Consider the following 56,354-nt stretch of genomic DNA (forward strand, 5'->3'; position numbering starts at 1 on the left):
ACTGCTGTGTCAGCACGGCGGGTACACGTCGCTGGATACTGCCACCCTGCGCGAGGTACTGAAATCGCTGGTAACGCCGGGCAGCATCGCGCTGGCGGCGCCGCCTACCGAGTTGACGCAGACGGTACCGGCGGGGGACGGCGCGTCGGAGGTGGGCAGGGCGCGGCGCTTTGAGGGGCGCATCGACCGCGATTGGTGGGTGGCCTCCTATACGGCGCTGGTCGAGGGCGCACGCCAGCCCGGTGACATGACCCGCCAGGCGCGCGACGCGATGCTTGAGGCGCAGGGCCCGGGGCTTGACCTGGAGGTGCTGGCCGAGACCAGTCCCATTCCGCTGCCGCCGGTACGCCGGTTGCTCGACTTCCCGCGCGGTCCGCGGGCGGGCACCTTCTTGCACGCCCTGCTGGAAAACATCGACCCGGACCGCCTGGGCGAGCTGGCGGTGCCGGGCTCGGACTATCGCGACGAGCTCTATCGACTGATTCGCCAGCGGGTACAGCGCGGCAATCTGGACCCGCACTGGGTCACGGTGCTGCATGACTGGTGCTGCGCCGTCCTGACGGCGCCGCTGCATCCGGCCCTGCCGGGGCTGGCGCTGGATCGTCTGGCCGGCTGGCGCACCGAACTCGAGTTCTGGCTGCCGGCCCGCGGCGTCAGCAGTGATCGCCTGGATGCGCTGATCCGTGAGCATGAGCCACTGCCGGGAATACGGGCAGAGCTGGCACCCAGAACGCTTGCCGGCATGCTCAAGGGCTATATCGATCTGGTCATTGAACACGACGGACGCTTCTACGTGATCGACTGGAAATCCAACCATCTGGGCGACACCCTGGAGGCCTATGACCAGGCGGCCATGGTGGCCTCGGTGGTGTCACACCGCTACGACATCCAGTACGTGCTCTATACCCTGGCGCTGCATCGTCACCTGCGTAGCCGGCTGCCGGACTATGACTATGATCATCATCTCGGTGGCGTGCTCTATCTCTTTTTGCGCGGGATGACGGCCGAAGGCGGAAGAGGCGTGCTGTATCGCAGGCCGGCACGTGAATTGATCGAGCAGCTGGACCAACTGCTGGCGCAAGGCGAGCGGGGCCCCAACGGCGACAGCGTCGGGGATGCAATGGCCGGTGCAGGAGCGTTGTCATGACACGTCGGGACAAAAGCCTGGAGAGCGGTCAGTTCTCCCTGTTCGATGCTGATGAGCCGCTGGAGACGCCGGATGCCGACGACGTCGTGCCTGGTGATGACGCCTCGTTCGAGTCCGGACCGGGCTCATATCCGGCGCTCCCGGACGGCGCAGTGGACATGGCCTTTATCGAGCAGCAGCTTGAGCGCTGGGTCGCGGTAGGGTGGCTGCGGCCGCTGGATGCCCATCTGGCCCGGTTTGTCAGCGCGCGTGAGCCGGGAGGCGACCCGCTGGTGACGCTGAGCGCTGCCCTGGTCAGCCATCAGCTGGGGCGCGGACATATCTGTCTGGATCTTGAGCATGCCCTGCGCGACCCCGACGCGGTGCTGTCCCTGCCGCCTCATGATGGCCAGGCGTCGGGAGAGGCGGTCGGCATCGTCACCCCCGGTGCGCTGCTGGCGGCGCTGGGGGTTCATCATGTCGAGTCATGGAGCGAGCGCTTGCGTGTCTCCTGTGTGCTGGGCCAGGGAGAGGAGGACACCACCTCGCGGCCGCTGGTGCTGGAGGACCGGAGACTTTATCTGCGTCGCTTCTGGCAGCACGAATGCAGCGTCGTGGCGCGTCTTCAGAGCCTGATGGCCGGCGCCGGTGCGGTCAGCGATGAGATGCTGGCACGACTGGAGTCGCTCTTTGGCGATTCGAGCGCGGCCGCGGCGCCCGACTGGCAGAAAGTGGCCTGTGCCATGGCCCTGCGCAATCGTCTGACCGTGATCTCCGGCGGGCCGGGCACCGGCAAGACCACCACGGTGACCCGCCTGCTGGCGCTGTTACAGGAGAGCGCCCTGAACGAGCAGGGGCGCGCGCTGATCACTCATCTGGCCGCGCCGACCGGCAAGGCGGCGGCACGGCTGTCTCAGTCGCTGGGCGGGGCGGTCGCCGCCCTGGACGTCCCCGAGGCGGTTCGAGCTTCCCTGCCGCGGGAGGCCACCACGCTCCATCGGCTGCTGGGTGTTCGGCGTGACAGCCGGCATTTTCGTCACGACGCCGATCATCCGCTGGCACTGGATGTACTGGTCGTGGATGAAGCCTCCATGGTGGATCTGGAGCTGATGGCCTCGCTTTTGGCCGCGCTGCCGAGCCACGCGCGATTGATCCTGCTGGGCGATCGCGACCAGCTGGCCTCCGTTGAGGCCGGTGCCGTACTGGGTGATCTCTGTGAAGGAGCCGAACAGGGGCGATGCAGCGATGCGGTGCAGACGTTGACCGAAAGGGCTGCCGGGCAGGCCCTGCCGGTACGAGATGCGCCGCCGTCGGTGCTCGCCGATCATGTGGTAGTGCTGCAAAAGAGCTATCGCTTTCACGAGCACTCGGGGATCGGCGCCCTGGCGCGTGGCGTGAATCACGGCAGTCTGGAAGAGATCAGACGCTGCTGGCAGGCCGGGTTTCAGGACATCGAGTTTCAGCTGGTCAGGGAGCAGGGTGGTGCACTGATCCGCCAGGCGGTCAACGGCTATCGGGAAGCCCTCAGGGCCATGGCCGATGGGGCGGCGCCAGAGGCAGTGCTGCGCCTTTTCGCGCGCTTTCAGGTGCTTTGCGCCCTGCGTCGAGGATCCTGGGGGGTGGAAGGTCTCAACGACGCGATCGTCGAGGCGCTCTTTCGGGAGAAGCTGGTGGGCGGTACCCGCGGCTGGTACGCCGGGCGTCCGGTGATGGTCACGCGCAATGATCCGCAGCTGGGGTTATACAATGGCGATATCGGCATCGCGATGGTCATGCCCACCGATAAAGCCAATCGTAACGACGCGTCAGGCCGACTGCGCGTCTTCTTCCCGCATCCCTCCGGTGACGGGGTGCGTGCTGTACTGCCGGGCAGGCTGGGTGGGGTGGAGACGGCATTTGCGATGACGGTGCACAAGTCGCAGGGCTCGGAGTTTGAGCGGGTATTACTGGTACTGCCGGAACGCCCCAATCCGATCATGACCAGAGAGCTGGTCTATACCGGCATTACGCGGGCCAGATCGCACTGTTTGATCATGACCGCCTTTGCTGGCGCCGTCGAGAGCGCAGCACTCAGGCAGACGTGGCGGGCATCCGGGGTGGGCAAACGCTTAGGCGCATAGGGGACGACAGAGCTTCGGGAGCCGACAACGTTTAACTCTGGCCCAGGCGTACCAGCAGCTGATGGCGAACTGCAGACGGACAGGTCGCCAGATAGCGGCAGAGCAACGCTCTGGGCAGGGCATTCATATCGGCCAGCCGGGTGTTGTGAACGCGCAGATAATCGCTTGAAGACATGACAATATCTCCTCTCTGGATGATCGACATGTGCTGATGGTGACAGGCCTTTGGGTAGCGACCCGGGCCACCATGTAATGGCTTAAATTCTTGTACATTATCAGTACAAGGCGTGTTGAATTGCCAGTCAACGCTCATGAATTTTCACAATCAGCAGGCATGACATTTTTGAACACTGTTCCTTGAAGCCTCTGAATAAGCCGGTTTCGGCCCATAAGAACCTCATTGCATGGACCTTTTCAGTTAACGGCAGAGGTTTTTGGGAAACTTGTACAATTTTATTCTTATCAAGGGGCGTCGTGTGTGCATGACAGGCCTTTTGAAGCGGCAAGGCTGTCCGTAGGGTCGCTATTGTCATGTTTTTAAACCGCAACGTACCGGAGTAGCAGAAGGCTTATGGCAGCGACGACAATTTCCAGAGCGCAGGCCTGGGAACATGTATTGCGCGCCCGCCGGTTTGACTGGCAGCGCGGTCTCTCGTATCAGCACGGGCCGATATCAATAACGGCCGGGGGAGAGTGGCACTGTAGTGACGACATTGACGCACCCGCGTCGCAGCTGCTCGACATCATGCTGCCGCTGGTGGCCCGCACGACGCCCCTGGTCATGGCGCAGCTGGGTCAGAGCCTTGATGGGCGTATCGCCACGGAGTGCGGGGCGTCCTACTACGTGACCGGACAGCAAGGCCTTGTTCATCTGCATGCACTGCGGGCCGTGGTCGATGCCGTTGTGGTCGGCGCCGGCACCGTGGCCATGGATGATCCGCGCCTGACCGTGCGCCATGTGGCAGGGGAGAATCCGGTCCGGGTGGTGCTGGACCCGCGGGGTCGAATGTCTGAAAGTCGCTTTGTCTTTGAAGATGACAGCGCCCCGACGCTGCATCTGGTGGGGCATGAGCATGTGGCGCGCTGGCAGGCATGTCACGAGCGCCACGGCCGTGGCGTCAGCGTAGGCGGGCTTGGCCTGAAGGAGGACGGTGTCGACCCCCGCGAGGTCATCGACCTTTTGCGCCATCAGGGATTGAACAGCGTGCTGGTAGAAGGGGGCGGGATGACCATTTCGCGGTTTTTACAGGAAGGCTGCCTCAATCGTCTGCACAGTATGGTCACCCCCATGATTATCGGTTCGGGCCGGCCCACGCTGACCCTGCCGGTCATCGAGTGCCTGAGTCAGGCGATGCGTCCGTCGGCTCGTCATTACACGCTGGGTGATGATGTGCTTTTTGACCTCGATCTTGGCGCTGTTGCGCAAACAGACCGTAATTAACCTTTCTTTTCAGGGCCTTCGTTGATCGGGTTTCTGTGAAAATGCCAGGGTCCCCTCGTCATTGACTGGAGCCTGAGAATGAGTGTGAAAGGGTTGGTATCGCTGCTGTTTTGTGTGTTGCTGGTGGTGTCCGGCATCTGGCTGACGCTGGATCAGGCACATCAGGAGCGGCAGTGGAACCTCAAAAGGGATGCGGCCAATGGGGTGATCCCCGGCGAGCTCCCGGGCGATGAAGCCACTGCCGGCACCGGTCAGCAGAGCAGCGAAGACGATAGCGATAGCGGTATCGTCAACATGCTGCCCTGATCCTATCCGGGCACCTGACGAGAGCTGGTGTGTCGTCCCATCAGCAGGACCACGGCGCCCGGCAGACTCGAGAGTAATATGATTGCCCCGTAGGTCACTGAAATGGCCACGCCCTGCTGAGCCGATAGCCCGGCCAGCATCCAGATCAGCGCCGCCGCGCTCTCCCTGATCCCCCAGCCGGCCACGGAAATCGGAATGGCCATGGCCATCAGCACTGGTGGCGTCAGCGCCAGCAGAGTGGTCGTCGGCAGAGGCTCTCCCAGGGCTCTGGCGCAACAGACAAATACCAGCATGTAGCTCAGGACAATGGCCAGCGAACTCGCCAGCTGGCGCAGCCACAGCCGTCGGTTCCAGAGCCCGCGACGCAGATCGCGGCGCAGGGCGCTCAGCCATTGTGGCGGGTGCCTAAAGGCCCACACGCCCGCCAGCCCCATCATCATCAATGCCAGGTAGACCAGCGCGTAGGGTATGTCGGTGCGGTCATGCAGCATCAGATTCAGCCGTGACCATCGCTCGACCAGCCCGTGGCGCAGCGGTGTAAAGATGAGCAGCGTGGCCAGCGCGACCAGTAACAGGGCAGCCTGACCCGAGGCGCGCTCGATAATGACCGCCCGCAGTGCGGCACCATGAGAGGCATTTCGGGTGCCGTGTCGCCAGGCACGTCCCAGATCCCCCGTCACGCCGCCCGGCAGCATCTGATTGAGAAAGGTCGATAGATAGTATTCACGGATGGCGGTGGTCAGCGGCAGCGACATGTCCATGTGGCGCGCGGTCAGTCGCCATCGCCAGGCGGACAGCATGATCTGAGGCACCGAGATCAGCAGTGCCAGGGCCAGCCAGCCCGGAGAAAGATCGCTCAGGCGCGCCAGCAGGGCATTGATATCCACCAGCCAGAACACGCTTCCCAGCAGGATCAGCGTCAGCGTCCAGCGCAGTATCGAAGAGCTCAGCAGGCACCGATACCCGCGCATGAGGCCCGCCGCTTGTCGAGGTCGGTCGGCGCTCATGACCCCTCGGGCACGGCGAACAGATCGGTATGCCCCACTGTGATGACGAGACGGCCATGGGCAATATCCTGCTGGCGCCTGTCATGCCACTGCTTCAGGGCCTGGCGCTGATCGCTCGCCTGTTCCAGCGCGGCCTCCAGCCAGCCCTGAACCAGCGCCTGCGCCAGAAGTGCCTGGTCGGGAGAAGCGCAGTCCAGCTGCCAGGGAGCACTGGTTCTGGTGACCTGATAGCCGGCCTCTTCAAGCAGGGTGGCGGCCACCTCCGGTGCCTGCGTACCCAGTGCACCGTTAAAGCCCTTGTCACGCTGCTGATGGGCTCGGATCAGTGCCTGCACCTGCTGATCCATCGCCAGCAGGTCAGCATCGCCATGGTTGCCGTCACGGTCGATAAGCGCATTGTCACCATTGATGCTCATGGCCAGCCAGACCGCGCATTGATGCGACGCGCATCGAGCAGTCAGCGTTTCCAGCCATGGGCTTGAGACCAGATCCAGCAGGGCGGAGGCGGTGACAATATCGGTTTTGCTTAGTACATCGTCCGTCAGCGCCTGATCCAGCCCGGAAAGGTCGCGCTGCAGGCAGTGCAGTTCGGCAATATGGTCATGATGGGGATGGCCCTCGCCACGGGCATGCGCCAGCAGCGCAGGGTCCTGATCGATCAGGGTCCAGTGCTGTTGCGGTGGCAGGCGAGGGGCGAGATAGCGCAGGTTGTTGCCACTGCCACAGCCCAGATCCAGCAATCGCAAGGCGCCCTGGTGCGGGCGTGATGACAGCCAGTGTCGGCAGATGCCGGCCAGCGGCTGCTCATCGCGGGCACGATGATCGGCTGCTTCACGCAGGGCAAGCCACGATGGGCTGAAATCACTGTGCTCGGCCATCTCGCCCTGAGGCCGTGGTGGGGTCATCGGCGGTCGCTCCGGTCAGGAAACAGCATTGGCGTGCAGGCGATTGAGACAGGCCAGAAAGCGCTCGGCAGCGCCCGGCCAGTCATTGAGCGTCCGGCGGGCTTCCAGCGCCCCCTGACGCAAACTCTGATACTGCGTGCTGCGCGTCTCGGTGTCGTCAAACAGCAGTGTACGCAGCGCGTCTCGCAGCGCCATCGCATCGTCAGGGGGAACGTGGACACCGGCACTGTCAGGCAGGGTGTCGGCCAGAGCGCCGCCGGTGGTCGTGACCGCTGGCAGACCATGGGCCAGCGCCTCGGCGATCACCATGCCATAGCCTTCGTAAAAAGAGGGCAGGACAAACAGATCGCTGTGCTGCCAGTGCGCTTCGAGCGCCTCGGGCGGCTGCGCGCCGTGAATCGTGACGCGCTGCTCGAGCTGATGCTCGATGATCAAATCGCGAAGCCTCTCGGTATAGCGTTCGTCGCGGGTGTCATCGCCGATCAGAGCACAGTGCCAGTCGTGCGCCTTGAGATCGGCCAGCGCCTCGATCAGCAGATGCTGGCCCTTGCGAGGAATCAGTGTGGCGATGCACAGCAGTCGCGGTGTGTCGTTGTCTGCCGGGGCGATGGGTACCGGCGTAATGCCGGGCTCGATCACGCTGATGCGTGAGGCATCGATATCCAGCTCGATCAGACGGCGCCGCGTGAAGGCGCTGGTGACGATAATGCCGGCGACTGACTGCAGCGCCTGGCATTCAAGCGTCAATAGCGTTTCCCGCTGATTCTTTTCGAGGCCGGTTTCATCTCCCAGGGGATGATGAACAAGCGCCACCAGCGTCAGGCGATGGGCATGCACTTCCAGCACATCGGGCATGGCGCTGGCGGCCAGGCCATCAACGACCACCAGGCTGCGATCGGTACAGCCCCCCAGCGCCCGCTGCAGCGATTCACGGGCAATATCATCCGGCCACGGGAAGCGGCCATCCAGGCCGATGACCTCGACGGCAATGCCGGTCTCGCGCAGTGCCTCGACAATACGCCTGTCATAGATATAACCGCCGGTCAGCTGATCCGGCCGCCCGGCAACGATCAGGGTCAGGCGGCGAACGGAACTCTCGGATGTCATAGCGACCCTTCATAGCTTGCACAAGCAATGTGGGATTCATGCAGGGTGACGCTCAGCGCCGTCAGTCCCTTGCCGGTTTCACCCAGCTGGTCGGCCTCGATCGAGGCGGCCATGCGGTCAAAGATGACCCGGGCCATGAACTCGGTGGTGGTATTACGCCCCTTGAACTCCTCGATCTCGTCAAGGTTTTGCATGTTGATATCGCTCAGCACTTCCGACAGCGTCTGGCTGGCAAGGCCGATATCGACGATCAGATCATCCTGATCCAGGTCGGGACGCTTGAAGGTGACGTCCACAATGTAGGTGGCGCCATGCAGTTTCTGGGCCGGGCCGAAGATCTGGCCGTTGAAGCTGTGGGCGATCATGACGTGATCGCGAACGGTAAGGCTATACATGGCGAAACTCCGAAAAGAAAAAATGAATCAGGTGCTGTAGCGAATGCGGTGGCACAGCGTGCCGGGCTCGGTGGTCACGCGCGCCATGGTCTCGGGCAGCGCTTCAAAGGCGCTTTCTGCATCGATCAGGATGTCCAGGCGGTCATCTTCCAGCAGCGACAGGGCCTGTGTCATGCGCTCACCATGCGTGCGCCGTGCCGCGCGGGAAGGGGAGACCGTGCCGACCTGGCTGGCCCTCAGCGTCAGTCGGCGCGAGTGAAACGCCTCGCCCAGCGGCAGACTGACCGACTGCGCGCCGAACCAGCTCATCTCGATAATGGTCGCCTCCTGCCCGGCAAGGGTCAGCGCCTGTTGAAGCCCGCCCTGGCTGCCGCTGGCATGGATGACCAGGTCGCATTCTCCCTGCGCCTGTGCCGGCGTTGAAAAGGCGATATCCAGTGCTCGGGCCAGCGTTTTGCGCGAGTCGTCGATATCGATCAGCTCGACCCGGGTGCCCGGGATATTGCGACACAGCCAGGCCATGAGCGTGCCGACAACGCCTGCGCCGATAACGGCAATGCGGTCACCGATGCGGGGGGCAGCGTCCCACAGGCCGTTGAGCGCCGTTTCCATGTTGGCGGCCAGCACGGCCCGCTCGGCAGGTAGCCCATCAGGCAGGGGGATAAGCATGGCGGCCGGGGCCACGTAGCGGTCCTGATGGGGATGCAGACAGAAGACGTAGCGGCCTTCAAGCTCCCGCGGGCCTACTTCCACCACGCCCACGCTGGAATAGCCGTATTTGACCGGCCCCGGAAAGTCACCCTCCTGAAAGGGCGCGCGCATGCGCGCATGTTCGCTTTCAGGAACCCTGCCGTGAAAGACCAGCGTTTCGGTGCCCCGACTGATGGCGCTGTAACAGGTGCGAACCCTGGCCTCATTGGGGCCGGGAACTGCCAACGGCTGTGTTCGAATCACGCCCTGTCCGGGGGCTTCGACCCAGAAGGCGCGAGCGGTATTGTCCGAGCTCATTCATGACCCTGTGCGTTGTGGAATGACACTGTGCCACCAAAGGGCGCCGGGTAGTATAGACACTGTCCATGCATTCGCCGTGTCGTGCAAAGCTTGAGTCAACCTGCTCCAGCCGTGAGCATTGCGTCACAAAAGGTGATCAAACGCTTTTTTGGTAACATGGTTTATCATGAAGGCATCCGCTTTTACTGCTGTATGATGACATGCTGATGAATATTGTATGTCCTTTCCGGGGCTGTCCAGAACATGACCGGGCAAGGGCAGGAATGTCTGCTGATGGTACTGGAGGTCCTCGACATGCGTGAACAACGGATTGCCATACGCCAGTTCACCTGGCCCGCTTCCGGCGTGTGCAGGGAGCTTCTGGTCGGGTTTGTCGGGCTGATGCTGCTGGCATTTGTGCTGCGTGTCATGGACATGGCGCCGGTATCACTTTATCCCGGCGCTGGAGGCGCCTATCTGGTGCTGGTCGGGGTGATGATATATGGCTGGCCCGCTGGCCAGCAGCGCCTTGGCTGGGCCAATCGCGTTACCCTGGGGCGGGCAGTGCTGATCGCGCTGCTCACTGCCATGCTGCCACTACCGGCGTTCATCAATGAACACCATTTGCTGGTGTTTGCCATGGCCCTGATGGCGCTGGCGCTGGACGGGGTGGATGGCCTTGTGGCGCGTCGGACGCACACCGAGAGTCGTTTTGGCGCGCGTCTGGACATGGAACTCGATGCCTTTTTCATCCTGATGCTGTGTCTGATGCTGGTGATCCAGGCCAAGGCCGGCATGTGGATCATGGCCATTGGCGCCATGCGCTATCTGCTGATTGCCGCCGCCTGGCGATGGCCCTGGCTCGGAAGTGAGCTGCCGGTCAGCTACCGTCGCAAGACCATCTGTGTCTGGCAGGTCTCTACGCTCATGACGTGTCTGCTGCCCTGGGTGGCAACGCCCTGGTCAAATCTGCTTCTGGCACTGTCGCTACTGCTGCTGCTGATCTCCTTTGCCGTGGATATCACCGACCTGTACCGACGTCGCCCTCGATAAGGCTGTATTTCCGGCGAGAACAGCCGATACAGTGTCTCGTTTGCCTCTACTTTCAACGCCCTGATGAGTATCCGTATGGCCCGTGACGCCTTTGTACTGGCGGGAGAGCAGGTGCTTCCCGGCCAGCGCCGCCAGATTGATGTGCCGGTAGCCCGTCTTTATACCCACACACCGCTCAATATCCCGGTAGAGGTCGTTCATGGCCGCCGGGAAGGCCCCATCATGCTGGTGTGCGGGGCCATTCATGGTGACGAAATCAACGGGGTGGAAATCGTTCGGCGGGTGCTCAAGACGCGGTCACTGTCGCGTCTGCGCGGGACCCTGATTGCCGTGCCGATCGTCAATGTGTTCGGTTTCGTCCAGCACAGCCGTTATCTGCCGGACCGTCGGGATCTGAACCGCTGCTTTCCCGGCAGCGAGTCAGGATCGCTGGGGTCACGCATTGCCGCGCTCTTTCGTGAGCAGGTGGTGGATCTGGCCACGCACATTCTGGATCTGCACACTGGTGCCATCCATCGCACCAACCTGCCCCAGATTCGCGCCCAGCTGGAACGCAACGAGCAGACCCGCGCCATGGCGGATGCCTTTGGCGCGCCGGTGATTCTCAATGCCGAACTGCGCGGCGGCAGTCTGCGCGAATATGCCGAGCGCCGCGGTATCCCGGTGCTGACCTACGAGGCGGGCGAAGCGCTGCGCTTTGATGAATGGGCCATCAGTGCCGGTGTGCGCGGCGTACTGCGGGTCATGCGTTTGCTGGACATGTTGCCGGCCGGTCGTGGCAGCAAGGTGCCGGCTTCCGAGGTGGCGCGCAGTTCCAGCTGGGCTCGCGCGCCCATTGATGGCGTGCTGCGCCCGCGCGTTCGACTGGGGGCGCGGGTGGTCAAGGGCGAACGACTGGGGATCGTGGCCGGCCCCTTTGGTAACGAGGAGGGCGATGTGCTGGCCTCAAGCGAGGGGATCGTGATCGGCATGAGCAATCTGCCGCTGGTCAACGAGGGCGAGGCGGTCTTTCATATTGCCCGCTTTCACGAGCTGGGGGATGCCGAACACGCCGTGGAAGCCTGGCAGGCGCGCGTCGAGTAGGAGAGGAGACCCTGACGCCGAGCGTCAGGGCATGGTGCAGTAAAATCGATCAGCCGGCGGCGGGAATCGGAGCATCCATCGACACAAGCCCTTCATTCCAGAGCGTCTGCCACAGGGCGCTGGGAATGGCGGTCGTCATCAGGGCCTGATTTTCGGCAATGCGCTCCGGACGCGTGGTGCCCGGAATCACGGCCGCCACGGCGCGTGGCGCGGCGCTGAACTGCAGGGCTACGGCGCGGATATCGACCCCGAAGCGCTCGCAGATATCGCGAAGGCGCCGGGTACGTTCACGCACCTCATCGGAGGCCTGCCTGTAGTCATAGTGATCGCCCCCGGCCAGAATGCCCGAATTGTAGGCACCGCCGATGACCAGGCGTGCGCCGCGGCGGTCACACTCCGGCAGCAGGGTGCTCAGGGCACCTTCATGGTCGAGCAGTGAATAGCGCCCGGCGAGCAGGAAACCATCGGGGTCGGCCCTTTCAAGCGCGCGCGTGCAGGCTTCCACGCGATTGACCCCCAGCCCCCAGGCGCGAATCACGCCTTCCTCGCGCAGTCGCGTCAGGGCGCGCGCGGCGCCATTCATGGCCTGATCGTGCACCTCCTCCCAGTGCTCGCCGTGGGCATCAGACGCGCAGTCATGAATCCAGGCGATATCGATGCGGTCCATGTTCAGGCGTTCGAGGCTTTCTTCAATCGAGCGCAGGGTCGCGGATTCCGAGTAGTCATACACCACCTTGTTGGCACGACCCTGGGCAAAAATTCCCTGTTTTTGCTCCTGCTCTTCAAGAATCAGACGCCCCACCTTGGTGGACACCACGTAAGTACCGCGAGGTTCGTCGGCCAGGGCCTCACCCAGACGCATTTCCGACAGTCCGGCACCGTATTGCGGCGCCGTATCGAAATAACGGATGCCGGCGTCCCAGGCGGTGCGCAGCGTCTCGATGGCGCGCGTGTCCGGTACTTCTTCATACATGTTGCCCAGGGGAGCCGTGCCCAGCCCCATCCTGCCTGGCAGTTCAAAACGCATAGCGCCTCCTTGACGATCATGGTGTGCCCGGATCTGCTCCGGGCGGTGCGTCAAGTATGGCCAGGGTGGCGGAAAGGACAACTCTGAAAGGCTGGCGTATGGCAGCTCGACGCCACATCGAGCTGCCGGAAAAAGAGCGCCTCAGGCAGAGGCTTCAGGGGAGTGGGTTCAGCCGGGCATGTGTGCCGGCAGCTCTCGTTCGGCGTCGATATCATCCACCAGGGCGAGCGCCTGATCGAAGACATCAATACCGGCATCCGGTCGGTGTGCGGTTTCGGAGAGATAGCGACGAAAACGACGCCCGCCGCGGCAGCCGGTAAAGAGCCCGAGAAGGTGGCGCGTGATGTGATTGAGCCGCACGCCTGCTTCAAGACGGGAAACCAGATAGGGCCGAAAGGCCTGCATGGCCTCATGTCGTGTGGGGGGCGTGGTGGCCTCCCCGAAGATGTCGCGGTCAACGTGCGCCAGCAAGAACGGGTTCTGGTAGGCTTCGCGCCCGACCATGACACTGTCGACGTGCGCAAGCTCGCGCTGACAGTCATCGATGCTCTTGAGGCCACCGTTGATGCCGATATGCAGCTCGGGGTGGGCGGCCTTGAGGCGATGCACACGCGGATAGTTCAGCGGTGGCACGTCGCGATTCTGCTTGGGAGAGAGCCCCTCAAGCCAGGCCTTGCGGGCATGCACGGTAAAAGTCGTGCAGCCGGCGGCCGCCACGGTCTCGATAAAGCGCGCCAGATCTTCATCCTCGTCCTGATCATCGATGCCGATACGACACTTGACCGTGACCGGGATCGTGACCGCTGCCTGCATGGCCGTCACACAGCGCGCCACCAGCTCGGGGTAGCCCATCAAACAGGCGCCGATCATGTTGTTCTGCACGCGATCACTCGGGCAGCCGACGTTCAGGTTGACCTCCTGATAGCCCCAGCTTTCTGCGATGGCGGCACATTCGGCCAGCGCCGCGGGGTCACTGCCGCCCAGCTGCAGCGCCAGCGGATATTCAAGCGCGTCATGGCCGAGAAAACGCTCACGCGGGCTGCCATGCAGGATGGCGCCGGTCGTGACCATTTCGGTGTACAAAAGCGCGCGTTTGGTCAGGGTACGTGCGAACGCACGCTGATCGCGCGGCGTCCAGTCCATCATGGGAGCAATGGAAAAACGGCGCGCGGCGTCAGCGGCGTGAAGCGGGGTGGTGGCGGGCATGGCAGATGTTTTCCGGCGTTACGGGTCGGTCTGAAGGCAGATTGTCATTTTCTCACAGCCCCGATCATTCACCCAATCAGGACGACGGCGTTTCACTGGAAATGGCGTCCTGTGTCTGGCGGCACCACGCCACACCCTGCTTTCTGAGCAGCGCCTGATTGCGCTCGGGAATGCGCTCTGGATTGGGAAAACGTGCCAGTGCGGCTTCGAGGCTGGTCTCGCGAAGCAGGTGGAAAAGCGGCAAGGGAGAGCGGTTGGTGTAGTCCGCAGCGTCTTCCTGGCCGGGTGAGGCCTGGCTGTCGCCGAACAGATAGTCAGGGTGGAAGCTTGCCAGCTGATAGACGCCTTCGTAGCCTTCGCTGATCATGAGCCGCTCGGTTATGTCGAGCTTGTCCAGAAAGGTGAAGAAGTCCTCGGCGCCGGGCGTGAGGACCAAAAGCGTCGTTTCCGTGTCCGGATGCTGGTCAAGATGCTCGCACTCTTCGATCACGGCCATGAGCAGGGCGGCATCGTCAGCACCGTCAAGCAGGCGATAGCGAATACGCTCTCGCTCGAACTCGGCGGCGGCAAACGGGCACAGATCGTGCGCCATGACCCAGTCCCTGACCCAGCGTCGGGTGGCCTCCAGTGGATGTGTTGTCAAAACAGGCTCTTTTTTAAAGGAAAAGGGCCGACAGTGTGTCGGCCCCAAACCGATATACTAACCGCCAGCGGCATGATGTACAGCGCGAAAGACGCATTGCTGTCAGGTGATGCCGCCGGCCGGCCGACTACCAGGCCTCGCCTTCGAGCGTGATGGGCATGCGATCGTCGGCGGTTTCGGTCTCGGAGCCCATCATTTCATCATGCGTAACGCTGTGTTTGAGATAGATCGGGACGCTTTCCAGTCCACCCATCTCACGCAGCATGGTCTTGGCAGAGTTAAGGGATTGTGGCGTCAGGATCGTGTCATCTTCGTTGAGCAGGGTGTCGGTTTCGCCACCGGTGGTGATATGCACGGTGAAGATATCGCCTTCCATTGATTCGATGACGATTTCATCAATCTGCTGGGCGTGTGCTTTTTCAGTCAGTTCGTTGAGTTTCATCTGCCTCTCCATGGCCTCCGTAATCAATGACCTTCTTCAAGGTAGCCCGTCTGTCCCAAAAGCCCTGTACCGGCAGAGTTAAAAATTGTCATTAAATGCCGGGGCGATACCGCGCCCCTGCAGCAGGCACTATGATCAATGCATCCTGCGTAATAGTTCGGAGACATGCTGATGAGCGACAAGAGCCCGCCGCTGGAAGATCTCAAGGGCAAGGTCAAGGAGGCATGGGGAACGCTTTGTGATGATGAGGCGCTCAGCGATGAGGGCGAAATTCAGCAGCTTGCCGCCAGACTCGAGAAGGAGCAGGGCCTCTCTGCCGAAGAGGCCCAGCGCCAGGCCGAAAGCAGCTTCCACGGCCGACGCTGACATGTCGGTGTTGTCTTCAGGGCATCAGAGCCTGTGAAGCTCGTCATTGTGGTCGGTCTCCAGCGGCTGAAAACGCTCATCGACCAGTTGCAGCGTGGTGTTGTCTTCCATCAGTAGATAGATGGGCTCATGCTCGTCGTCGCCGCGGGCGGGATGCAGCACATAGACTGTGCCGCCGCCGGGTACGGCGTTGCCGCTGAGCACCTTCCAGTTTCCCTTGCGCTTTTGCGTCTGCCCATCCTCAGGCCCGCCTCGAGGGGTTTCGGTCAGGTTATAAACGCCCCCGGCACTGTCCGTACTGAAGTTCAGGGCCAGCTCGGTATCCACGCCATCGCAGTTATCGCATGGCAGGGAACCGCCATAAATCTGGTTGGTACCGGAACTGCGCTGTGACGAGCTGGTGGTAGCATTATCATGACCCTGATCACAACCGGTCATCAAAAGCCCCATCAGTGCCCCTGTCAGCGTCAGTGCGCTAAAACGTGTCAATGTCATGCTCCTTGCTGTCCTGAAATCATCTGCCTCTGGCGGGTGCTTATACTCCTGCCTGCCAATCTCATGAAGCCTAAACGATCCGGTTGGTCATGTCTCTGTGACACTCTGGCGCCGTGAGCCCGGCATCATCCATGCCATTTCGCGACCATAGTCCAGGGGCTATTGTTGTTCACGGCGCTGGGGGCGAGAATCCCTGTGCTTTAACTTAATTCGAATATGACATTGCAAAGGGATCGGGCATGAAAAAGGGATGGTGTTGCACGCTGGCGCTCATCAGCATGGGAATGACGTCACAGGGCTGGGCAGCGGGCGCTTTCGATCCCGACGGCGATTATATGTTCGGTGACTGGGGCGGTGTGCGTTCTGACCTGGCCGATCAGGGCGTTGCCTTTCGCCTCGAGCACATCTCCGAGATGGCCTATTCCGTCGATGGCGGCTTTCGTGACAAGCGTACCGGTCGCTATTCCGACCAATGGACGGCCGGCGCCAATTTTGATCTTGATCGTCTGCTCGGCATTCCTGATGCGCGGTTTCAGTTCACCCTGAGCAACCGTAATGGCGAAAGTCTGAACAACGATGTTCTCAACAATCCCAACAGCGTGGGCGTCTCTTCCACTCAGGAAGTGTATGGGCGTGGCAGTGTCACCCGCATTACCCAGCTGTGGTATGGCCAGTCCTATATGAATGACACCTTCGAGATCAAGGCAGGGCGTGTGCCGGTAGGCGATGACTTTGCAGTCTATGACAGCAACTTTCAAAACCTTTATCTGGGCAGCGGCGAGCCCGGTAACCAGAACGGGGGGCTCTGGTACAACTGGCCGATCTCCCAGTGGGCGCTGGTCGGCAAATGGAACATCACCGATGAGCAGTATGCCCAGATCGGTTTTTTCAATCTCAACGAATCCAACCTCGATCGTGATCACGGGCTGGATCTGAAACACAGTGGCACCAGCGGTACCCTGATCCCGGTGGAGTATGGCTTCGAGCCGGACGAGGGGATTAACGGGCTGCCGGGCCAGTATCGGCTGGGGTATTACTACAGCAGCGCCGATGCCGATGACTATTCCTCGCGTGACAGCAATTCGGATGCCGAGAAGAGCCATCGCTACGGGCTCTACTATGTCATCAACCAGCAGGTAACCCGTCATGACGATGATCGCGATCGCGGGCTGAGCGTGTTCAGCATGGGCACGTGGAACGACGGCGATACGGCCACCTTTGATCGCTACCTGTCGGCCGGTGTGACCTATACCGGACCGTTCGAGGGGCGCGAGCAGGATGAGATCGGGCTGGGTCTGGCCTACGCCCACGTCAACGATGACTATGACGCCTGGTCGCGCTCGGGCAATGCAGCGCTCGTGGGCGGATCGTCCGCGCCGGACTATGTACCGCGGCAGGGCGAGGAGTATAACGCTGAACTCTACTACTCCCTGCAGGCCACCCCCTGGCTGGCCTTTCGTCCCAATCTGCAGTACGTGCGCCATCCCGGAGCAGACAGTGACGTGGACAGCGCATGGGTAGGCGGTCTTTCGGTACTGGCCACCTTCTAGTCCAGTGCAGGGCGCTACTGCGGTGGCGCCCTGCGGATGCGTGGCGGCTGAGGGGGCCACTCTTCAACGCTTGAGCCATGTTCGATCAGCGGCACAATCTCATGAAGCTGCGCCGGTATGTGACGCAGCCCGCACTCCCAGACAACGATGGCGCGCCAGCCGAGGGCATTGAGCTGTTCCAGCTGGCGGCGATCGCGCATGACATTACCCTCCAGTTTTTCCTGCCAGAAGGTTTTTCGTGTTGCCGGTGATGTGGCATAGAAGCAGTGCTCGTGACGGTGCCAGAAGCAGCCGTGCACGAACACAACACAATGATGACGCGGCAGGGTCAGATCGGGGGTGCCCGGCAGGTCGCGCCGGTGGAGACGAAACCGATAGCCACAGGCATGCAGATAGCGTCTGACCAGAAGCTCCGGCTTTGTGTTTTTGCCCTGAATGCCCGCCATCATGCGGGATCGTGTCGCAGCGTCGACAACATCGACCAAGGTCATGACCTCCCGTTTCACACAAGTCAAAGCGTTGAGTGTAGGAGATCATGCACCGGTCATGATGTCAGAAGTTCATGACCTTCATTGGCCAGACGGCGGGAATGGCAGCATGGAAGACAATCTCGTCACCGTGTGTTTTCTCTTCGGGATCGTGACTGTTGGCCTCGCCAAAAATATTCAGGATCATGTTGAATGCCTGCTCGACTCTTTTAACCATCATGCGAGCATCTTTCTCAATAAGGTAAAGACCATTGCCGTTAAAACGAGAGCAATGTCTTGCCAGCATCAGGGTACCCGGTGGGCAGAAATCAAAGTGGCCGGGATGCTGTGGTGTCAGTAAATAGTCATCCTTTTTAATCAGCCCATTGTCGATAAACCCCATGGGGAAATGCGATATCGGTACGGCATTGATACCGACCGTTTCGGGGGAAATTGTTAATGGATAAAGAGGAAGTGACAGCAGCATGGCGTGACTGCCGCCGGAGGTGTCCCGCGTATTGCTCAGCAGATGCGAAATGCTGCAGCGCAGTGCCCTTGCCAACGGTTCCAGACGCGAATGTCCCACACGTTTGATGGTGCCATTTTCCCAATAGGAAATGGTGACATCTGAAACGCCTACGCGACGGGCCAGCTCAGCCTTGCTTAGTCCACACTGTTCTCGCAATTTGCGAATGCGCTCGCCCAACTCGTTCATGCGTGGCCTCACATGTCTCATAAGCGAGCCAGCATAGCGAGCTGCATGTTAAGTATGTTTAGTAGTTTGTCACTAATTGAACACAACCAAGATCAATGAATTTAATTTTTTGGTATTAACCTGTTTAATTGAAAGTAGGGGTGAAGAGTCACTCTTTAACAGAAAAAGACATCAGAAAAACCTGATAAATCGTTATTGACTCAGCCAGCCTGCCAGCAGAGGAAGAACAATGGCGCTGAGCGCGCCATTAAGCGCCATGGCGAGACTGGCAAAGGCACCGGTTTGTGCATCGATACCGAATCCACGTGCTGTGCCAAGACCATGTCCGTTGAGTCCGAGTGCCAGACCGACAACGCGTGGATCCTGACAGCGCAGCATAATGGCCAGTGGCGGGATGGTGGAGGCTGCCAGAATGCCGGTCACCGTTACAATACCGGCGGTGAGGCCGGGATAGCCGCCCAGTCCTTCTGAAACGCCAATGGCGATGGGCGTTGTAATGGACCTGGGAGCCAGCGATGCCAGAATGTCGGGAGACAGCCCGAGTGCCCAGGCGATGGAAAGCGTCGCCGCGCAGGCGGTGATCGATCCTGTTACAAGGCTCACCGTCACGGGGATCAGCAGGCGCTTGATGTGTTGAAACTGCTCGTAAAGGGGAATCGCCAGCCCGACCGTGGCCGGTCCCAGAAGCAGCGTCAGCCAATGGGCGTCGAGATAGTAGGTGTCGTAATCGATCGGCAATACCGCAATGAAAAGCGCCAGAAGAAGGCTGCCGGTCAGCATTGGGGGCGCCCAGCTGGGATGGCGCATCAGCCGATAAAGGGACAGGGCAAGCATATAGGCGGCAAGTGTCATCACAATGGCCAGTGCTGGCGTTGCCATCATCTCCTGGGCCAGCGTTCGAAGATTCATGAAGCGCCTGCCGCGTCATCCCGACGCTGTTGCCAGCGCACCATGGCCTGCATCGTCACAAGCGTCACCACACTGCTGATCAGCGTCCCCAGTACGATGGCGATCAAAAGCTTCAGCCAGTTATCGGTCAGGGAGGTACCCAGAAAAAAAAGACCTGCGGCGCTGGGCAGAATCAACAGGGTGAAATAGTGGATAAGATGGCTGGCGGCGACGCCCATCGAGCGTGAAGAGCGCTGGCGGACAATCAGAACCAGAAAAAGCACCAGCATGCCCAGCACACTTCCCACGACGGGCAGTGCCAGCGTCGCCTGCAAAAGATTGCCGATGACCAGAAAGATCATCAGCCACATGAACCCCTTTAACATTGCAGCCTCTGGAATAAGTCGGTCGATACCTCTCCCGAGGACAGGCGATACAGGCCTGGCGGGCCAGGTCTTCAGGTCATGATAAGCTAATGATATAAGGGAATGCAGTGACAAATCGTGAATGCTTGCTGGCATCAGCTCACCTGTCACGCTGATACTACGATTTCTTGTTCATACCTTCTATTGGGGACAATGGTTCATGGCAAAACGCATTGAATTTGCAGAAACCGGCGGGCCTGAAGTGCTCAAAATGCGTGAATTCGAGCCCGAGGCCCTCGGGCCGCGAGACGTGCGGGTCACCAACTGGGCCATTGGCCTCAACTTCATCGATATCTACGTGCGCACTGGTCTCTATCCGGTGGGTGAGCTGCCTTCGGGACTGGGCACTGAAGGGGCCGGGGTGATCGAGGCAGTAGGTGAAGAGGTTACCGAATTCAGGGAAGGTGATCGGGTGGTCTATGCCACCGGCCCGCTGGGCGCCTATTCGACACACCATACCCTGCCGGCCGACAAGGTGATCATGCTGCCGGACAGCATCGGCTTTGATCAGGCGGCCGCTGCCATGTTGAAGGGGATGACCGTGCAGTATCTACTGCGTCAGGTCTATCCGATCAAAAGCGGTGACACCTTTCTCTTTCATGCTGCCGCCGGCGGAGTGGGCCTGATTGCCTGTCAGTGGGCCAAAAGCCTGGGGGCACGATTGATCGGTACGGTATCCACGCCCGAAAAGGCGGCCCTTGCCCGCAAGAACGGGGCCTGGGCGACCATCAACTACCGGGAAGAGAATGTGGTCGAGCGCGTCCGTGAACTGACCGATGGGCAGATGTGTCCGGTAGTCTATGACTCGGTCGGACGCGATACCTGGGAGACGTCGCTGGACTGTCTGGCGCCGCGCGGCCTGATGGTGAGCTTTGGCAATGCTTCCGGCCCGGTGGAAGGGGTGAACCTTGCCATTCTGAATCAGAAGGGATCGCTTTTCGTGACGCGCCCGAGCCTTGCCGGCTATGCCGATACCCGCGAGCGGCTGGAGGCGATGAGCCAGGAACTTTTCCAGGTGATGAGCAATGACAGTGTGCACGTCAATATCGGCTGTCGCTTTCGTCTGGATGAGGCCGGGGAGGCGCAGCAGAACCTGGCGTCCCGCCGCACCTCAGGCTCGACCATTCTGATTCCCTGAGCAGAGAGAGGACACACGCTGGCAGCGTTCGTATGGACGGCTGCCGGCGTGCGCCTGCCTACCACTCGATGGGCGTATCGTTCCAGTCATAAAACGCGCCGCTGTCATCAGGGGTGCGTCGATTGATCACCTCCAAAAGTCGCTCGGCCACGAAATCCGGTGTAAACAGCTTTTGCGCTGGCACTCTGGCCTGAAAGGGTCTGGAAAGCTCGGTATCCGTGGTGCCCGGATGCAGACAAAGCACGATGGCCTGCGGGTTGCGCCGTTTGAACTCGATCGATGCCGTCTTCATCAGCATGTTGAGCGCTGCCTTGCTGGCGCGATAGGCGTACCAGCCGCCCAGTTCGTTATCTCCGATCGACCCAACACGCGCCGACAGCGTGGCCATGATGGCCGGATGGCGAATCATGCGATCCGCCAGGGTGCTGATCAGCATGGCGGCCGTGGCCGCGTTGACATGAAAGGCGTGATGCAGGGCCTCAAGGGAGAGCCTTTCAAGGCGCTTTTCAGGAGCAATGGCCACCGATTGATCGCTCTGGCCGTCGTGCAGCACGCCAATGGTGTTGAACAGAAGATGGATCGGGATCTGGTGCAGGTACGCGCTGAGCGTTGCCAGCCCCTGCTCGGTCGTGACATCGGCGTCGACAATGTCCAGCCGGTCACAGTCCAGCTGCGCATCCTGTTCCAGTCGCTCACGGTGGCGGGTCACCGCAATGATTCGGCCGGCTCGCGGGTCCCGGGCAAGTCTTGCCAGCAGGGCGCGGCCGATGCCGCCGGCACCGGTGATGACGGCGGTGTATTGATCGGGAAGGTGGTCAGGCATGTCGTGGCTCGCCGGGGCAATGAGGATTTGATGTCAGATCACGAAAGATCCTCAAAGCATAGCGAAGGTTGCAGCGTCAGGCCGAACGCATCAGGCCGGCAAGCTCGGGGTCGATACGCCGGTACAGTGTGGCCAGCCGGCTATCGGTCTCCGCAAGAAGGCGATCGGGCGTGTCATGTTCGACCAGACGGCCGTCATCGAACATGGCGATTCGGTCAAAGTACTCAAGCTGCGTCAGACGGTGGGTGATCACGATCAGTGTGCGCCCACGGCAGTAGTCGCGAATCGTGTTCCATACCTGCTGCTCGGTGGCCTCATCCAGACCTTCGGTAGGCTCGTCGAGCAAAACGATGGGGGCCTGGCGCAGCAGAGTGCGGGCGATGCCAAAGCGCCTTAACTGGCCGCCGGAGAGGGAGCTGCCGCGCTCATCCGGAAAACCTGACAGCCCGTCGGGCTGATGCGCCAGCCAGTCACCCAGCGCCAGAGCGTCGAGCACGGCCATGATCTCGTCATCATCGATGGCCCGGCCCATGGTCAGGTTATCGCGGTAGCTGGCAGCAAAAAGGTGCGTCTCCTGCTGGGCAACCGTGAATTGCGCGCGCAGGGTGGCCTCACACAGCCGATTCAGGGGCGCGCCGCCCAGCGTAATACTGCCACCGCTCGGCGAAACGAATCGGATCAGCGTATTGAAAAGGGTCGTTTTGCCGCTGCCGGAAGGCCCGAGAATCAGCAGGTGTTCACCTTCCTCGACTGCCAGACTGAGCGAAGACACGGCCGCGACACCGGCGTCAAAGCGAACGCTCAGGTCATCGATCGACAGTCGAGTTCCTTCGGGCATTTGCTGCTCACCGGCGTCGGGGAAATCGGTTTCCGGTATGTGCGCCTGGATATCGTCCAGACGCGCTGCGGCGCGCTGAATACGGCCCAGGTGTTGCCAGGCCTGCGGCAGCAAAGCAATGGCCTCAAAGGCGCCCATGACGGCCAGGCCCATGAGGGCCACCAGGACCGGACTCATGCCGTGGTGGGTGACGGCCCAGCCGGCCATGCCCAGTACGCCGGTCAGCGTCAAACCCAGCAGTGCCTGGGAGAGCAGCTGTGAGCTGCCCCATTGGCGCGCCAGCTGATACTCATGGGCGTCGCGGGCGTGCTCGCCCTTGATGAGGTGATCGACCTCGCCCTGCCAGCGGTTGTAGATCATCAGTTCCGACAGGCCATTCAGCCGCTCCAGCAGGCGAGCACGAAGGCGGGTGTTGTCCTGCTGCCAGGCATCCGAATGGGGTCGGCCGGCGCGCCAGGCAAGCCACGGCCCCAAAAGACCCGAAAGCAGCAGGGCGAGGGCGGCAAACATGCCGATGGCCGGGGCAAAGACACCGATGACCACGCCACAGACCACGATGCCCAGCAATGCCACGATGGAGGGCGCCAGGACCCGTAGATAGAGGCCATCGAGGGCGTCCACATCGGCCGTCAGGCGCGTCATGAGCTCGCTCTCACCGTGACGCTGCAGCTGGGCGGGGGAGAGCGGCTCAAGTTTTTCATAGACGTGGCGTCGCAGCCGTGACAACAGACGAAAGGTGGCGTCATGGGTGACCAGCCGTTCGCCATAGCGGGTGGCCGTGCGCGACAGTGCAAAAAAGCGCACGCCGGCCGAGGGCAGCAGGTAATTGAAGGTCTGCGCCGTGGCAATACTCAAGCCGGCCAGCGCCGAGGCGGATAAAAACCAGCCCGAGAGGGCCATCAGGCCAATGCTGGACGCCAGTGCGATCAGCTGCAGGGCAATTCCGGTCCCCAGTAGCCAGGCCCAGGGTTTCATGAGGCGCAGATAGGGCAGGAGTTGTTTAAACATCGCGCATCTCCGACATATCGGTCGCGGCCGGGCGCGCCAGTGGCCCGCCGGGCGCGCGAAGGGCATCAAGTGTGTCCAGCGCCTGCACTCGGCCCTGATCCAGCATCAGCACGCGGTCGGCCAGCGCCAGCAGCTCCATCCGGTGGGTCAGCAGTACCACCGTGCGGCTCCGGCAAAGGCGCGCCAGCGCTTCCATGACCAGCCGTTCGCTGGCCTGGTCAAGGCTGGCGGTCGGTTCATCAAGCAGTACCAGGCGGGCATCGCGCAAAAAGGCGCGCGCCAAGGCAATACGTCGTGCCTGACCGCCGGACACTGCCCGGCCGCCTTCTCCCAGTTGCGTTTCAAGCCCGTCGGGCAACCCGGCAAGCCAGTGATGAAGTGCTGCCTGTTCCAGGGCGTCCAGCAGGGCCGCATCATCTGCCTGAGCGTTGGCCAGTCGCAGGTTATCGGCAAGCGTGCCGGACACGATCACGGCTGACTGGCCGACCCAGGCGATCTGATGCTGCCAGTCATCAGGACGAATGTCGGTCAGCGCGCGCGGTGGCTGATCGCCATCCGTCACATTGATGGTGCCTGCCTCGGGATGCATGAAGCCCATCAAAACGTTGAGCAGGGTCGATTTGCCCGCACCGCTCGGCCCGATAACGGCCAGCATCTCATTGGCGCGCAGGTCGAGGGTGACATCCTCCAGCGCTGCCGACGAGCGACCGGCATAGCGTGCCGTCAGGCCTTCCAGAGAGAGCTTGAGGCTGCCTTCGGGCTGCCACGGTGGCTGACCGGTATCCCGTTCGAAGACGCGTCGATTGAGAATGGGCATCAGATCCTCGGCGGCGGCCTCCGCTTCGGCTTTGGCGTGGTAGTGAACGCCCAGGTCGCGCAGGGGCTGATAGAACTCGGGGGCCAGAATCAGGATGAACAGGCCAATGAAGAGATTGATGCCATGGTCATACATGCCGAAATGGAACTGGCCCAGATAGACAAAGCCCAGATAGAGCGCCAGAAGGGCAATCGACACAGAGGCAAAAAATTCCAGCACGGTCGAGGAGAGAAAGGCCAAACGCAGTACACGCATGGTACGGCGTCGAAAGCCTTCGGACGTTGCATGTACCTCTTTCGCCTGACGCTTGCTGACATCGAAAAGCTTGAGCGTGGAAAGCCCCTGCAGCGTGTCCAGAAAGTGCCGGCTCATGCGGCCCATTTCCAGAAACTGATCTTCCTGACGCTTTTTGGCACCAATGCCCACCATGGCCATGTTCATCGGGATCAGCGGGCCGGTGGCGATCAGAATCAGGGCCGCCGCCCAGCTCAAGGGCGCCACTGCTACCAGAATGATCACCGGGATAATGCCGCACAGCAGCATCTGTGGGCGGTAGTCGGCATAAAAGCCCTGCAGCGCATCGACCTGATCCCAGACACGATTGCTCAGCGTGGCGCTGTGCTGGCGTCGTGCCCAGAGCGGTCCAAGCACGGCGATGCGTTCGAGCAGCTCGCGGCGTACGGACTGACGAATTTCGATACCCCCGCGCGCACCACAAATGGTGCGGGCCCGAACCATCAGGCCACGAAGGATAAAGGCCGGCGGCAGCAGCAGGAGAGGGACGACAAGAGAGGAGAAATCGGCGCCTTCGATCACCATGCGCTGTGCAATGGTGGCAATGCACCATGCCTGTACCAGCAGAATCAGTGTGGAAAGGGTGCCTGCGATGACTGAAAGTCGGGACCAGCGAGCGCCTCGCCTGGCAGTGCGCTGCAGCCATTGGCGCGGTGTTTCATTCGATGCCATGACGGCTCCATCGAGAGCGGGAACACAATATCAACAAAAATGCGCTTGTACGCACAGCGGTACTTCGTCGCAGCCGTACCGGGCGGGCGGTGCATGACGCTATCTTAAGTGCGCGTGCCAGTTGGCGTATAATAGTGACACGTTTTCCAGCCAATGGCCGTTTTCATGACTGTACGCACGCGTATTGCCCCTTCACCGACCGGTGACCCTCACGTCGGTACCGCCTATGTGGCGCTTTTCAACCTCTGCTTTGCGAAACAACACGGTGGCGAGTTCATTCTGCGTATCGAGGATACCGACCGGGTGCGTTCAACGGCCGAGTCCGAGCAGATGATCCTGGATTCGCTGCGCTGGCTGGGCATTGACTGGTCCGAGGGCCCGGACGTGGGCGGCCCCCACGGGCCCTATCGTCAGAGCGAACGCGGCGATATCTACGCCGCCCACATCCAGAAACTTCTGGACAGCGGTCATGCCTTCAAGTGCTATCGCACCAGCGAAGAACTCGATGAGATGCGCGAGGCGCGCAAGGCGCAGGGGCTTTATGCCGCGCTCAAGCCCGATGACCTGTATCTGGATGAGGCCGAGCATGCCCGGCGCGAGCAGGAGGGCTGGCCGCATGTCGTGCGCATGAAGGTGCCGAGTGAGGGCAGCTGTCGCTTTGTGGATTTGCTGCGTGGCGAGATTGAGGTGGAGTGGGCGCAGGTGGATGCCCAGATCCTGATGAAATCGGACGGCATGCCGACCTATCATCTGGCCAACGTGGTCGATGATCACCTCATGGGCATTACCCATGTCCTGCGTGGCGAGGAGTGGATCAACTCGGCGCCCAAGCACATTCTGCTCTATGAATATTTCGGCTGGGACATGCCGGTGCTGTGTCACCTGCCGCTTTTGCGCAATCCGGACAAGTCCAAGCTTTCCAAGCGCAAGAACCCGACCTCGATCAACTACTACAAGCGCATGGGCTATCTGCCCCAGGCCGTCACCAACTATCTGGGGCGCATGGGCTGGTCGATGCCCGACGAGCGCGAGAAGTTCACGCTTGATGAAATGATGGCCAGTTTCGACATCCAGCGTATTTCGCTGGGCGGGCCGGTATTTGATCTCGAGAAGCTGACCTGGCTCAACGGGGTCTACATTCGTGAAGATCTCGACGATGCCGCCTTCATGCGCAAGCTGATGCAGTGGGCCTTCAACGAAGAGTACGTGGAGCAGATTCTGCCTCAGGTCAGACCGCGTGTGCAGACGCTTGCCGAGGTCATGCCGCTGGCCGGTCATTTCTTCTCGGGGCTGCCGAACCTGCAGGTCGAGCAGTTCGATGAGACCGGCATGACGCGTGAGCAGACGGTCCGACTGCTGCAGTTTCTGCTCTGGCGGCTGGAAAATGTCCGTGCCTGGGACAAGGAGGCGCTGCTGTCAGAGGTGAAGCTTTTGTCTAGCTATCTCGAGCTCAAGATGAAGGCCTTTCTGGCGCCGGTGTTCATTGCCGTCACCGGCAGCCAGACCTCGACCTCCGTCATGGATGCCATGGTGATCCTGGGCTCTGACATGACCCGGGCACGGCTGCGACACGCCATTGCGATACTGGGTGGTGTGTCCAAGAAGCAGACTAAAGCGCTGGAGAAGGAATATCGGGATTTGCCCGCATCCAATGCATAAGAGGCTTGACGCTTTTCAGTACAATCAGTAAGATGCGCCCCGTTCCTGACCGCAGTACTCTGCACAGGTCGGGGCACTGGGGCCTTAGCTCAGCTGGGAGAGCGCGACACTGGCAGTGTCGAGGTCAGCGGTTCGATCCCGCTAGGCTCCACCACCCTTTACGTCCCATTCGTCTAGTGGTCCAGGACACCGCCCTTTCACGGCGGTAACAGGGGTTCGAACCCCCTATGGGACGCCACTTCCTGCTGATCATTTTAGTCTTCGCACAGCGCAATCGTTGTGTTCGATCATTTCCCGATGCGGCCAAAATTTTCTGCATCAGGGGCTTGACACCCTCTCTAATTGTCCACCGGTTTCGACCTTTGCTGAGCTGCTGTCCAGACAGTCTCAAGCGCAATGGCTATCTCATTGTTTTTATAAAAAAGTCTTTATATTCAATCGTTTATGAGTGGTTAAAAAATATCCAATCTGTCTGGAGCGCCCTGAATATGGCGATTTTGAGACCTTCTTCATACGTTATGAACAGGCTTATCCACAGTTTGTGTGGACAATAAAGTGCCTGTCTCAAGAGTGCGAAATCGGGTCTGATGTCAAGCTATAAAAAGCATGATAGGGAACGGGCAGAAAGACTTTCGCAGTAGTCTCACAAGCATAAAAAAAGGCCGTTAACAACGGCCTTTTCAGGGTCTGGGCGATCAGCTTATTGCTGGTCGGGATAATCTCTTTGCGTATATCCCTTGTAGAGCTGTCTCGGACGTCCGATGCGAGTGCCGTTGGTAATCATCTCGTTCCAGTGGGAAATCCAGCCTGTCGTACGTGCCACGGCAAAGATGACCGTGAACATGTTCTTCGGGATCCCCAGAGCGCGCAGAATGATACCGGAGTAGAAATCGACGTTGGGGTAGAGCTTGCGCTCGATGAAGTAATCATCTTCCAGTGCGATCTGTTCGAGACGCTTGGCGATCTTGAGCTGCGGATCATCGCCCATGCCAAGCTCTTCAAGCACTTCATCACAGGTTTCCTTCATGACCCTGGCGCGCGGATCGAAGTTTCGATATACCCGGTGCCCAAAGCCCATGAGGCGGAAGGCGTCCTGCTTGTCCTTGGCGCGATCGACAAAGTGCTGAATGTTCTCCTCGGACTCGTCACCGATCTCGGCGAGCATGTTGAGCACCGCTTCATTGGCGCCGCCGTGTGCCGGTCCCCAGAGTGCTGCGATGCCGGCGCTGATGCAGGCAAACGGATTGGCGCCGGTAGAACCTGCCAGTCGTACCGTGGACGTCGAGGCGTTCTGCTCATGGTCGGCATGCAGCATGAAGATTCGATCCATGGCCTTGGCCGCCACCGGATTGATTTCGTACTCCTCGCAGGGATTGCTGAACATCATGTAGAGAAAATTTTCAGCGTAATCAAGGTCGTTGCGTGGATATGCGAAGGGCTGGCCGATGTTGTACTTGTAGCACATGGCAGCCAGCGTCGGCATCTTGGCAATCAGACGTATGGCCGAGACCTGGCGATCATGCTCCTGGGTGATATCCAGGTTGTCGTGATAGAAGGCCGACAGGGCACCTGCAACGCCACAAAGAACCGCCATGGGATGGGCGTCACGTCGAAAGCCCTTGAAGAAATTGACGATCTGCTCATGCACCATGGTGTGGCGTGAGACGCTATTGCGGAATGTCTCATAGGCTTCCTTGTCGGGAATTTCGCCATTGAGCAGCAGATAACTCATTTCGGTGTGATTGGAGTGAGTGGCCAGCTGCTCGATAGGGAAACCGCGATGTAGCAGGACGCCGTTGGCACCATCGATGTAGGTGATTTCGGATTCACAGGATGCGGTAGACACAAAACCAGGGTCGTAGGTGAAATAACCATGGTCTATCAGGCCGCGGACATCTATCACATCGGGCCCGGTGGTGCCCGAATAGATAGGCAGCTCGACGGGAGCGTCCAGACCGTCGATCGTCAGTTGCGCCTTTCTGTCAGCCATAAGGCCTCCTCGATTTGTATAAGATGCTGTTCTATCAGGTATGTCCGCCAGATCATTGGGGCCCACTATTGAGCGGGTGCGACAGTTTGTCAATTCCATGCACGCCCGGCCCCGGGGATGATGCATTTATTTCATGTGCGCGTAACAAAAAGCTTTTTTTAATGCCCGCATGGCACGAATATAGTCTGTTTCCGCTTGAATTTTGAACTTTATAAATGTTTACAAAAATGTGCGGCAATTTGTCATCCGAATAGCAGGGACATATAATCAATGGCCGCGCGACGGGCGATTCATCGCCTGTCCAGGCGACCTGACCTGATGATCATCGAATCCTACCAAAAACTGCCCGTGGTCTATTCATGCGGGCCGGGAGAGAAAAGCGCCGTGAAGAGTCAACGACCCTTGTCGACTGCCAAGCGTCCGGTGAACCTGGACCTTTCAAGTATCCAGTTTCCCCTGCCTGCCCTTGTATCCATTTCGCACCGGGTGTCAGGCATTTTGTTGTTTATTGGTCTGATCTTTCTGATGTGGGCCTTTCAGGTCTCCCTGTCCTCTCCTGCCGGGTTCGATACTGTCCGCGAGGCCATGGCCCACGGCTTTCTGGCCAGGCTGGTGCTCTGGGGGCTCCTGTCTGCACTGGGCTTTCATTTTGTAGCAGGTGTGCGCCACCTCATCATGGACATGGGGCATGGCGAAACGCTTGAAGGCGGTCAGCTTGGAGCACAGCTGACCATCATCATCAGTGCATTGCTGGTTGTTATGGCAGGAGTCTGGGTATGGTAATCAATATTATGAATCCGGGGCGCAATGGTGTGGCCGACTGGATTATCCAGCGTGCTTCGGCCGTGATTCTGGGGCTCTACACCATCTTTATGGTGGCGTATCTACTGTTCCATCCTGATCTTGACTATACCGCCTGGTCAGGGCTTTTCAGCCACATCTGGATGAAGGTGTTCACGCTGCTGGCACTGGTTTCCGTCGCCGCCCATGCCTGGGTAGGCCTCTGGATCGTGGCAACCGACTACATCAAGCCCGCCGCCATCCGGTTCGGCGCGCTGCTATTCGTCATCCTGGCCCTGTTCGTGTTTGTGGTCTGGGGTGTGCAGGTTATCTGGGGAGTTTGACATGACACAGTTACGTACCCTGACCTTCGACGCCATCATCATCGGTGGCGGCGGTTCCGGTCTGCGCGCAGCGCTGCAGCTGGCACAGTCCGGCAAACAGACGGCAGTGCTGTCGAAGGTCTTTCCCACCCGCTCCCATACCGTTTCCGCCCAGGGCGGTATCACCTGTGCCATCGGCAGTGCCGACCCGAACGATGACTGGCGCTGGCACATGTATGACACCGTCAAGGGTTCCGATTACATCGGTGATCAGGACGCTATCGAATATATGTGCAACGAAGGGCCCAAGGCCGTATTCGAGCTCGAGCACATGGGCCTTCCCTTTTCCCGCTTTGACAATGGGCGCATCTATCAGCGTCCCTTCGGCGGGCAGTCCAAGGACTACGGCAAGGGCGGCCAGGCAGCCAGAACCTGTGCGGCGGCAGACCGTACCGGGCATGCGCTGCTGCATACCCTTTATCAGAACAATCTGAAGAACAATACGGTCTTTCTCAACGAGTGGTATGCCGTTGATCTGGTACGCAACGCCAATAACGATGTGGTCGGCGTCATCGCGATCTGCATGGAAACCGGCGAGACCGTCATGATCAAGGCCAAGGCCACCGTACTGGCCACGGGCGGTGCCGGCCGCATTTATGCCTCCACTACCAATGCCCTGATTAATACCGGTGATGGTATTGGCATGGCCCTGCGGGCCGGCTTCCCGGTGCAGGACATCGAGATGTGGCAGTTCCACCCGACCGGCATTTACGGCGCCGGCACCCTGGTGACGGAGGGCTGTCGTGGCGAAGGCGGCTATCTGATCAACAAGGATGGCGAGCGGTTCATGGAGCGCTACGCGCCCAATGCCAAGGATCTGGCCGGTCGTGACGTGGTAGCACGCTCGATGGTGCTTGAAGTGCTGGAAGGGCGTGGCTGCGGCGAGAATGGCGATCACGTCATGCTCAAGCTGGATCACCTGGGTGAAGACGTTCTCATGAAGCGTCTGCCGGGGATCGTGGAGCTCTCTCGTACCTTTGCGCACGTTGATCCGGTCAAGGAGCCGATTCCGGTTGTTCCAACCTGTCACTACATGATGGGCGGTATCCCGACCAACGTGCACGGACAGGCGCTGACGGTCGACGCCGACGGCAACGATCAGGTCATCAACGGTCTCTTCGCCTGTGGTGAGGTGGCCTGTGTGTCCGTACACGGCAGTAACCGCCTGGGTGGTAACTCGCTGCTGGATCTGGTGGTTTTCGGCCGTGCCGCCGGCATGCACATCGAGGAGACCCTCAATCAGGGCATCGAGTACATGGAAGCCTCCCAGTCGGACATCGATGGTGCCATGGCACGTTTGAACCGCTGGAATGAATCGGGCAGTGGCGAGACGGTGCCCGAGCTCAAGCGCGACCTGCAGACCATCATGCAGAACAACTTCGGTGTTTTCCGCAAGGAAGACAACATGCAGGAAGGCGTGAAAAAACTCAAGGACCTGCGCGAGCGTATTGCCAATGCCTGGCTGCCTGACAAGTCAGACATGTTCAATACTGCCCGTATCGAGGCCCTGGAGCTGGACAACCTGATGGAAGTTGCCGAGGCGACCGCCATTGCGGCCCTTGAGCGACGCGAAAGTCGTGGTGCTCACTCGCGTGAGGACTACCCCGATCGTGACGATGAAAACTGGCTGAAACACTCGGTCTATCATCCGACGGACAAGACGCTGACCAAGCGTGATGTCAACTTCTCACCGAAGACCGTCGATACGTTCCAGCCCAAAATTCGTACCTATTGATGAGGGGATGACCCATATGTCGACATTACAGGTCTCCGTTTACCGCTATAACCCTGAAAGCGACGATGCGCCCTGGATGCAGGACTTCGAAGTCGATACTCAGGGACGCGATCTGATGGTGCTCAACGTACTGCAGATCATCAAGGAGCAGGACAGTTCGCTGGTGTATCGTGCCAGCTGCCGTGAAGGTGTATGCGGCTCTGACGGCATGAACATGAACGGCAAGAATGGTCTGTCATGCGTGACACCGCTGTCGGAAGTCGTCAAGGACAACCGGTTGGTACTGCGTCCCTTGCCGGGGCTGCCTGTCATTCGTGATTTGATCATCGACATGTCGCTCTTTTACAAGCAGTACGAGCGTATTCAGCCCTATCTGCAAAACGATGAGCGTCCGCCGTCCATTGAGCGTCTGCAGTCGCCGGAAGATCGTGACAAGCTCGACGGCCTCTATGAGTGCATTCTGTGCGCCTGCTGCTCGACGTCCTGTCCTTCCTTCTGGTGGAATCCTGACAAGTTTGTGGGGCCTGCCGGTCTGCTGCAGGCCTATCGTTTCCTGGCCGACTCTCGTGATACGCACACACAGGACCGTCTATCGGAACTGGATGATCCATTCAGCGTATTCCGGTGTCGCGGCATCATGAACTGTGTCAACGTTTGTCCCAAGGGGCTCAATCCGACTCGAGCCATTGGCAAGATCCGTGAAATGCTGGTGCGCAATACCGCGTGAACGTCGGTTTTTGCTTAATATGACAGGCCTTGCTTGTTATCATTGAAAGTCTGCCGTCGCCTTGCGGGGCGGCGGTAGTCTTTCGAGTCCGAGCTTTGACACTGGCCCGGTAGATCGGGTCAAAGATATACAGCGCGATTCGTGATTTACATCAAGGTGGTCGCACCCACTGCGATCACTGACCCCACCCCAGACCCAGGGTGATCGAGCGATGCAAGAAGGCATAATGGAGTTGATGTGGCGCACCTCGCACATGAGCGGGAGCAACGCCCATTACGTAGAAGAGCTTTACGAACAGTATCTTTCCGATTCTCAGTCTGTCCCTGATGAGTGGCGACAGTACTTTGACAGCCTCCCCGGCTATGATGGTGGCCCTTCCCGGGACGTTCCCCTTGCCCCGATTCGCGATCAGTTCTATCACCTCGCGCGTGAGCGTCGTTCACTGGCTCCGGTGGCGTCCGGTACCGCTGAAAACGAAGAAGTCAACCGCAAGCAGGTCCGTGTCCTTCAGCTGATCAACGCCTATCGGTTCAGGGGCCATCAAAAGGCCAACATTGATCCATTGGGGCTACGTGTTGCTGAAACCGTCCCCGACCTCGAGCTCTCCTTTCACCAGCTTTCCGATGCCGACATGGATACCGAGTTTCAGACCGGTTCCCTGTTCATTGGCAAGGACAGCGCCCCCCTGAAGGAAATCATGCAGGCACTGGAGCAGACCTATTGTCGCTCGATTGGCTGCGAGTTCATGCATATCGTCAATACCGAAGAAAAGCGCTGGCTTGAGCAGCGGTTTGAATCGGTACGCTCAAAACCCGATTACTCGGCAGACGTGCGCAAGCATGTGCTGGAGCGTCTGACGGCAGCAGAGGGTCTTGAAAACTACCTTGCCAGTCGGTATCCGGGCACCAAGCGCTTTGGTCTGGAAGGGGGTGAAAGCTTCATTCCCATGGTTGACGAGTTGATTCAGCGCTCGGGCAACTACGGGGTGCGTGAAGTTGTCATCGGCATGGCGCACCGCGGCCGTCTCAACCTGCTGGTCAATATCCTTGGCAAAAGCCCGAGTGAGCTGATCGACGAGTTCGATGGCAAGAAGATGATCGAACACGGCTCCGGGGATGTGAAGTACCACCAGGGCTTTAGTTCGAACGTCATGACCCCGGGTGGAGAGGTGCACCTGGCACTGGCCTTCAACCCATCGCACCTTGAAATTGTCACTCCGGTGGTTGAGGGCTCCGTGCGGGCGCGTCAGGACCGTCGTGAGGACAGCGAGGGCGATCAGGTGTTGCCGCTGGTCGTGCATGGCGATGCTGCCGTGGCGGGCCAGGGCGTCATCATGGAAACCTTCCAGATGTCGCAGCTGCGGGGATACAAGACAGGCGGCACGGTCCACATTGTCATTAACAACCAGGTCGGGTTTACGACCTCTCGTCGCGATGATGCGCGCTCGACCGAGTACTGCACCGATATCGCCAAGATGGTGCAGTCGCCCATCTTCCACGTGAACGGTGATGATCCCGACGCAGTGCTGCACGCCACGCAGGTCGCCATCGACTATCGCCAGCAGTTCAAGAAGGATGTGGTGATCGACCTCATCTGCTATCGCCGGCGCGGGCACAATGAAGCGGATGAGCCTTCCGGCACACAGCCGCTCATGTATCAGAAGATCAAGAGCCATGACAGCTCTCGTACGCTCTATGCCCGTCGTCTGGTCGAAGAGGGCGTGCTGGACGAAGATGAGGTGAAAGGCCTGATCGACGCCTATCGAGAAGATCTCGATAGCGGTAATCATGTTGCCAATGCGCTGGTACAGGAGCCCAACAGCAACCTCTTTGTTGACTGGACCCCTTACCTGGGGCACCGCTGGACCGGTGAATCCGATACGTCCTTCGATCTCAAGCGCATGCAGGAACTGGCGACCAAGATGTGTGACATCCCCGATGATGTCGACACGCAACGCCAGGTGGCCAAGGTGTACGAAGATCGTCGCAAGATGATCGCCGGCAGTCTGGGCATTAACTGGGGTTTTGCGGAGACCCTGGCCTACGCCACGCTGATCGATCAGGGCCATCCAGTCCGTCTGACAGGGCAGGACACCGGACGGGGTACCTTCTCTCATCGTCACGCCGTCGTGCATAACCAGAAGGACGGTTCGCTCTGGACACCGCTTTGTCGCCTCAAGCCCAATCAGCCGGACTTCATGATTTATGACTCCTTCCTGTCCGAGGAGGGGGCGATGGCCTTTGAGTACGGTTATGCCACGACCACGCCCAATGCCTTGATTGCCTGGGAGGCGCAGTTTGGTGACTTTGCCAACGGCGCTCAGGTGGTCATCGATCAGTTCATCTCATCCGGTGAAACCAAGTGGGGCCGTTTGTGCGGTCTGACCCTACTGCTGCCCCATGGCTACGAGGGGCAGGGCCCCGAGCACTCCTCGGCGCGTCTCGAACGCTTTTTGCAGCTGTGTGCCGAAGAGAATATGCAGGTCTGTGTACCGACCACACCGGCGCAGATTTTCCATCTGTTGCGACGTCAGGTTGTTCGCGGGCTGCGCAAGCCCCTGATCATCATGTCGCCCAAAAGCCTTCTGCGCCACAAGGATGCGACGTCCACACTGGAAGAGCTTTCCGATGGTCGCTTCCAGATGGTCATCCCCGATCAGGGCAGGCTGGAGGCCGAGCAGGTCAAGCGCGTGATCTTCTGTTCCGGGAAGGTCTATTACGACCTTGCCACATGGCGCGTCGAAAACGAGCGTTTTGATACGGCCATCATCCGTGTCGAGCAGCTCTATCCGTTCCCGGAAGAGTCGCTTTTGGCTGCCATCGAAAGCTACACCAACCTCGAGCGTGTGATCTGGTGTCAGGAAGAGCCCAAAAACCAGGGCGCCTGGTATCAAAGCCAGCACCACATGCGCAAGGTAGCCGATCAGGTAAACCCGGGACTTGGCGGCGAGCTTGGTTTTGCAGGCCGTGCCGAATCGGCAGCACCTGCAGCGGGATACATGGCAGTGCACAGTGAGCAGCAGCGATCGCTGGTGGACAAGGCGTTCAACGGTTGAGCGCCTGAAAGCTCAGGAACATGAGTGCCGCGATTGCCGGCTACCGAGTAGAGGATATTAAGGAATAATCATGGCAACAGACATCAAGGCGCCAAGCTTTCCCGAATCCGTCGCGGAAGGGACTGTAGCGACCTGGCACAAGAAGCCGGGCGACAGTGTCTCGCGTGACGAACTGATCGTCGAAATCGAAACCGACAAGGTGGTGCTTGAAGTCGTGGCACCCGCCGATGGCACGGTAGAAGAGATCACTGTTGAGGAGGGCGAAACCTGCCAGTCCGAACAGGTACTGGGTCGTCTGGGTGACGGCAGCCAGTCTGCGAAGCAGGACGAGGGTTCTGCCAATGCGAAAAACGAGGAAAAAGGCGGACAGGACAAGAAAGACAAGGCAGCCGAAAGCAAGGCTTCTTCCGACAAGCCTGCCGAGTCCTGCGAAAGCGGCGGCGACAAGCCGGCCACTTCCGGCACTTCGGTCGACGTCAAGGCGCCATCCTTCCCCGAGTCCGTTCAGGAAGGCACCGTTGCCAACTGGAACAAGAAAGTCGGTGATCCGGTCAAGCGCGATGAAGTGCTGGCAGAGATTGAAACCGACAAGGTGGTGCTGGAAGTGGTCGCCCCCTCTGACGGGGCCCTGACCGAAATTCTTGCCGACGAAGGCAGTCAGGTAACTTCCGAGCAGGTGCTGGCACGCTTTGGCGAGGGCGGTGGCGATGCTGCCGGCGCCTCTGCCGAATCCCGCGGCGACGACAGTCAGGCCGAATCGGGTGATGCCAATACCGAACAGGATGAAAAGGTCGGCGACAAGGTGCTGGCACCGGCGGCACGCAAGCTGGTGGCCGAGCACGATCTGGACGTCAACAGGATCGAGGGCACCGGCAAGGGGGGTCGCATCCTGAAGGAAGACGTACAGAAAGCGGTTGAGGCCGGCAGTGCCAAAAAGGGTGGCGGCGAAAAGAGCAGTGGCGAAAAACCGGCTGCCTCCAGTGGCCCGGGCGTTTCCAGAGAGGCGGCTGCACCGGCCACACAGGCCATTCAGGGTGATCGCCCCGAACAGCGCGTCCCGATGAGCCGTCTGCGTCAGACCATCGCCAAGCGGCTGGTTCAGGCTCAGCAGACCGCGGCCATGCTCACCACCTATAACGAGGTGGACATGAGCGCGGTCATGTCCCTGCGCAGCCAGTACAAGGACGATTTCCAGAAGGCGCATGATGTGAAGCTCGGCTTCATGGGCTTTTTCGTCAAGGCGGCAACCGAAGCACTCAAGCGCTTCCCGGATGTCAACGCCTCCATCGACGGGACCGATATCGTCTATCACGGCTATCAGGACATCGGCGTTGCCGTATCCACGCCGCGCGGTCTGGTGGTTCCGGTGCTGCGTGATACGGATGCCATGAAGCTTGCCGATGTTGAAAAGAATATCGGTGATTTCGGCAAGCGTGGCCGTGATGGCAAGCTCGGCATCGAAGACATGCAGGGCGGTACCTTTACCATTACCAATGGCGGTATCTTCGGCTCGCTGCTGTCAACGCCCATTCTCAATCCGCCGCAGACGGCGATACTGGGAATGCACAAGATCCAGGAGCGTCCGATGGCGGTCAACGGCCAGGTCGAGATTCGCCCGATGATGTATCTGGCGCTTTCCTACGACCACCGCATGATCGATGGCAAGGACGCGGTTCAGTTCCTCGTGGCCATCAAGAGCCTGCTTGAGGATCCTGCGCGTTTCCTGCTGGACGTTTGAGCTTGTTGATCCCGCCCGGTCCTGTACCGGGCGGATTGTTTTATTACGATCACCGGCTGCGCGCAGGGTGATCGATCATGAACCAAACAGGGATACACATGGCTGACAAATTTGATGTCATCGTGATCGGCGCTGGCCCCGGAGGCTATGTTGCCGCAATTCGTGCTGCCCAGCTGGGCATGAAAGTGGCCTGCGTTGAAAAGTGGGTCAACAAGAGTGGCAAGACCGTACATGGTGGCACCTGTCTGAACGTGGGTTGCATCCCCTCCAAGGCGCTGCTGGAAACGTCCCACAAGTATGTCGAAGCTCGCGATGAATACAGCGAGCTGGGTATCGAAGTCAGTGACGTTCAGATGGACGTCAAAAAGATGATGGCCCGCAAGGAAAAGACCGTTGCCAACCTGACCGGTGGCATCAGTGCGCTTTTCAAGGCCAACGGTGTGACCGCCCTTGAAGGTACGGGCAAGCTGCATCCGGGCAAGAAGATCGAAGTCACCGACCACGACGGCAACAGCGAGACGTATGAGGCCGAAAATGTGGTCATCGCCTCCGGCAGTGTGCCGGTCGAGATCCCGCCGGCACCGCTGACTGAAGGTCTGATTGTCGACTCTTCCGGTGCACTGGAATTTCAGGAAGTGCCCAAGCGTCTCGGCGTCATTGGTGCCGGTGTGATCGGCCTTGAGCTGGGCAGCGTGTGGAGTCGTCTGGGTAGTGACGTCACCGTCCTTGAGGCCATGGACAGCTTCCTGCCGGTGGTCGATGATCAGATCGCCAAGGAAACCAAAAAGCTTCTGGGCAAGCAGGGCCTTGATATTCGTCTGGGCGCCCGCGTTACCGGCACCGACATCAAGGACAACGAAGTTGTCGTGAAGTATACCGACAGCAACGGTGAACAGGAGCAGACGTTTGACAAGCTGATCGTCTGCGTCGGTCGTCGTCCCTATACCCAGAGCCTGCTGGCCGACGGTACCGGCGTTGAGCTGGACGAGCGCGGCTTTATTCAGGTCGATGACACCTGCCAGACCAATGCGCCGGGCGTGTTTGCCATCGGCGACGTGGTTCGCGGCCCGATGCTGGCGCACAAGGGTTCGGAAGAGGGCATGATGGTCGCTGACATCATCCATGGCGAAAAGGCCCAGATGAATTATGACGCCATTCCCAGCGTCATCTATACCGCCCCGGAAGTTGCCTGGGTCGGCATGAGTGAGCAGCAGGCGAAAAAAGAAGGTTTCGAGGTCAAGTCGGGCGTGTTCCCGTTCTCGGCCAGCGGCCGCGCCATGGCCAACAATGCCACTGAGGGTATGGCCAAGGTTGTCACCGACGCCAGCACCGACCGCATTCTGGGCGTCCATATTATCGGCCAGCACGCCGGTGAGCTGATTGCTCAGGGCGTGATTGCCATGGAGTTTGGCTCAAGCGCCGAAGATCTGGCACTGACCTGCTTTGCCCACCCGACACTGTCCGAGGCCGTTCATGAAGCGGCGCTGGCAGTGGAAGGCCACGCCATTCATATGGCGAACCGCAAAAAGCGTTAATGCACCGACATTGACGTTGAACCTCGCCCTGGCCGCGGCCAGGGTGAATCGGGATGAGATGACGGGCTTACTGCTGTCATCTCATTGATCGAGTCCAATGCAACCAATGGCATGAGACGATGAATCTTCACGAGTATCAGTCAAAACAGTTATTTGCTGATTATGGCCTGCCGGTCTCCAAGGGGTACGCGGTAGATACCCCCGAAGAAGCAGCCAAGGCATGCCAGAAAATTGGCGGGGACCGCTGGGTCGTCAAGGCACAGGTGCATGCCGGTGGTCGTGGCAAGGCAGGCGGTGTCAAGCTGGTAGAAAGCCCGGAGGCCGCCAGTGCCTTCGCCGAGCAGTGGCTGGGCAAGCAGCTCGTCACCTATCAGACAGATGAGAAGGGCCAGCCGGTCACGAAGATTCTGGTCGAAAACTGCACCGATATCGCCACCGAGCTGTATCTGGGTGCGGTCGTGGATCGTGGTTCACGTCGTATCGTGTTCATGGCCTCTACCGAAGGCGGCGTCGAGATCGAGAAGGTGGCTGAAGAGACACCGGAAAAGATTCTCAAGGCCGAGATCGATCCGCTGGTCGGCGCACAGCCCTACCAGGCGCGCGAGCTGGCATTCAAGCTGGGCCTGAACAAGGACCAGATCAAGCAGTTCACCAAAATCTTTTTGGGTCTGGCCAAGATGTTTGCCGACAAGGATTTTGCACTGCTGGAGATCAACCCGCTGGTCATCACTGAAAGCGGCGATCTGCACTGCCTGGACGCCAAGATCAACCTGGACAGCAACGCGCTGTATCGCCATCCCGATCTTGAAGAGATGCGTGACCCCAGTCAGGAAGATGAGCGCGAAGCCAATGCCCAGAAATGGGAGCTCAACTATGTAGCGCTTGATGGCAACATCGGCTGCATGGTCAACGGCGCAGGCCTTGCCATGGGCACGATGGACATCATCAAGCTCTCCGGCGGCCAGCCGGCCAACTTCCTTGATGTCGGCGGCGGCGCCACCAAGGAGCGCGTGGCCGAAGCGTTCAAGATCATCCTGTCCGATACTTCGGTGAAGGCCGTACTGGTCAACATCTTTGGCGGTATCGTGCGCTGCGACATGATCGCCGAAGGCATCATGGGCGCGGTAGAGCAGGTTGGCGTTAACGTGCCCGTGGTGGTTCGCCTTGAAGGCAACAATGCCGAGCTGGGCACGCAAAAGCTTGCCGAAAGCGGCCTCAACATCATTGCAGCAACCAGCCTGACCGATGCGGCGCAACAGGTGGTTAAAGCAGCGGAGGGCAAATAATGAGTATCCTGATTGACAAGAACACCAAGGTCATCTGCCAGGGATTTACCGGTGGTCAGGGCACGTTCCACTCGGAACAGGCCATGGAATACGGTACCAACATGGTCGGTGGTGTCACGCCGGGCAAGGGTGGTCAGACCCACCTTGGCCTGCCGGTGTTCAATACCGTCTCTGAAGCCGTCGAGCAGACCGGTGCTGAAGCGACCGTCATCTATGTGCCGGCTGCCTTTTGCAAGGACTCCATCCTTGAAGCCGCCAATGCCGGCATCAAGCTGATCATCTGCATCACTGAAGGCATCCCGACGCTGGATATGCTGGATGTGAAGGTCAAGTGTGATCAGCTGGGCGTTCGTCTGATCGGTCCCAACTGCCCGGGTGTCATCACACCGGGTCAGTCCAAGATCGGCATCATGCCCGGCCATATTCACAAGCCCGGCCGTGTGGGTATTGTCTCGCGTTCCGGCACGCTGACCTATGAAGCGGTCAAGCAGACCACCGATCACGGCTTTGGTCAGTCCACCTGTGTCGGCATCGGCGGTGACCCGATTCCGGGTTCCAACTTCATCGACATCCTTGAGATGTTCGAGAAGGATCCGTCGACTGAAGCCATCGTCATGATCGGTGAGATCGGCGGTACGGCTGAAGAGGAAGCGGCTCAATACATCAAGGAGCACGTGACCAAGCCGGTAGTCGCCTACATTGCAGGCGTGACCGCACCTCCAGGCAAGCGCATGGGCCATGCTGGCGCCATCATTGCCGGCGGCAAGGGCACTGCGGACGACAAGTTCCAGGCGCTTGAAGCGGCAGGCGTTCGTACCGTGCGTTCGCTGGCAGAAATCGGTGACAAGCTCAAGGAAGCGACCGGCTGGTAAGGTCGCCCACGAGCGAAAAGACAAAAAAGGGGGCCATCCGGCCCCCTTTTTTTGAGCGTTTTTCAGACTCGCCAATCAGATGTCCGAGGGCTTTTCGGCCTTGCGGCCCTCAAAGACCTTTTTCAGCAGCGGCCTGCCGGCCATCATCATGAAAACCGGTGCGCCTGCGATCAGATAAAAATAGTAGGTGACCGCGCGCCAGATCAGAATGGCTGCCGCTGCCGTGCTCTGTCCGACCATTGGCGCCAGCAGTGCCGATGACGACAGCTCGGCGCCCCCGGCGCCGCCCGGCAGCAGCGTCAGCTGACCGGCCGCCATGGACAGCATCTGCACCAGAAAGGTCCATGCCCAGTCCAGATGCTGACCCAGACCGTACAGCGTGACGAACAAAATGCTGTAGCGCACGATCCAGTGCACGATGCCCAATCCAAAGGCCAGTGCCAGCGCCGAGCGCGGCAGGCGCAGGGTTTCGGTGAAGGCCTTTTTGAAAAGCAGGATACGCCGAACCATTTTTTGCTGGAGTCGCGGGCTGACCTTCATTTTGCTCAACAGTCTGCCGGACACCACCAGAAAGCGGCGGTGGTAGCGACCCATCAATATCACGCCCAGCAGCGCCAGACACAAAAGGGTCATCGGCAGGACCAGCATCCAGCCCAGACGGGCATCAATGGAGCGGGTGATGACGTAGATCATCATGGCGATCATCGAGCACAAGAAAAACAGCAGATCGATAATCTGATCCACGGCAAAGATGGCCGTGGTCTGCGCCGGGCGTACGCCACGACGGGTCAAAAGGGCGATCAGCGTTAGAGGCCCGCCGCTGCCACCGGGCGTGGCACAGATGGCAAATTCCGTGGCCATGACCGTGCCGGTCGCGCGCATGAGCCCCATTTCACCGGCGCGTCCGGCCAGCAGGACCCTGAGCTTGGCGCCATTGAGCAGCCAGCACAGCAGGACCATGCCCAGCATCAGGGCGAAGATGCCTGGCGGAAAGCCGGGAAGCAGATGCAATAGATCACGTCCGCCCAGTAGCACGGGAATTGCCATGACGGCAAAAAGGCCTGCTACCAGCAGCCAGAGAGTTCTTTTCATGACGTTAACTGATCAGGGAGTGGTTCATATCCGGACAGGCATCAGCGCAGGGCGCCGAGCCATTCAGGATTACGACGTTGCCATGTTGCCCGGCGATGGGCTTGATTGACGATGCAGCCAGCTGATCTTGGTGGTCGGCTGATAGCCTTCATCAAGCAGGCGACGGATCGTTTCAATCCAGTAGCGTCGGGAAATGTCGTGGCGCATATCGACCGGATGCAGCCCCAGTCGAATCAGCGGCTCATGCTGATGACGTCGCCGCGCCCGCTCATTGACCAGCCATGACATGCCGCGACGCCAGCGACTGCGGGCACTCCAGACCAGTGACGGTGCCTTGATGGCCGTATAGTCCGGCAGCCGATAAAGGTGATCGGGATCGCTGGTATAGGTAAACCCCTGTGTGGCAAGCGCCCGGCGCGCCCCGTCACCCAGAAGCCAGGCAGGTGCCACAAAGCCATCCAGCGGCCAGTCCTGACGGCGAAAGAGTTCGGCGCCGCGCTCCAGCCGTTCAAGGGCTTCATCGTAGTCGATGGGGTAGAACTCGCCTTCATAGGTGTAGAGCCTGCGCATGAAATAATCGCGCGGCGTGCGTGGGGGGGGGGCATCATCACAGTGGTAGAAGCCGTGCAGGGCCAGTTCATCGCCTCGCGCCATGCGCTGATGCAAAAGGCGCAGCATGCCGGCATCCTCGAAGGTGTTGCTGCGATGATGGAAGTCCGGCACGACCAGCCAGGTCATGGGAACCTGTCCCATGCCATCGATCTGCTCGACAAAGGAGCGATAGTCGGGCCAGGTGGCAGGTGCAATATCATGCAATACCAGTGCAAATTCCCTGTCAGCCATGTTGTACGCTCGCCCTTGCCGTCGTGCTGATCCCCAGCAGCTCCTGATAATGATGCGTCACGCCCTGCACCACGATATTCCAGTCATGATGGCGCTCGACATGCGCGCGCGCCTTCTGGCCCATCTTTCTGGCGTCATTTTCAAACAGCGCCAGAATGCTTTGCATCATGTCCTCGCTGTCCAGCGGCTGACACAGCATGCCGCAACCTTCCGGCACATTTTCCGCCAGGGCCCCGGCCCGGGTCGCCACCACTGGTATACCGCAGGCCATGGCTTCCAGCACCACCAGACCGAAGGTTTCCTGAGTGCCGGCGTGCAGCAGGGCGTCGCTGCTGGCGAAATAGCGTGCGATCTCGGCGGTCGGGCAGAAATGGTTGATCACCGTGACGTTATCCGGCACCTGGGTCGGCATGGAGGAGCCGACCAGCAGCAGGTGATAGGGCTGATGCTCGCCAGTGGCAAGCTTTCGCATCGCTTCCAGCAGGACATGCAGATTCTTTTCCTGTGAGCCGCGTCCGGCAAAGACCAGCAGCCGGGTCTCCTCGGAAAGCCCCAGCTCGGTCTTGACGCTGGCATCGCGCAGGGAAGGGTGAAAGGTCTTCAGATCCACCCCCAGCGGCTGAACGCGCACATGCTCGATCCCGAGTCTTTCGAGCCGCTGCGCCATGACGTTGCTGGGCGCCAGCACCCGGTCATAATGCGCATAAAGCCGTTTGATGTAGGTATTGATCAGCGGACGCGACCAGTTGCCCAGTCGATTGCTGATCATGGTCGGGAGATCGGAGTGATAAAAGGCCACCAGCGGAATATCCAGCTCGCGTGCACTGGCAATGGCCGCCCAGCCGACCATGTAGGGATCGCCGGCCTCGACCAGATCCGGGCGAACGTCACGCAGCGCGCGACGCCACGGCCGCCGTGTCAGAGGAAAGCGATAGCCGTTGCTGAAGGGCAGAGGTGCGGCAGGCACATTGACCCGATGGTCATCCTCGTGATGCGTGTACGCCTCTCCCGGTACCAGCAGCGTGTGTCGAATATCGGCAGTCGCGTTCAAGCGACGACGTTTGGCATCGAGATAGGTACGCACGCCACCGCTGGATGGCGCATAAAACATGGTCATGTCGGCAATATGCACTACGCCGATACCTCCTCGAACCGCACGTATTTGATCAAACAAGCCACGCCCTGAAGGCGCAGGTTGTCAGCAGGCGCCCTAGTATAATGTGTCAATCTGATGACTGCCGCGGTAACGGGTAACAGACTGTAGCCCTGATGCAAAGGGTGACTGCCCGCCCCGATGGCCGGAGCGGGCAGATGGTTCAGGCAGGACGTGCAACCAGTGAGCGAGTCTCTTCACGCGCTTCGATCAGCACGACACTCAAGGCATCGCCCAGGCGATAACGCAACTCACCGCCAATGCTGATCAGACCTTCCTTGTCATCGATACTGACGGCATCGCGATCGGAATGCAGCATGGAGGCAGGGACAAAGGCCGAAGCACCGTTGGCCGGTAACCGAACACGCAGTCCACCGCGGCGGATATCAACGATTTCGCCTTCAAAAGGCGTCTCATTGGTGACGGCATCGGCCAGATAGCGGACATAGAGCCAGTCCTTGACGTCACGCTCGGCCATGCGGTTCAGGCGCCGACGCTCGCTGAGATGATCAGTCACCGAGACCTCGGCGGCCTTGTCATGCTCGGCGTCGCCGCGCAGAACCTGCTTGATCAGGCGATGGTTGATCATGTCGCCGTACTTGCGGATCGGCGAGGTCCAGGTGGCGTAGGCCGGCAGGCCCATGCCGAAATGCGGTCCCGGTTCGGTCTGCATGACGCTGTAGCCCTGGAAGCGGCGCAGGCGGGCATCCAGCCAGGCATCCTGGCGCTCATCGAGCTGGTGGCGCAGCGCGCGCCAGGACGCGATATCGTTGAACTGCTCCGGCGTGGCCTCGACCGACTGGCTGGCCAGGAAGGCCTGCGCCTGCTCGGCCTTCTCGGTCGCAATCCCCTGATGGACGTTAAAGATGCCGTGGCCGACATGTTCGCTGAGCAGGTTGGCGCAGCAGACGTTGGCCGCAATCATCGCCTCTTCTACCATGCGATGACCGATCCGGCGCTCTTCCGTGACGATATCCAGCACGTTGCCGGTCTCATCGAGCTTGAAAACATAATCGGGGCGGTCGGCAAAGACCAGCGCATGCTGCTGACGCCAGCTCTGACGCGCCTGCGTCAATCCGGCCAGCGCCTTGAGCTGGGCTTCACCGTTTTCAAACTCCGGCGTCCACGCGGGCGTTGTTCCTGCCTCAAGCGCCTCAAGATAATCGGAGACCTGCTCGTAGTTCAGACGCGCCTTTGAGCGCACGGTGGCGGCCTCAAAGTGGTGGCCACTGATCACGCCGTCACCATCCACTTCAAACGTGCACACCAGCGCCGGGCGGTCTTCATCCTGTTTGAGCGAGCACAGGTCATCGGCCAGCGGCTCGGGCAGCATGGTCACGTTCTGACCCGGCAGATAGACGGTGAAGGCACGCTGGCGCGCTTCCAGGTCGACCGTATCGCCCGGTTCGACATAGGCCGTGGGGTCGGCGATGGCCACCTTCATGCGGAAACGGCCGTTGTCCAGCGCCTCGACGCTGAGCGCGTCGTCCATGTCGGTTGTGGTGGCGTTGTCGATGGTAAAGAAGGGCACCTCGGTCAGATCACGACGCTCAAGACCTTCTTCACGCAGCGGCCAGCTGTCGCCGGCTTCCGGTGAGGCCTGCTCCAGCGCATGGCGCGCCAGTGTCACCCGCCAGGGGACAGAGGGATGCTCACCGGTCGCGATAATCTCGTCGACCTGAACAAAAAAGCCGCGATCGTTTTCACGCAGCGGATGACGCAGCAGGTGCGCCACGATCCAGTCGCCCTCATTGAGCGTGCTCTCCTCGATACTGCGGTGGGTGCGAGCACGCAGCGCCGTATTGATGGAGGGATGATCAGGAACGACAGACAGACGCCCATCACGCTTTTTGACGCGACCGATGAAGCGATTGAGTCCGGCTTCAATCAGGCTTTCCGGCTCGACACTCTTGCGTTCTTTCTCCTCGTTGAGCACGGCTTCGACACGGTCACCGTGTACGACCTGCTTCATGGCGGGGGGCGGCACGAAAAAGGACTGGCCGTCGTCGGTTTCCAAAAAACCGTAACCCTTGTCAGTGGCCTTGATTAAACCGGTCACACGGGGCGTTTTTTCACGGATATTTTGCTTGAGCTGGGCGAGCTGGCTGTTGTTCGAGAGCATCTCGTTAATCGGTTAGGGAATCGGGGGCCCACTATAAGGCCTCACACGAGCCGGTGAAAGAGGCACCCTTGCCACCGAGTCGTAGCAAGGGTGGGTGCATTATTCCAGCGCCTGTTCGATAGGGCGGTCGCCATCGAGCAAGACGATCTCGCCGGGCGCGGTCGTTTTACGCGCCAGCAGGGTCAAAAGCGCCGTGGCGACGTTGTCGCGCGAGACATCACCGGTGGCAGCCCTGGCCGGGTCAGTCTCGATGTGACCGCTGCCGGCCTCGTCGCTCAGCCGACCCGGGCGCAGGATGACATGCTCAAGGTTTGAACACTGCAAATAGGCATCAGCGGCGCGCTTGGCCACCAGATAAGGCTGTAGTTTCTCCGGCCCTTTCAAGGGGTCGGTATGCAGGGTGCTGACCATGAAAAACCGGCGGATGCCATGCTCCCGGGCCAGATCCACGGCGCGCATTGCACCGTTGAGATCCACCATCAGTGTCTGGTCCAGTCCGGTCGCAGCCCCCGAGCCTGCGGTAAAGACCACCTGATCGCAGCCTTCAAAAGCGTGTGTCATCTGGCCGGTCAGATCGCCCATGACCGTCTCGACCCCAATTGAGTCAAGGAACGCTTTCTGTTGCTCGTTGCGCGCCATGGCGCGTACCGGATGGCCCTTGCGGGCAGCCTGCTCGCACAGGCGACGACCAATCTTGCCGTTGGCGCCAATGATCAATGTGGTCATTACCAATACCTCTTGTCTGAAGGCCCTGTCTGAAGACGAGACCTTGCCTGAAGACAGGGCTAGCGCTGAAGATACGCCTGTATTGAGTTGGGGTGTCATGAACGGATATCAATCATGGCACCTTCGATGGCGCAGGCCATGCATGGGCAGACAGGGAAACGGGCGATGACACTTGAAGGCAACATACTGACCCCCGAAGGCTGGTTCAGGGGTGAGCTGACCATCAGACAGGGTCGGATCGCCGGTGTCAGCGGCACGCCGGTGAATCCCGAGGACAATGACGCGCCCCGGATCATTCCCGGGTTTATCGATCTGCACGTCCACGGCGGGGGCGGGGCGGATCTCATGGAAGGAGGGGATGCGCTGGCCACGCTTGCCAGCACGCATGCCCGCTTCGGTACCACCAGCCTTTTGGGCACCAGCATGACGGCTTCTCGCGAGGCGCTGATACACGCCTTTGGCGATGCCGGGCGCATTATGGCAACGCCCCCCGAGCGGGCGGCCGATATTCTGGGCATCCACCTTGAAGGCCCCTTTATCAACCCGGACATGCTGGGCGCCCAGCCGCCCTATGCCCGTCCGGGAACGCTTGAGGCGTTTGATGAGCTCGATGCTCTGGCCCCCATTCGGGTCATCACCATCGCGCCGGAAGTCGACGGGCACATGGCCCTGATCAAGACGTTGGCCGCACGGGGTGTTCGGGTGCAGATCGGGCACAGTGCTGCCATGCACGATCAGTGTGTCGAGGCTCTTCAGAGCGGCGCCCGGGGCTTTACCCATCTATACAACGCCATGAGCGGGCTGCACCACCGCGCCCCCGGCGTGGTGGGTGCGGCGCTGGCGCACGGCGACTACGCCGAACTGATCGGCGATCTGGTGCATGTGGAGGCCGGCGCGCTGCTGGCCGCGCGCCGTGCCATCCCGCATCTTTATGTGGTCACCGATGCCACGGCGGCGGCCGGCATGTTTGATGGCGAATATCGCCTGGGGGAACATCGCGTCTTCAAGCAGGGCGACAGCGTGCGCCTGGCCGATGGGGGACTTGCCGGCAGCGCTCTGACCATGGATGTGGCGCTGCGCAACCTGACGGGGCTCGGGCTGTCACTGGAAGAGGCCTCTCAGCGCCTGTCATTGTGGCCGGCCCGCTATCTAGGCGTGAATGATCGCGGAATACTGGCGCCGGGTTACCGGGCCGATATCGTGACCCTCTCGCCGCAGCTGGAAATCGAGCAGGTGTGGGTCGCCGGGCAGCCGGTGCTCGAATGATGCACACGATGATCCTTTTTTCTGACCCTGAGCCGGGAGAGCCGTCATGTCATTGATGCGTGATGAGGCGCTGAGCGCGCCACAACGAATTGCCGAGCAGTGGCGCGTCAATCGCGACACCATGGCGCAGCTGGGAGAGGTGCTGCGCCAGCGCTCCATTCACGGCGCCATGACCGTGGCGCGCGGCAGCTCCGATCATGCCGCCGGCTACTTTGCTCGCCTGATGATGCAGATGAGCGGCCGGCCCTGCGCGTCACTGCCGCTGTCGCTGTGTACCCTGGATAACACGGCCTGGCAGATTGATCACACGCTGGCGCTGGCGGTATCGCAGTCCGGTCGCAGCCCGGATCTGATCGAAGCGCAAAAGGCCCTGAAGAGCGGCGGCGCCCTGAGCCTTGCCATGGTCAATGCCACGGATTCGCCGCTGGCGCGGGGCGCCGATCACGTGATCGATCTGCAGGCCGGGGCAGAAACAAGCGTGGCCGCCACCAAAAGCTTTCTCGCCACGCTGTCGGCCAGCGCCTCGCTGATGGCGCACTGGCAGCGCGACCACGCCCTGCTTGAAGGACTTGAGGCGCTGCCCGAGGCGCTGGAACAGGCCTGCCGGCTTGATTGGGGCAAGGGCGTCGAGGCGCTGCGTGATGTTGATCGCCTTCTGGTCATCGGACGTGGCGCCGGTTTGCCCATCGCGCAGGAAGCAGCACTCAAGTTCAAGGAGACCTGCGTCATTCAGGCGGAAGCCTTCAGCGGCGCCGAGGTGCAGCACGGACCGATGGCGCTGGTAGGGCAGGACTATCCCGTACTGATCCTGGCGCCAGGGGGCAACGCCCAGCAGGGGCTGGTCGAGCTTGCCGACACCTTTCGCGCGCGTGGGGCGCGGGTACTGCTGGCGGCCGATGCCGCGGTGGCCTCACGCGATCTCACCATCGCCGATGCCCCCCATGAGGCGCTGGCGCCACTTTGTGCCATTCAGAGCTTTTATCTCATGAATGAGGCACTTTCCGTCGCGACAGGGCATGATCCCGACCGCCCCGAATTTCTCAACAAGGTCACGCAGACGCGCTGACAGCGCGCCTGTGTGATGACTCACAGGACGGCCATGACGCCATGACAACGACAACAGGACCTTCTCATGCCCGACACTGCTGAACCAACGCCCGCGCAGACGCTTTTACAGGCACCATTAAAGGCGGTACTGGTGCCGCTTGACCAGGTGCCCGATCCCGTCTTCGCCCAGCAGACCATGGGGCCGGGCATTGCCCTGGAGCCACTGGAGGCGCAGCTTTTTGCCCCCTGCGACGGCGAGGTGGTGCATCTGGCGCGCACACGCCACGCCCTGACCCTCAGGACCGATCAGGGCTGCGAGATACTGATTCACCTCGGGCTGGACACCGTCGATCTGGAAGGCGAGGGCATTACCGCCCACGTCACCTCGGGCGATCGCGTCAGGTGTGGTGATCTGCTGTGGGATTTTGATCCGGACCTGCTGGCCTGCCGGGCGCTGAGTCTGATTACGCCGCTGGTGGTGACCAGCAATGACCAATGGCGCTGCGAGCTGGCAGAGACATCATCTCCCGGCAGTGTGATCGAGCGCGGCGCGTCATTGATGACCCTCGTTGCACTCTCTGACCGGCTGCCTGCCGAGGCGGTAGAGGGCAGCAACAACGAATATCGTGACCAGGTCACGCTGGCGCTGGCGGCCGGGCTGCATGCGCGTCCGGCGGCACGCCTTCGAGGCATTGCCCGACAGCACGGCTGTACCCTCATGCTTGAGCGTGGCGAGCATGAGGCCGATGCCGCCAGTCTGACGGCGCTCATGGGCCTCTCGCTGCGTCAGGGAGACACCCTGACCATTATCGCCCGTGGTTCGAACGCCGCCGCGGCGCTGGGCGAGGCGGCGGCGCTTTTAACCACCCCCGAAGCCGCCGAGGACGATCCGGCCCACGATGAGCCGTCCGAAGAGGTCTCTACGGCGGTACCGGCCGGCGATGCCACCACCTGCCATGGACTGGTTGCCAGCCCGGGCCTTGCCGTCGGCCCTCTGGTACGTCTTGAACACCCGCGCCTTGAGGTTGACGAAGACCGCGAGGAGAGCGCCGAAGAAGCCGGACGCCAGCTGAAGGCGGCCATCAGGGCGCTCAATGACACCCTGGTCACGGATATCGAACAGGCCCGCGCCGAGGGCCGGCGCGAAGAGGCCGATATTCTGGAGGCGCATCAGGCCTGGCTGGATGATCCGGCCCTGCTGGAGGAGAGTCTGGCGCATATCGAGGCCGGGCGCAGCGCTGCCTTTGCCTGGCGTGAGGTGCTCGAGCTTCGCATCGTCGAGCTGCGCCAGAGCCAGAGCCGACTGCTGGCCGCGCGCGGCGATGACCTGCGTGATCTGCAGGCGCGGCTGGTGGCACTACTGGTCCCGGATGCCGCAGCGGCCAGTCATTTCGAGATGGCACCGGGCGCTATCGTGGTGGCGGAGGAGATCACGCCGTCACAGTTTCTGGCACTGGATCGCGTCGCCCCTGCCGGGCTCTGTGTGGCCGGCGGTGGTACGACCTCTCACGTGGCGCTGCTGGCGCGCGCCCGCGGATTGCCCTGTCTGGCGGCCATGGGGTCTCGAGTGCTGGAGATCATGGCCCACCATGACGGTGCCACCGTCATTCTGGATGCACAGCAAGGGGTACTGACCTTCCAGCCCGAGGACGCACAGCTCGACACTGCCCGCGAGCAGATCGAGCAGGCCCGGGTGCGCGCCGCCGCCGAGCGTCGGGTCGCCCATGAACCGGCCCACACGCAGGACGGCGCACTGATCGAGGTTCGTGCCAACGTTGCAGGTGTCGAAGAAGCCCGCGCCGCCCATGGTGCCGGCGCCGATGGCATCGGCCTGATGCGCAGCGAGTTTCTTTTCATGGCCCGCAAGCAGGCGCCGGATCAGGACACACAGCGCCAGATCTACCAGCAGGCGCTCGAGGCCATGGGGGATCATCCGGTCATCATCCGCATGCTGGATATCGGTGCCGACAAGCAGCTGGACTATCTGGCCCTGCCTGCCGTGCCCAACCCGGCGCTGGGCACGCGGGGCGTGCGCCTGATGGCGCGCCATCAGGACCTGCTGGACGTGCAGCTGCGGGCGCTGCTGGCCGTAACACCGCTGGATCGTCTTCACATCATGGTCCCCATGGTGACCGAGGCGGCCGAGCTGGTGGCGGTGCGTGAGCGACTCGACACTCTGGCACAAGAGATGAATCTCGAGGGCCGGCCGGCACTGGGGGCAATGATCGAGGTGCCCGCGGCGGCGCTGTGCGCCGACCAGCTCGCGCGCGTGGCGGATTTTCTCTCCATCGGCACCAACGATCTGACCCAGTACACCCTGGCCATGGACCGCGAGGATCCGGATCTGGCCGGGCGCGCCGATGTGCTGCATCCCGCCGTGCTGCGATTGATCGACATGACCGTCAAGGGCGCCGCCGGGCGCCAGTGTCCGGTCGGCTTGTGCGGCGCTGCGGCGGGCGATCAGCAGGCCTGGGCGGCGCTGGTAGCACTCGGCGTGGAGGAGCTGTCGGTGGAGCCGGCGCGCGTGGCCGCCGTCAAGGCCGGTATCCGACGGCTCGACCGGGCCGCGCTTGCCCGGCAGCTGCGCACGTGGCTCGATGAGGCCATCGATAGCGTCACGCTGCGCCAGCGCCTTGAGCAGTGGCTGCAGGAACATGCCTCGACATCCCATACAGATGCCATAACAACGGATGCCACAACAACCGACAGGGGAGTACCGCGCGATGCGACTTGATTTCATGGGGGCGCTTCAGCAGCTGGGACGCTCGCTCATGCTGCCCATTGCGGTACTGCCCATTGCCGGACTGCTGCTGCGCATGGGCCAGCCCGACCTGCTGGACATTGCCTTTATTGCCCAGGCCGGTAACGCCATTTTTGAAAACCTGCCGCTGATCTTTGCCATCGGCGTGGCCGTGGGCATCGCCGATGACAGTAACGGTGCCGCCGGCCTTGCCGGGGCGATCGGCTACCTGGTCATTACGGCGGTGCTCGAAGCCCTCAATCCCGACATCAACATGGGCGTACTGGCCGGCATCATTGCCGGCGTGGTGGCGGGGCTCTGGTACAACCGCTGCAAGAACATTGCGCTGCCCGATTATCTGGCCTTTTTTGCCGGGCGGCGCTTTATCCCGATTGTCACCGGACTGACCGCGCTGGCGCTGGGCTGGATATTCGGCTGGGTCTGGCCGCCGGTCCAGACCGCCATCGACCAGAGCGGGCAGTGGATGATCGACTCCGGTGAGCTGGGCCTTTTTGTCTATGGCACGCTCAATCGGCTGTTGATCGTGACCGGGCTGCATCACGTGCTCAACTCGCTGGTATGGTTTGTGTTTGGCAACTTCGAAGGCGCCACCGGCGATCTTCACCGCTTCTTTGCCGGCGATCCCAGCGCCGGACGCTTCATGACCGGATTTTTCCCGGTGATGATGTTCGGCCTGCCGGCGGCAGCACTGGCGATGTATCACACCGCCGCGAAGGATCAGCGCGCCCGGGTAGGGGGCATGCTCTTTTCGCTGGCGCTGACCGCCTTTCTGACCGGCATCACCGAGCCGCTGGAGTTCACCTTTATCTTCCTGGCGCCCGTGTTGTATGCGGTGCACGCCGTACTGACCGGGGTATCGATGGCGCTGATGAGCTGGCTGGATGTGAGGCTCGGATTTACCTTCTCTGCCGGCCTGTTCGACTACCTGCTCTCCTATGGGCTCTCCAGTCGCGGCTGGCTGCTGATTCCGGTCGGGCTGTTGTATGCCGCGTTGTATTACATGATCTTTCGCTGGGCCATCGTGCGCTTTGATCTTAAAACGCCGGGGCGCGATGCCGTGGCGCCGGCGTCGGCTGCCGATGAAGAGGGCGAGGTTCAGGCGCGTGGCCCGGCCTTTGTCACGGCACTGGGCGGCAGCGACAACCTGACCTCGGTGGGGGCCTGCACCACCCGACTGCGGCTGGTGGTGCAGGACGCTGAACAGATCGATGAAGCCGCGCTCAAGAGACTGGGCGCCCGCGGCGTGCTCAAGCTCAAGGGCGGGCACCTGCAGGTCGTGATGGGGCCGATTGCCGATGGGGTGGCCGAGGATATGCGCACGGCGCTGCGCCAGCGCGGCAAGCCGGTGGAAACGCCGGATGTCGCTCGCACCATGGCCCCGGCTGCCGAGCAGGAGATGTCCGCCCAGAGCCGTCTGAAGGATGCCGAGCTGTCCCGCTGGCTCGAGGCACTCGGCGGCGTTGCCAACCTGCGCCGCAGCGAGCTGGTGGCGCTGTCGCGCGTGCGCCTTGAGGTGAGTGAGCCGTCAGGTATCGATCACAATGCCTTGTCAGCGCTGGGCGCTGCGGGGGTGCAGCGCATCGGTGATCACTGTCTGCATCTGGTGCTGGGGGAGCAGGCGTGGATCGTGGCGCAGCAGCTTCAGGCGGAGATTCAGCGCGATGGCCGCTGACGACGACACCCTGCTGGTGGGTGTGGACGGCGGCGGCAGCGGTACCCGGCTGCTGGCACAGTGGCACGGGCGTTGTGTCGAGGTCACGGGCGGGCCGTCAGGGCTCGGACTGGGCGTCACGCGCGCCTGGCACGCCATTCTGGAGGCGCTGAAAAAGGCGCAGCAGGCATTGGGATTGGCCCTGCCCACCACGCAGTGCCGGCTGGCGCTGGGGCTTGCCGGTGCCAACCAGTCGTCATGGCGTGACGCCTTTTTACAGGCCGCGCCGAGGCTTGCGGGCCTGAGGCTTGAAAGTGATGCCTTTACCACCCTGATCGGCGCTCATCAGGGCCGGCCCGGGGCCATCGTGGCGCTGGGAACCGGCAGCGTCGGTGAGGCGCTGCATGCTGACGGGCGACGCTCTGGCGTTGGCGGCTACGGCTTTCCCTCGGGCGATGAAGCCAGCGGTGCCTGGCTGGGGCTGCGGGCGAGCCGCCATGTCCAGCATGCGCTGGACGGGCGCGCGGCGCCGGATGACTTTTCCCGGGCGCTGTGTGAGGCGATGTCGACGCTCTCACCAGCGCCCGTGACCTGTGCGGCGACGTTGACCCACTGGCTCTCCAGCGCCGATCAGACCCGATTTGCCGCGCTCGCGCCGGTAGTCATTCAGCATGGCGAGCATCCGATCGCGCAGGCGCTGCTACAGCAGGCAGGTGAGGATATCGCGCTGATGTATCGGGCGCTGGACCCGCAGGCGCAGCTGCCGCTGGCACTGTGCGGAGGGCTTGCCCATGCGCTTGAAGCCTGGGTGCCGCAGGGGATCAAACAGCAGCTGGTTCGCCCGCACGGCAGTAGCGTCGAGGGGGCGTTACGGCTGGCGGGCGAGTAGTGCACATCATCAGGGCACGGGCAGACGCTACAATGAGCGTCTGCCATGCCGGCTTTTACTGCGTACAGGAGATTGCATGACGCCTCATCTGATCGTGACCGATCTGGATCGAACGCTGCTCAACGCCGATCATGGCCTTGATGACGTCACCGTTGAGACCTTTCAGACGCTCGAGCGACAGGGCCATTCGCTGGCCATCGCCTCGGGACGTCACTACCAGGATATTCGCGAGGTCCGGCGTCAGCTCGGGGTCAATGCGCATATCATTTCGGCCAACGGCGCGCACCTGCACGGCCCGGATGACCGGCTGATTCACGAGATTCTGGTGCCGCCGGACATCGTGCGCACGGTGCTGGAGATGGATGTCCCGGGTGAGGTGCGCATCAATCTTTACACCAGCGATCGCTGGCTGATCGATGCGCCCGAGCCGAAGCTACTGGCCTTTCATGAAAGCACGGGATTTACCTACGACGTGGTCGACATGGCCGGCGTTGATGGCCAGCAGGTCGGCAAGGTGCTCTTTATCGGCGACCCTTCGCTGCTCAAGGCGATCGAAACCCGCGTTCGCGCCCATTTCGAGGATCGCACGCACATCACCTATTCCCTTGAGAACTCGCTGGAAGTGATGGATCGGGAGGCGTCCAAGGGGCAAATGCTCAACCGCCTGGCCACGCAGCTTGAGATTCCGGTGTCACGCACCGTGGCGTTCGGTGACAACCTCAACGATACCGATATGCTGCAAAATGCCGGCCGTGCCTTTGCCATGGGCAACGCCCATCCCGAACTTCTGACCCGGGCGCCCAATGCCGAGCTGATCAAGGCGCACACTGAAGCCGGTGTCGCCGTAAAGCTGCGCGAGCTGTTTGCGCTCTAGGGGTGGTTCTCTCATCTTTTACCCCGACGATCGATCCTGACATGTCGATCATCGGGGTGGGGGGATATCAGGTGCTGTCTGCTTTCCCCTTGTCGGCCTTGCCATCATCAACGCGTTTCATTTGTTGCCAGAGCTGGCGACGCAGGTCGGCAAGCTTTGGCGCGCGGTCGTCTTCAAAGGGCAGGGGGCGCAGCATCCTGAGCGTGCGAATGCCCAGCCAAACGGACAGTTCGCTGACGACATTATGGGTCGGACATGGACGAGCCATCGGATGGCACCAGCTTTACCCAGGCAGCGTTCCTAGCGTTGGAGTCCAGACAGGCCGTAATAAAGTCCATCCCGGCCAGCCCATCCTGCAAATTCGGGATATGGTTCCGGCTGGATGTGACGCCGCGTCGCGCATCGCGAATCCGAGTGGCTGCTTGTGTATAAAGGGTGGCGAATCCTTCAAGGTATCCTTCCGGGTGTCCCGGTGGCGTACGAAGATGGTGACTGCCTTCCTCAGGCTGATCAGGGCCGCCTCGAGTCAACAGACGTGGCGCGGCGCCGAAAGGCGTGAAGCGCAGAAGGTTAGGGTTTTCCTGATTCCATTCCAGGCTGCCCTTATCGCCATAAAGGCGCAGGCTTAGCGCATTTTCGCGCCCGACTGCCACTTGCGAGGACCACAGCATTCCCTTGGCACCGCCGTCGAAACGCAGCATAACGTGTCCGTTGTCGTCCAAGCGTCGCTCGGGTACAAAAGTGGAGAGATCGGCGGCAAGTTCAGTGCATTTGAGGCCGGAAACATGACAAAGCAGGTTGAAGGCATGAGTGCCAATATCAC

51 protein-coding genes and 2 tRNA genes (2 of these 53 running past the window's edge) are annotated in these 56,354 nt (G+C 60.8%); 27 read left to right on the forward strand and 26 right to left on the reverse strand.

The features are described from left to right. Window positions 1-1,147 carry the end of an exodeoxyribonuclease V subunit beta gene (gene recB, locus C8D72_RS02385; protein WP_170140471.1) on the forward strand. Its footprint begins 2,693 nt before the window's first position, so the window shows 1,147 of its 3,840 coding nt (coding positions 2,694-3,840); its start codon lies beyond the left edge, outside the window; it ends in the stop codon at window positions 1,145-1,147. Beyond that, window positions 1,144-3,246, forward strand: a complete 2,103-nt coding sequence (recD, locus tag C8D72_RS02390; protein ID WP_115852801.1) for an exodeoxyribonuclease V subunit alpha — start codon at window positions 1,144-1,146, stop codon at window positions 3,244-3,246. Before recB ends, recD begins: the two co-directional genes overlap by 4 nt. A 31-nt stretch (window positions 3,247-3,277) precedes the next feature. Here recD and C8D72_RS17500 read toward each other — a convergent pair whose 3' ends face one another. Further along, window positions 3,278-3,421: a hypothetical protein gene (locus tag C8D72_RS17500; protein ID WP_170140472.1), complete on the reverse strand. Its 144-nt coding sequence runs from the start codon at window positions 3,419-3,421 to the stop codon at window positions 3,278-3,280. A gap of 396 nt (window positions 3,422-3,817) precedes the next feature. On the opposite strand from C8D72_RS17500, the gene C8D72_RS02395 reads away from it, so the two are divergent. Beyond that, complete coding sequence (locus tag C8D72_RS02395) at window positions 3,818-4,687, forward strand: RibD family protein (RefSeq protein WP_115852802.1); 870 nt, start codon at window positions 3,818-3,820, stop codon at window positions 4,685-4,687. Between the two features lie 78 nt (window positions 4,688-4,765). Beyond that, window positions 4,766-4,993: a hypothetical protein gene (locus tag C8D72_RS02400; RefSeq protein ID WP_115852803.1), complete on the forward strand. Its 228-nt coding sequence runs from the start codon at window positions 4,766-4,768 to the stop codon at window positions 4,991-4,993. 2 nt (window positions 4,994-4,995) lie between these two features. On the opposite strand, the gene C8D72_RS02405 is transcribed toward C8D72_RS02400, so the two are convergent. Genes C8D72_RS02405 through C8D72_RS02425 form a run of 5 tightly spaced genes read right to left on the reverse strand, consistent with a single transcriptional unit; the run spans window position 4,996 to window position 9,415 of the window. After that, complete coding sequence (locus tag C8D72_RS02405) at window positions 4,996-5,964, reverse strand: lysylphosphatidylglycerol synthase transmembrane domain-containing protein (protein ID WP_115852804.1); 969 nt, start codon at window positions 5,962-5,964, stop codon at window positions 4,996-4,998. Between the two features lie 32 nt (window positions 5,965-5,996). Then, a complete protein-coding gene (locus tag C8D72_RS02410) occupies window positions 5,997-6,905 on the reverse strand; it encodes a class I SAM-dependent methyltransferase (protein ID WP_115852805.1) in 909 nt (302 codons plus the stop codon). A gap of 15 nt (window positions 6,906-6,920) precedes the next feature. Beyond that, window positions 6,921-8,012 (reverse strand): glycosyltransferase family 4 protein, encoded by a 1,092-nt coding sequence (locus C8D72_RS02415; protein ID WP_115852806.1) that lies wholly within the window; start codon window positions 8,010-8,012, stop codon window positions 6,921-6,923. Beyond that, complete coding sequence (locus C8D72_RS02420; RefSeq protein ID WP_115852807.1) at window positions 8,009-8,407, reverse strand: 6-pyruvoyl trahydropterin synthase family protein; 399 nt, start codon at window positions 8,405-8,407, stop codon at window positions 8,009-8,011. The genes C8D72_RS02415 and C8D72_RS02420 overlap by 4 nt, the downstream gene beginning before the upstream one ends. A 27-nt stretch (window positions 8,408-8,434) precedes the next feature. Continuing rightward, window positions 8,435-9,415, reverse strand: a complete 981-nt coding sequence (locus C8D72_RS02425) for a zinc-dependent alcohol dehydrogenase (protein ID WP_115852808.1) — start codon at window positions 9,413-9,415, stop codon at window positions 8,435-8,437. A 297-nt stretch (window positions 9,416-9,712) separates the two neighbouring features. On the opposite strand from C8D72_RS02425, the gene C8D72_RS02430 reads away from it, so the two are divergent. Both C8D72_RS02430 and C8D72_RS02435 read left to right on the forward strand, forming a co-directional pair. Further along, window positions 9,713-10,450 carry a CDP-alcohol phosphatidyltransferase family protein gene (locus C8D72_RS02430; protein ID WP_170140473.1) on the forward strand — a complete coding sequence of 246 codons (738 nt, stop codon included), beginning with the start codon at window positions 9,713-9,715 and terminating at the stop codon, window positions 10,448-10,450. A 75-nt stretch (window positions 10,451-10,525) separates the two neighbouring features. Next, window positions 10,526-11,533, forward strand: a complete 1,008-nt coding sequence (locus tag C8D72_RS02435) for a succinylglutamate desuccinylase/aspartoacylase family protein (RefSeq protein ID WP_115852810.1) — start codon at window positions 10,526-10,528, stop codon at window positions 11,531-11,533. A 49-nt stretch (window positions 11,534-11,582) separates the two neighbouring features. Here C8D72_RS02435 and C8D72_RS02440 read toward each other — a convergent pair whose 3' ends face one another. From C8D72_RS02440 to C8D72_RS02455, 4 genes are all read right to left on the reverse strand, one after another. Continuing rightward, window positions 11,583-12,560 (reverse strand): aldo/keto reductase, encoded by a 978-nt coding sequence (locus C8D72_RS02440; protein ID WP_115852811.1) that lies wholly within the window; start codon window positions 12,558-12,560, stop codon window positions 11,583-11,585. A gap of 168 nt (window positions 12,561-12,728) precedes the next feature. Beyond that, window positions 12,729-13,766 (reverse strand): tRNA dihydrouridine(20/20a) synthase DusA, encoded by a 1,038-nt coding sequence (dusA, locus tag C8D72_RS02445; RefSeq protein ID WP_115852812.1) that lies wholly within the window; start codon window positions 13,764-13,766, stop codon window positions 12,729-12,731. Window positions 13,767-13,842: 76 nt separating this feature from the next. Next, window positions 13,843-14,409 (reverse strand): DUF1415 domain-containing protein, encoded by a 567-nt coding sequence (locus tag C8D72_RS02450; protein WP_115852813.1) that lies wholly within the window; start codon window positions 14,407-14,409, stop codon window positions 13,843-13,845. A gap of 127 nt (window positions 14,410-14,536) precedes the next feature. Further along, on the reverse strand, window positions 14,537-14,851 hold the full coding sequence (locus C8D72_RS02455) for a DUF6482 family protein (protein ID WP_115852814.1): 315 nt from the start codon (window positions 14,849-14,851) through the stop codon (window positions 14,537-14,539). Window positions 14,852-15,022: 171 nt separating this feature from the next. Here C8D72_RS02455 and C8D72_RS02460 point away from each other — a divergent pair, with 171 nt between their 5' ends. After that, window positions 15,023-15,217 carry a CsbD family protein gene (locus C8D72_RS02460; RefSeq protein ID WP_211308746.1) on the forward strand — a complete coding sequence of 65 codons (195 nt, stop codon included), beginning with the start codon at window positions 15,023-15,025 and terminating at the stop codon, window positions 15,215-15,217. Between the two features lie 24 nt (window positions 15,218-15,241). Here the strand turns inward: C8D72_RS02460 and C8D72_RS02465 are convergent, their stop codons facing one another. Then, window positions 15,242-15,712, reverse strand: a complete 471-nt coding sequence (locus tag C8D72_RS02465) for a copper resistance protein NlpE N-terminal domain-containing protein (protein ID WP_115852816.1) — start codon at window positions 15,710-15,712, stop codon at window positions 15,242-15,244. Between the two features lie 239 nt (window positions 15,713-15,951). Between C8D72_RS02465 and C8D72_RS02470 the strand changes: the two genes are divergently transcribed. Beyond that, window positions 15,952-17,262 carry a carbohydrate porin gene (locus C8D72_RS02470; RefSeq protein WP_115852817.1) on the forward strand — a complete coding sequence of 437 codons (1,311 nt, stop codon included), beginning with the start codon at window positions 15,952-15,954 and terminating at the stop codon, window positions 17,260-17,262. A gap of 14 nt (window positions 17,263-17,276) precedes the next feature. Here C8D72_RS02470 and C8D72_RS02475 read toward each other — a convergent pair whose 3' ends face one another. The 4 genes from C8D72_RS02475 to C8D72_RS02490 form a co-directional block, all read right to left on the reverse strand. Continuing rightward, window positions 17,277-17,753, reverse strand: a complete 477-nt coding sequence (locus C8D72_RS02475; RefSeq protein WP_170140475.1) for a very short patch repair endonuclease — start codon at window positions 17,751-17,753, stop codon at window positions 17,277-17,279. A 61-nt stretch (window positions 17,754-17,814) separates the two neighbouring features. Next, window positions 17,815-18,444, reverse strand: a complete 630-nt coding sequence (locus tag C8D72_RS02480; RefSeq protein WP_115852818.1) for a helix-turn-helix domain-containing protein — start codon at window positions 18,442-18,444, stop codon at window positions 17,815-17,817. Window positions 18,445-18,636: 192 nt separating this feature from the next. After that, window positions 18,637-19,353 carry an LrgB family protein gene (locus C8D72_RS02485; protein ID WP_115852819.1) on the reverse strand — a complete coding sequence of 239 codons (717 nt, stop codon included), beginning with the start codon at window positions 19,351-19,353 and terminating at the stop codon, window positions 18,637-18,639. Then, window positions 19,350-19,718 carry a CidA/LrgA family protein gene (locus C8D72_RS02490; RefSeq protein ID WP_170140476.1) on the reverse strand — a complete coding sequence of 123 codons (369 nt, stop codon included), beginning with the start codon at window positions 19,716-19,718 and terminating at the stop codon, window positions 19,350-19,352. Before C8D72_RS02490 ends, C8D72_RS02485 begins: the two co-directional genes overlap by 4 nt. 199 nt (window positions 19,719-19,917) lie before the next feature. Here C8D72_RS02490 and C8D72_RS02495 point away from each other — a divergent pair, with 199 nt between their 5' ends. Continuing rightward, entirely contained in the window at window positions 19,918-20,895 is a 978-nt protein-coding gene (locus C8D72_RS02495) for an NADPH:quinone reductase (protein WP_115852821.1), read from the forward strand. Between the two features lie 58 nt (window positions 20,896-20,953). On the opposite strand, the gene C8D72_RS02500 is transcribed toward C8D72_RS02495, so the two are convergent. The 3 genes from C8D72_RS02500 to cydD all read right to left on the reverse strand — a co-directional run bounded on the left by C8D72_RS02500 (window position 20,954) and on the right by cydD (window position 25,347). After that, on the reverse strand, window positions 20,954-21,718 hold the full coding sequence (locus C8D72_RS02500) for an SDR family NAD(P)-dependent oxidoreductase (protein WP_115852822.1): 765 nt from the start codon (window positions 21,716-21,718) through the stop codon (window positions 20,954-20,956). 76 nt (window positions 21,719-21,794) lie between these two features. Beyond that, entirely contained in the window at window positions 21,795-23,564 is a 1,770-nt protein-coding gene (gene cydC / locus C8D72_RS02505) for a thiol reductant ABC exporter subunit CydC (protein WP_170140477.1), read from the reverse strand. Beyond that, window positions 23,557-25,347 (reverse strand): thiol reductant ABC exporter subunit CydD, encoded by a 1,791-nt coding sequence (gene cydD, locus C8D72_RS02510; protein ID WP_115852824.1) that lies wholly within the window; start codon window positions 25,345-25,347, stop codon window positions 23,557-23,559. The genes cydC and cydD overlap by 8 nt, the downstream gene beginning before the upstream one ends. Before the next feature lie 165 nt (window positions 25,348-25,512). Between cydD and gltX the strand changes: the two genes are divergently transcribed. The 3 genes from gltX (at window position 25,513) to C8D72_RS02525 (ending at window position 27,244) form a co-directional block, all read left to right on the forward strand. Continuing rightward, the gene (gltX, locus tag C8D72_RS02515) at window positions 25,513-27,006 is read left to right on the forward strand and encodes a glutamate--tRNA ligase (protein WP_115853581.1); all 1,494 of its coding nucleotides are present in this window, start codon (window positions 25,513-25,515) and stop codon (window positions 27,004-27,006) included. Window positions 27,007-27,084: 78 nt separating this feature from the next. Continuing rightward, a tRNA-Ala gene (locus tag C8D72_RS02520) sits at window positions 27,085-27,160 on the forward strand. 8 nt (window positions 27,161-27,168) lie between these two features. Further along, window positions 27,169-27,244, forward strand: a tRNA-Glu gene (locus C8D72_RS02525). 462 nt (window positions 27,245-27,706) lie between these two features. Here C8D72_RS02525 and C8D72_RS02530 read toward each other — a convergent pair. Continuing rightward, complete coding sequence (locus C8D72_RS02530; protein WP_115852825.1) at window positions 27,707-28,996, reverse strand: citrate synthase; 1,290 nt, start codon at window positions 28,994-28,996, stop codon at window positions 27,707-27,709. A gap of 318 nt (window positions 28,997-29,314) precedes the next feature. Between C8D72_RS02530 and sdhC the strand changes: the two genes are divergently transcribed. From sdhC to sucD, 9 genes are all read left to right on the forward strand, one after another. Then, on the forward strand, window positions 29,315-29,779 hold the full coding sequence (gene sdhC / locus C8D72_RS02535; protein ID WP_115853582.1) for a succinate dehydrogenase, cytochrome b556 subunit: 465 nt from the start codon (window positions 29,315-29,317) through the stop codon (window positions 29,777-29,779). Continuing rightward, entirely contained in the window at window positions 29,773-30,120 is a 348-nt protein-coding gene (gene sdhD, locus C8D72_RS02540; protein WP_115852826.1) for a succinate dehydrogenase, hydrophobic membrane anchor protein, read from the forward strand. Before sdhC ends, sdhD begins: the two co-directional genes overlap by 7 nt. Before the next feature lies 1 nt (window position 30,121). Next, the gene (gene sdhA / locus C8D72_RS02545) at window positions 30,122-31,894 is read left to right on the forward strand and encodes a succinate dehydrogenase flavoprotein subunit (protein WP_115852827.1); all 1,773 of its coding nucleotides are present in this window, start codon (window positions 30,122-30,124) and stop codon (window positions 31,892-31,894) included. Window positions 31,895-31,910: 16 nt separating this feature from the next. Beyond that, window positions 31,911-32,621, forward strand: coding sequence for a succinate dehydrogenase iron-sulfur subunit (locus C8D72_RS02550; protein WP_115853583.1), 711 nt, complete (start codon window positions 31,911-31,913; stop codon window positions 32,619-32,621). Between the two features lie 211 nt (window positions 32,622-32,832). Beyond that, the gene (locus C8D72_RS02555) at window positions 32,833-35,676 is read left to right on the forward strand and encodes a 2-oxoglutarate dehydrogenase E1 component (RefSeq protein WP_115852828.1); all 2,844 of its coding nucleotides are present in this window, start codon (window positions 32,833-32,835) and stop codon (window positions 35,674-35,676) included. A 70-nt stretch (window positions 35,677-35,746) separates the two neighbouring features. After that, window positions 35,747-37,414 carry a 2-oxoglutarate dehydrogenase complex dihydrolipoyllysine-residue succinyltransferase gene (gene odhB, locus C8D72_RS02560; RefSeq protein WP_115852829.1) on the forward strand — a complete coding sequence of 556 codons (1,668 nt, stop codon included), beginning with the start codon at window positions 35,747-35,749 and terminating at the stop codon, window positions 37,412-37,414. Between the two features lie 98 nt (window positions 37,415-37,512). Then, window positions 37,513-38,949: a dihydrolipoyl dehydrogenase gene (gene lpdA, locus C8D72_RS02565; RefSeq protein WP_115852830.1), complete on the forward strand. Its 1,437-nt coding sequence runs from the start codon at window positions 37,513-37,515 to the stop codon at window positions 38,947-38,949. 119 nt (window positions 38,950-39,068) lie between these two features. Beyond that, entirely contained in the window at window positions 39,069-40,235 is a 1,167-nt protein-coding gene (sucC, locus tag C8D72_RS02570) for an ADP-forming succinate--CoA ligase subunit beta (protein ID WP_115852831.1), read from the forward strand. Beyond that, a complete protein-coding gene (gene sucD, locus C8D72_RS02575) occupies window positions 40,235-41,107 on the forward strand; it encodes a succinate--CoA ligase subunit alpha (protein ID WP_115852832.1) in 873 nt (290 codons plus the stop codon). The genes sucC and sucD overlap by 1 nt, the downstream gene beginning before the upstream one ends. Window positions 41,108-41,182: 75 nt before the next feature. Here sucD and gpgF read toward each other — a convergent pair whose 3' ends face one another. From gpgF to C8D72_RS02600, 5 genes are all read right to left on the reverse strand, one after another. Continuing rightward, on the reverse strand, window positions 41,183-42,199 hold the full coding sequence (gene gpgF, locus C8D72_RS02580) for a glucosaminyl phosphatidylglycerol flippase (RefSeq protein ID WP_115852833.1): 1,017 nt from the start codon (window positions 42,197-42,199) through the stop codon (window positions 41,183-41,185). A gap of 69 nt (window positions 42,200-42,268) precedes the next feature. Beyond that, a complete protein-coding gene (gene gpgD, locus C8D72_RS02585) occupies window positions 42,269-43,042 on the reverse strand; it encodes an N-acetylglucosaminyl phosphatidylglycerol deacetylase (RefSeq protein ID WP_115852834.1) in 774 nt (257 codons plus the stop codon). Then, a complete protein-coding gene (gene gpgS, locus C8D72_RS02590; protein ID WP_115852835.1) occupies window positions 43,035-44,174 on the reverse strand; it encodes an N-acetylglucosaminyl phosphatidylglycerol synthase in 1,140 nt (379 codons plus the stop codon). Before gpgS ends, gpgD begins: the two co-directional genes overlap by 8 nt. Before the next feature lie 184 nt (window positions 44,175-44,358). After that, entirely contained in the window at window positions 44,359-46,317 is a 1,959-nt protein-coding gene (locus tag C8D72_RS02595; protein ID WP_115852836.1) for an exoribonuclease II, read from the reverse strand. Window positions 46,318-46,416: 99 nt separating this feature from the next. Then, a complete protein-coding gene (locus C8D72_RS02600) occupies window positions 46,417-47,043 on the reverse strand; it encodes an SDR family oxidoreductase (protein ID WP_115852837.1) in 627 nt (208 codons plus the stop codon). A gap of 114 nt (window positions 47,044-47,157) precedes the next feature. Here C8D72_RS02600 and nagA point away from each other — a divergent pair, with 114 nt between their 5' ends. From nagA to C8D72_RS02630, 6 genes are all read left to right on the forward strand, one after another. Continuing rightward, window positions 47,158-48,309 carry an N-acetylglucosamine-6-phosphate deacetylase gene (gene nagA / locus C8D72_RS02605; RefSeq protein WP_245955119.1) on the forward strand — a complete coding sequence of 384 codons (1,152 nt, stop codon included), beginning with the start codon at window positions 47,158-47,160 and terminating at the stop codon, window positions 48,307-48,309. Between the two features lie 46 nt (window positions 48,310-48,355). Further along, entirely contained in the window at window positions 48,356-49,375 is a 1,020-nt protein-coding gene (locus tag C8D72_RS02610) for an SIS domain-containing protein (protein WP_211308747.1), read from the forward strand. A 66-nt stretch (window positions 49,376-49,441) separates the two neighbouring features. Further along, window positions 49,442-52,090, forward strand: a complete 2,649-nt coding sequence (ptsP, locus tag C8D72_RS02615) for a phosphoenolpyruvate--protein phosphotransferase (RefSeq protein WP_115852839.1) — start codon at window positions 49,442-49,444, stop codon at window positions 52,088-52,090. Beyond that, entirely contained in the window at window positions 52,080-53,789 is a 1,710-nt protein-coding gene (nagE, locus tag C8D72_RS02620; protein WP_115852840.1) for an N-acetylglucosamine-specific PTS transporter subunit IIBC, read from the forward strand. The genes ptsP and nagE overlap by 11 nt, the downstream gene beginning before the upstream one ends. Further along, window positions 53,779-54,657: a glucosamine kinase nucleotide-binding domain-containing protein gene (locus C8D72_RS02625; RefSeq protein ID WP_115852841.1), complete on the forward strand. Its 879-nt coding sequence runs from the start codon at window positions 53,779-53,781 to the stop codon at window positions 54,655-54,657. The genes nagE and C8D72_RS02625 overlap by 11 nt, the downstream gene beginning before the upstream one ends. 76 nt (window positions 54,658-54,733) lie before the next feature. Then, window positions 54,734-55,531, forward strand: coding sequence for an HAD family hydrolase (locus C8D72_RS02630; RefSeq protein WP_115852842.1), 798 nt, complete (start codon window positions 54,734-54,736; stop codon window positions 55,529-55,531). A gap of 67 nt (window positions 55,532-55,598) precedes the next feature. Here the strand turns inward: C8D72_RS02630 and C8D72_RS02635 are convergent, their stop codons facing one another. Beyond that, window positions 55,599-55,799: a hypothetical protein gene (locus C8D72_RS02635; RefSeq protein ID WP_211308748.1), complete on the reverse strand. Its 201-nt coding sequence runs from the start codon at window positions 55,797-55,799 to the stop codon at window positions 55,599-55,601. Continuing rightward, on the reverse strand, window positions 55,774-56,354 hold the 3' portion of the coding sequence (locus C8D72_RS02640; RefSeq protein ID WP_115852843.1) for a Gfo/Idh/MocA family protein. Its footprint extends 574 nt past the window's final position; only the last 581 of its 1,155 coding nucleotides appear in the window; its start codon lies off the right edge, out of view; the stop codon is at window positions 55,774-55,776. The genes C8D72_RS02635 and C8D72_RS02640 overlap by 26 nt, the downstream gene beginning before the upstream one ends.

The sequence above is a fragment of the Kushneria indalinina DSM 14324 genome (genome assembly GCF_003385845.1).
In the GTDB taxonomy this organism is placed as follows: Bacteria; Pseudomonadota; Gammaproteobacteria; order Pseudomonadales; family Halomonadaceae; genus Kushneria; species Kushneria indalinina.

Excerpts from the sequence above, each read along its gene's own strand:
- C8D72_RS02470 (WP_115852817.1), top strand. The coding sequence starts at position 15,952 with ATGAAAAAGGGATGGTGTTGCACGCTGGCGCTCATCAGCATGGGAATG.
- C8D72_RS02530 (WP_115852825.1), bottom strand. The coding sequence starts at position 28,996 with ATGGCTGACAGAAAGGCGCAACTGACGATCGACGGTCTGGACGCTCCC.
- C8D72_RS02405 (WP_115852804.1), bottom strand. The coding sequence starts at position 5,964 with ATGCGCGGGTATCGGTGCCTGCTGAGCTCTTCGATACTGCGCTGGACG.
- C8D72_RS02485 (WP_115852819.1), bottom strand. The coding sequence starts at position 19,353 with ATGAATCTTCGAACGCTGGCCCAGGAGATGATGGCAACGCCAGCACTG.
- nagE (WP_115852840.1), top strand. The coding sequence starts at position 52,080 with ATGCGACTTGATTTCATGGGGGCGCTTCAGCAGCTGGGACGCTCGCTC.
- sdhA (WP_115852827.1), top strand. The coding sequence starts at position 30,122 with ATGACACAGTTACGTACCCTGACCTTCGACGCCATCATCATCGGTGGC.
- gpgD (WP_115852834.1), bottom strand. The coding sequence starts at position 43,042 with ATGGCTGACAGGGAATTTGCACTGGTATTGCATGATATTGCACCTGCC.
- C8D72_RS02420 (WP_115852807.1), bottom strand. The coding sequence starts at position 8,407 with ATGTATAGCCTTACCGTTCGCGATCACGTCATGATCGCCCACAGCTTC.
- recD (WP_115852801.1), top strand. The coding sequence starts at position 1,144 with ATGACACGTCGGGACAAAAGCCTGGAGAGCGGTCAGTTCTCCCTGTTC.
- C8D72_RS02440 (WP_115852811.1), bottom strand. The coding sequence starts at position 12,560 with ATGCGTTTTGAACTGCCAGGCAGGATGGGGCTGGGCACGGCTCCCCTG.
- ptsP (WP_115852839.1), top strand. The coding sequence starts at position 49,442 with ATGCCCGACACTGCTGAACCAACGCCCGCGCAGACGCTTTTACAGGCA.
- C8D72_RS02395 (WP_115852802.1), top strand. The coding sequence starts at position 3,818 with ATGGCAGCGACGACAATTTCCAGAGCGCAGGCCTGGGAACATGTATTG.
- C8D72_RS02455 (WP_115852814.1), bottom strand. The coding sequence starts at position 14,851 with ATGAAACTCAACGAACTGACTGAAAAAGCACACGCCCAGCAGATTGAT.
- gltX (WP_115853581.1), top strand. The coding sequence starts at position 25,513 with ATGACTGTACGCACGCGTATTGCCCCTTCACCGACCGGTGACCCTCAC.
- nagA (WP_245955119.1), top strand. The coding sequence starts at position 47,158 with ATGGCACCTTCGATGGCGCAGGCCATGCATGGGCAGACAGGGAAACGG.
- C8D72_RS02490 (WP_170140476.1), bottom strand. The coding sequence starts at position 19,718 with ATGTTAAAGGGGTTCATGTGGCTGATGATCTTTCTGGTCATCGGCAAT.
- C8D72_RS02415 (WP_115852806.1), bottom strand. The coding sequence starts at position 8,012 with ATGACATCCGAGAGTTCCGTTCGCCGCCTGACCCTGATCGTTGCCGGG.
- C8D72_RS02400 (WP_115852803.1), top strand. The coding sequence starts at position 4,766 with ATGAGTGTGAAAGGGTTGGTATCGCTGCTGTTTTGTGTGTTGCTGGTG.
- C8D72_RS17500 (WP_170140472.1), bottom strand. The coding sequence starts at position 3,421 with ATGTCTTCAAGCGATTATCTGCGCGTTCACAACACCCGGCTGGCCGAT.
- odhB (WP_115852829.1), top strand. The coding sequence starts at position 35,747 with ATGGCAACAGACATCAAGGCGCCAAGCTTTCCCGAATCCGTCGCGGAA.
- cydC (WP_170140477.1), bottom strand. The coding sequence starts at position 23,564 with ATGTTTAAACAACTCCTGCCCTATCTGCGCCTCATGAAACCCTGGGCC.
- C8D72_RS02425 (WP_115852808.1), bottom strand. The coding sequence starts at position 9,415 with ATGAGCTCGGACAATACCGCTCGCGCCTTCTGGGTCGAAGCCCCCGGA.
- C8D72_RS02625 (WP_115852841.1), top strand. The coding sequence starts at position 53,779 with ATGGCCGCTGACGACGACACCCTGCTGGTGGGTGTGGACGGCGGCGGC.
- C8D72_RS02480 (WP_115852818.1), bottom strand. The coding sequence starts at position 18,444 with ATGAACGAGTTGGGCGAGCGCATTCGCAAATTGCGAGAACAGTGTGGA.
- C8D72_RS02475 (WP_170140475.1), bottom strand. The coding sequence starts at position 17,753 with ATGACCTTGGTCGATGTTGTCGACGCTGCGACACGATCCCGCATGATG.
- C8D72_RS02600 (WP_115852837.1), bottom strand. The coding sequence starts at position 47,043 with ATGACCACATTGATCATTGGCGCCAACGGCAAGATTGGTCGTCGCCTG.
- C8D72_RS02430 (WP_170140473.1), top strand. The coding sequence starts at position 9,713 with ATGCGTGAACAACGGATTGCCATACGCCAGTTCACCTGGCCCGCTTCC.
- C8D72_RS02435 (WP_115852810.1), top strand. The coding sequence starts at position 10,526 with ATGGCCCGTGACGCCTTTGTACTGGCGGGAGAGCAGGTGCTTCCCGGC.
- dusA (WP_115852812.1), bottom strand. The coding sequence starts at position 13,766 with ATGCCCGCCACCACCCCGCTTCACGCCGCTGACGCCGCGCGCCGTTTT.
- C8D72_RS02465 (WP_115852816.1), bottom strand. The coding sequence starts at position 15,712 with ATGACATTGACACGTTTTAGCGCACTGACGCTGACAGGGGCACTGATG.
- sucC (WP_115852831.1), top strand. The coding sequence starts at position 39,069 with ATGAATCTTCACGAGTATCAGTCAAAACAGTTATTTGCTGATTATGGC.
- lpdA (WP_115852830.1), top strand. The coding sequence starts at position 37,513 with ATGGCTGACAAATTTGATGTCATCGTGATCGGCGCTGGCCCCGGAGGC.
- sucD (WP_115852832.1), top strand. The coding sequence starts at position 40,235 with ATGAGTATCCTGATTGACAAGAACACCAAGGTCATCTGCCAGGGATTT.
- gpgF (WP_115852833.1), bottom strand. The coding sequence starts at position 42,199 with ATGAAAAGAACTCTCTGGCTGCTGGTAGCAGGCCTTTTTGCCGTCATG.
- cydD (WP_115852824.1), bottom strand. The coding sequence starts at position 25,347 with ATGGCATCGAATGAAACACCGCGCCAATGGCTGCAGCGCACTGCCAGG.
- C8D72_RS02555 (WP_115852828.1), top strand. The coding sequence starts at position 32,833 with ATGCAAGAAGGCATAATGGAGTTGATGTGGCGCACCTCGCACATGAGC.
- C8D72_RS02635 (WP_211308748.1), bottom strand. The coding sequence starts at position 55,799 with ATGGCTCGTCCATGTCCGACCCATAATGTCGTCAGCGAACTGTCCGTT.
- C8D72_RS02460 (WP_211308746.1), top strand. The coding sequence starts at position 15,023 with ATGAGCGACAAGAGCCCGCCGCTGGAAGATCTCAAGGGCAAGGTCAAG.
- C8D72_RS02495 (WP_115852821.1), top strand. The coding sequence starts at position 19,918 with ATGGCAAAACGCATTGAATTTGCAGAAACCGGCGGGCCTGAAGTGCTC.
- C8D72_RS02550 (WP_115853583.1), top strand. The coding sequence starts at position 31,911 with ATGTCGACATTACAGGTCTCCGTTTACCGCTATAACCCTGAAAGCGAC.
- sdhC (WP_115853582.1), top strand. The coding sequence starts at position 29,315 with ATGATCATCGAATCCTACCAAAAACTGCCCGTGGTCTATTCATGCGGG.
- C8D72_RS02410 (WP_115852805.1), bottom strand. The coding sequence starts at position 6,905 with ATGACCCCACCACGGCCTCAGGGCGAGATGGCCGAGCACAGTGATTTC.
- sdhD (WP_115852826.1), top strand. The coding sequence starts at position 29,773 with ATGGTAATCAATATTATGAATCCGGGGCGCAATGGTGTGGCCGACTGG.
- C8D72_RS02610 (WP_211308747.1), top strand. The coding sequence starts at position 48,356 with ATGTCATTGATGCGTGATGAGGCGCTGAGCGCGCCACAACGAATTGCC.
- C8D72_RS02500 (WP_115852822.1), bottom strand. The coding sequence starts at position 21,718 with ATGCCTGACCACCTTCCCGATCAATACACCGCCGTCATCACCGGTGCC.
- C8D72_RS02595 (WP_115852836.1), bottom strand. The coding sequence starts at position 46,317 with ATGCTCTCGAACAACAGCCAGCTCGCCCAGCTCAAGCAAAATATCCGT.
- C8D72_RS02630 (WP_115852842.1), top strand. The coding sequence starts at position 54,734 with ATGACGCCTCATCTGATCGTGACCGATCTGGATCGAACGCTGCTCAAC.